The following is a 57,671-nucleotide window of genomic DNA, read 5'->3' as shown; positions in this document are numbered from 1 at the left end:
TTTGTATCCTGATGGATGCACATAGTAGTGGTTTGGTAGCAATCTGATACTTTGCTCTTTTCCATCTTTTTCCCAGCTTACTTTGCTTTGGTAAAGATCGATATTGGCATTTTCGTTGATATAATAGATGTTTGGATATTCCTTATCGGTTGCAAAACCTTCAGGATATACATCCATTGTAGCGCCAAACTCTTTTACTACATCATCGTAGCTGTATTGTTTTTTCAAAACATTTTTCATGAACAGAGCTCCGCTAAAGCTATCTCCCAAGTTCTTTCTTGGGAAAGCAATTGCACCACCTGCATGCTCTTCCTCAGCTAATCCATACAGGTTGGCCGAGAAACTGATTTGTGTTTTGATCTCTTTTTTCGAGTATCCGAAATAGTTATCAGCAATTAAAGTAACTACCACACCATTTTCGCTGCGACAAGTCAATTTAAATGCAGTACCATTGTTGTACAGTTCGTCTTCTTTAATCCAGCAAACACCATCTCTTTTCTGACGCTCAGTTGCATCGTCGTAATGAGGTAAGCCTAACTCTTTCTTGGTTAATTTGGTCAAGTGTGGAGCCAGGATAATACATCCAGTATGACCTGTCCAGTGCTCGATATCTAAACCAGCATCGTTGGCAGGAATATTTGGATCACCAGCATTTCCGAAGATTGATTCAACAAAGTCAAGGTTACTTACAAGGCTACCCGGAGCGAAGAATCTTACCTCCATTGTTTTCTGGCTGATTACATCTTTTACTTCTGGACATACAATCGGTCGAAGTAATAGGGAAACCATCAGCTCAGCTTTTTCTTCCTGTGCCGAAGTGAATGGTAAACGCTTCGTTTTTACAGGTGGATTCAAAGCTGCTTTCAAGAATCGTGAAAATGCGATTCTTGGCACTTCAATTTTATCTAAAGGTACAGGAAGGCTACCATCTACAATGTGGAATGATCCTTTGGTAGTTCTTCTGTCGTGTTTTGGATTGTGAAGTACACCTTGTTTAATTCTGTACGAACTTAGAAGTTCTGTAATGTGTTCATCCTTGTTTGGTGGCAAGCTTAATTCTCTTGCAATTCCAGGTTGGTCAAGAATAAATGTATCAGTAGGTAGTTGTGCAACTTTACCATCTACATCTTTTAAATAATCATTCAGAAAGTTCTGTATACGTTGGTCGGCAGGACAAAGATGATCCGCTAATAAACGAGATTTAGCTCGATAGTTTTGAATTAGACTTTCCGTTAATTCAATAAATTTTGGATCAGATAATTGCTTTTTCCCCTCTTGGGAATCTCCTTGGTAAATGGGTTGCCCCATTGAAGCCAATTGAAGGTTGATATAGCGGATCAAATCTTTTTGAGCGCCTTTACCCTTCTTTTCATTTTCGCTTGGTTTTTTACTTTGCATATGTCTCCAATTTTTGTTTGCTTAGGGAATGACGGAATCAAAAATACTTTATTTTTTTTCTTGGCAAAAATTCCTGCATTCCACACTATAGTTCCAATACCTCCAATTTAACAGTGCCAATTTTTGCGGGTTAAAATTGCATGAATCGAAAACGATTTAATCTTGATGGTTTGACTTTAATTAAGAACGAGTCTAAATTAAATATTTTTGAGAGATTTTTAGAAAATTGGTTTGCAAGAATGGTGTTTTTATAAAATTAGAGCATTTTTTTCTCATTTCAGATGGAAAAATCAAGAATAAAAACTCAATTCATCACTTTTAAGGCATAAAAATGGATTGGATACACTTCAATTTAAAATTCTAATTTAGCGACATCATTTAGTCGTAATAGAAAACATGAGAAAAGTATATACCATAGGAGATTGTGTTCTCGATTTGTTTTTTGAAGGGGATAAACCGGTAGAGGCCAGGCCGGGAGGATCATTCCTTAACTCTTCGGTCAGTCTCGGGCGTTTAGGAGTCTCTGTGTCATTAATCAGTGAACTGGGAGTAGATAGGGTTGGAAATCAAATTATCCGTTTTTTGGAGGAAAACTCGGTGGATGCCTCAAACATTTCCCGATTTACGGATACGAACTCGAATCTTGCTTTGGCTTTTCTCGACCAGGAGAAAAATGCAGACTACTCTTTCTATAAAACCAGGAAAGGGTTGAAGTCATGCATTACTTTTCCGGACATGGTGAAGCAGGATGACATCGTACTTTTTGGTTCCTTTTTGGCAATCAAGAAGGAATTCAGGACAGATCTGCTTCCATTTCTAAAGGCCTGTAAAAAAAAGGGAGCCATTATTATTTATGATCCCAATTTCCGTGCACAACACCTGCCACTGCTGAATGATGTTCTTCCATATATCAGAGAGAATATGGCTTTGGCCGATATTGTAAAAGGATCGGATGAGGATTTTAAACTACTTTCTCAAACGGAGAATGCAACGGGAGCTCATCAATGGCTTTCCGAATTTTCACCTGCTTTATTGGTTTATACAGCCAATAAAAATGGGGTGTCGGTTTTCACCGGTAAAGAATATTTCTTCGAGGTGCCACAAATTCAACCTGTGAGTACGGTTGGGGCTGGTGACACTTTCAATGCTGCAATTGCCTACTTTCTTATTTCTTCGGGTGTTTCAAAATCGATATTACAAAATCTGAGTGAGCAGAAAGTTGCTAAGATGGTTCAACTCGCGATCGCTTTTTCTCAGCATGTATGTATGGGATATGACAATTTTCTTTCGACTGACTTTGTAAAAGTTTACAAATAAAAACACCCTTCCTGGACATTGGAAGGGTGTATTTACTACATACAATTTACTGAATAAGAAAACTACCACGGGGTAGTTGTCCTCACTATTTTATTCTGATATTTCATGAATGGTAACCCTGCAAAAGCTACTTTTTTGGCTTTATTATACCAATGGTTTAATAATGGTGACCAACAGTATTAAATTAAGGGGCAAGTCGTTTTTGAGACCAGCAATTTTCTTCCAGAATATATTCAATTCTGTCGTTTAATCGATTTTCCCTGCCTTGCCAGAACTCAAATAAATCAGGAATCAATTTGTAGCCACCCCAAAAAGAAGGTCTCTCGATTTGATCTGTATTTTCATTTGAAAAATTATCAATCAATTGCTCCAGTTCTTCCCGGTTTTTAATCACTTTACTCTGCGGTGATACAGCTGCTGCAATTCTGCTGCCAATTGGTCTTTCATTGAAATATGTGTCTGACTTTTCAGCTTCCAGTTTAACAATCTTGCCTTCAATTCTGATTTGTCGTTCCAGTTCAGGCCAAAAGAATACTATGCTGCCATATGGGTTATTATCAATTTCGATCCCTTTTTTACTTCTGTAATTGGTAAAAAAACAGAAGCCACTTTCGTCAAAATCTTTCAGCAATAAGATTCTTGACGATGGCCTGTTCTTAGCCCCTACAGTTGATAAACACATGGCATTGGCGTCTGGCAGATTGTTTTCTACAGCTTCGGCAAACCAAAGTTTGAATTGTTCGAACGGATTTTTTTTTGCTTCTGATTCCAACAATGTTTTTTTGCCATACTCATGCCTGATCCGTTTAAATTCTTCCTTCATACTCATAGCAAGGCGATTAATTGTTATATGGATCAAGCAGAATGTTAGGCTCTATGGTCAAGCCTGTGAAATTGATGTAGTATTGTCCATCCTTTTCGGGGAATTGCATGCCTGCTTCATCTTTGGCATCGGCATTGGCAACACCAACATGGGCAAAAAGAATCTTTGCCTTATGCTTGTCGGCATGTTTAATAATCTCTTCTGCTGCCACCGAAGTTAGTGATCCCACATCAGGATAGGTACTGGTTTTTACAACGATAAAGTGCATTTCGTCGTCTTTCCTCGCCAGTATCTGAGGATTTTTATCAAACTCAATATTTACCGAAAGAATTTCAAATTCATTCTTAATGTGTTTGTATACCCACTTAATACCCAATTCGTGTAACTCTTCTCCAGTTAATCTTTTCTTACTCATATTCCAATTTCTTATTCTCTTATGCGAATATCTTCTTTAATTAAAACAATTCCAAATAGAATAAGTTTATTCCTTGGTTTATGGATACAGGTAAGCATGACAATCGGCACAATTGTAATCTTTCCAATCGGTACCAATGTCGACGGGGTGCTTAAATTCCAGACTTTTGCCAAATTGAGCAAACTCCAGTGAATCGGGTTTGCCTTGCTCTGTAATTAAATGGCACAAATTACAATCCTTGGAAATTACCCGGCCATCTTTTGTTGTATGGTAATCATCGTGGCAACGAAAACACCCATTCGATTCTAAATGTGCCTTATGATTTGGATACACATCCCACCTTACATTCATTTCCGGAAAGCTATTTTCAAGATAAGCAGTTTGAACCTGCAGAATAGCTGTTTCAATTTCTTTGGATTTGTCTTTAACCAATTCAGGATGGTTTTGGCTGTAATAATCTCGAATGCTTTGTGCAATCATTAACTTGGCACTGTCTTTTGTGGTGTAGGAATCCTTTAAGGCTTCCATGGCTGCCATTTTTATAAATGAAAGATTCTTGTCCAGTTTTCCCGAAGCCAAATATTCATCGATGTAATCGGGTGGGGATAGGTAGACGTGCGAAGGTCGGTTGTGGCAATCCATACAATCCATGTTTCGGTGTTTGGCATCGGCAAAAAATGCAGAATCGGGTTCCATCATCTGGTCTTCGTATATGTATACTTCTCCTGTTGCAGTGTTGGTATATTTAACCCACTGTATAAATTCATTTTTCTCATCGGCCGATTTAAATTCAATTTTTACATTCGGATTAATGTGCCAGTGAATTCCTTCTGAAAGCTTTTGTGTATGATGATCGGGTCCAATTTTCATGAGTTGAGTGATGTTCCATTCGCTGTTCTGGTCATCGGTCAGAAAATTTCTTTGAAACTTTGTTCGCTTGGAATAGAACTTTTCGGGCCAATGACAATGTTCGCAGGTTTCTTGTGCTGGGCGCAAGTTGGCAATGGGTGTTGGAATTGGTCTTGGGAAATTGTTGGTAGTTACTGCATAAACCTGGTATAATCCACTCAGTTTTGAGCGTACAAACCAATCGGCTCCTTCGCCAACATGACATTCCACACATAAAACTCTTGCATGAGCCGAACGCTGATAAGTGGCATATTCGGGCTCCATTACCGTATGGCAAAGAGTGCCACAAAACTCATTAGATTCGCTATAAACAAAAGCTTCGTAACTACCAACCGATGAAAGAAACAGGAACAGGAAACTGATGATTACAAAAAGACTGAATGCATTCCTGTGTTTTTGATTGTTCAAATCAACTTTGGGCCATTTCATTCCCTCGCCTATAAACATCTGTTTGTTTTTTCGTCTGATTTGAATCAGCATTCCCATTGGAATCAGAATCATTCCGAGAATCATGATGGCAGGTAAAACGATATAGATGACCAAACCTAAATAGGAACTTCCCTGGTCGAAAAGTATGGAGACGCAAAAGAAGAATACAATCAGGAAGAAGGCAATAATAGCGATGCTGGAACCAAGGATAGATGTCCAATTGTAAAACGACTTGGGAAGTTTCATGACTTTGGGTGTTGGTTGATACAATAATTTATGGAAAAGTCTGAAAATTATCCACTTATGGCTCTTTTTTATAAGGAATCTAAGTTTAGATGCTTTTGTTTTTTTTAAATTCTGAATGTGTTGCTATTGTTGAGTTTTAGCCTGCCATGAGGGATTTTTTAGATCAGGTAAATCGATAATTGTCGACCCTATTCCGATATGTTCGCATGATTGAGGGTAGGAAATTATTGTAATCAGCCACTTGAACTTAAGCCCGATAAGTGTTACATTGTATAATCAATTGCTAATTCTAACCATAAAAAATCATACCTATGCTAAATATTGCCTTGTTTGGTCCGCCCGGAGCAGGGAAAGGAACACAGTCCGAATTTCTAATTAAAAAGTACAATCTGTTTTACATTTCAACCGGTGATTTGCTGAGAAAAGAGATTAAGGAGAAAAGTAAACTAGGCTTGCAGGCACAAAGTATCATTGCCTCAGGTGGATTGGTATCCGACGAAATTATCGTTCAGATTATAGAGAAAACCATTACCGAAAATCCCGATGCCAATGGCTTCTTGTTCGATGGATTTCCGCGTACTTACATCCAAACCTATATTTTGGAAGGTTTGATGATTAAACTGAACACTTCTTTGAGTTGCCTAATTAGCCTGGAAGTTGAGGAAGAAATATCAGTTTCGAGACTCTTGAATCGAGGAAAAACCTCGGGACGATCAGACGATAATGAGGCTGTAATTAGGAACCGATTGAGAGAGTACAACGATAAAACATTGCCGATACTGCAGTTTTATAAGGACAAGGGAATTTACCATGGAGTAAATGGAAACCAGTCCATCGATAAAGTAAACCTGGAAATTCAAAGAATTATAAATGCCGAATTGGCCAAGAGCCTTTACAATGTAGTGCTGTTTGGATACCCAGGATCGGGAAGAGGTTCGCAAGGAATTGCCCTGGCAAAGAAATATGGTTTGGAATATGTAGCAACCGGGCAAATGCTCGACCATGAAATTAAGAGCGGATCGGAAATAGGCAAGAGAATTATACAGCTGTATGAGAATGGAGAGTTGGTGCCAGATGAGATTGTGGTACAATTAATAGAAAAGAAAATAGAGAATTCGAATGGGGTGAAAGGTTTTATTTTTAAAGGCTTTCCGCGAACCTTGGTTCAATCCTATATTTTGGATGGTCTCTTGAAAAAACACAATTCGTCCATTAGTAAGATTATTGAAATTGAAGTTCCAACACTAGAACTTATCAATAGGCTAGATGCCAGAAGCAAGACTGATAGATGTATGCCTTACGATACCGAAACTTCGAAAATTGTGAAGCGTTTGCAAGAGCACGAACAGAAAACCGTTCCGGTAATCGAAAAATACAATCAATTACATGGCGTCTTAAAAATTGATGGAGTAGGAGAGTTCGATGAGGTGTTCGAACGAATTGCTTGTGAAATAAAAGATGATATTCAATAAAGAACCAAAGCAAAAAAAATCCCCGGGAAACATAGCTCGGGGATTTTTTTGTACTTATTCGTATCGTAATGATTCAATTGGATCTTTTCTAGTGGTAATCCAGGCTTGCCAACTTATAGTTGCAATAGCCAGAAGCATTGCAGACATCCCTGAAATCAGGAAAATATACCACTGAATTTCTGTTTGGTATGCAAAATTGCTCAACCATTTGTTCATTACATACCATGCAATCGGACTTGTAATAATGATGGCAAACAGCATCCATTTTAACATGTCTTTGTTCAGCAAATGAAGAATGCTAAAGTTACTGGCTCCTAAAACTTTTCTAACGCCTATTTCTTTGGTGCGTTGTTCGGTGGTAAATGAACTCAAACCTAATAGCCCCAAACATGTTATCAATATCGAGAGTATTGAAAATATTGAAAAGAGCTGCATGGTGTTATTGTCGTTTCGGTGTAGCTCGGCAAAGTAATCGTCCATGAAAAAATATTCAAGAGGAAAGCCTTGGGTATGGTCCTTCCAAACTGATTGCAATAGGTTTACAACTTCTTTCTTTTTGCCCTTTCTATAATTGATTACCATGTACAATTTTGGCAATCCTTCGGGGTGCATAAAAATGAGTGGACTAATTTTCATGTGTAGCGATACAAAATGAAAGTCGTTTACAACCCCAAGAATTGTTTTTTTGCCCATTGGTGTATTTATCAATGTGCCTACAGGATTGCTTAGGTTCATTTTTTTTACCAGGGCCTGGTTGACAATCATGCCATCTTTATCAGAAGGAAAATCTTTCGAAAAGAAACGACCTTCGAGCATATTCATACTCATGGTTTCTGCAAAATCAAAATCTGCTGTAGTTGCACGAACCGAATAGTTGTTTTGATCATCTCCATTGGCATTTTGAATAGAGAACCCATCGTAAAAGCCACCAGGAATGTTGCTTGCAAGCGATGCATTTTTAACACTTGTATGATTTGTAAATGCTGCTTTAAATGCTTCCATCGACTTGGTCTGATGAACATTTTTTACCACCAACTGTTCATTTTTATCGAATCCTAAATTTTTATGACTCACAAAGTTCATTTGCTGGAAAGCAATTAGGGTACTTACAAATAAGAATATGGTAATGCAAAATTGAACGCTCACAAGTGTGCTCCTTAAAGTCGATTTACCATTATTTATAAACAAATCTCCTTTTAATACTTTGGCAGGATCGAACTTTGATAAATAGAAAGCTGAATAACTACCGGCAAACAAACCGGTGAATAATGCCAAACCTAAAAAGAAAAGGATAAGTAAGGAATTGTTGTGGTATAAACTTACGAGTTGCTTTTCGAGTAGTGCACTGGCAAAAGGCAGACTTGCTTCAACCATTAGCAAAGCGATAAAAAGAGCAGTGAAACTTAGCAGGATTGATTCTGCTAGAAATTGAACAATTAATCTTTGACGAGTTGAACCCAAACTTTTTCTTACACCAACTTCCTTTGCCCGTTGGGCCGATTTAGCCGTACTTAAATTGGTAAAATTGATACAGGCAATGAGTAAAATAAGAATCGAACTGAAAAGAAATATGTACACATTATTGATATCGCCATTGCTTTCTAATTCGTAAATGGAATTGGAATGAAGGTGAATATCAGCCAAAGGCATGGCAAAATAACGGTAATAATCGCCATTGGCTTCCATTTCAGCCAGGCTCATGTTTAGCGTTTGTTTCAAATCTGGTTCAACGTATTTTTTTACAAGTGCCGGAACCTTTTTTACAAATGCCTCCTTGTCTGCTTTTTTGTTTAAAAGTACATAGGTGTAGGCACCATCATTGTTAAAACTGGTAACATCGTTTTTAAAGTGCGTTTTTATCGAGGTAAGATAATGGAAATGAAAATGAGAATTTTTCGGTAAATCCTTCGCTATGGCCGCAATGGTATAGCTGTCTTCTTCTTCGAGTTTTATTTGCTTACCAATTACATTCAAACTGCCAAAATATTTTAAAGCAGTGTTCTCCGAAATAATTAGCTGATATGGATTCTTTAAAGCTTCTGTACCATTTCCTTTCAGGATTTTAAGGTCAAAAATTTTAATAATTGCTGGATCGGTCCAATAAAATCGCTCCTCTACAAAGCCTTTTGTTTCGCTTTCGATAACCACAGACTCAAAATTGGAAACAATTCGGGCGGCCTCTTCCACTTCCGGAAAATCTTCGATTAAAGTGGCAGCTAAAACAGGCGATGAGGTTGGATGGGTTAATTCAAACTCCTTAAATTTTACAGAGGTATTCATTCTGAATATTCTGCTATGATTCTTGTTGTGTTTATCGTAGCTATACTCATCAATCACGTAAAGTGAAAGAATGATACAACCAGCTAAACCAATGGCAAGACCAAACAAGTTGATAAGAGAATATATTTTATTTCGCCAAAGATTTCTAATGGCTATTTTTAAGTTATTCCAGATCATGGGTGTCGTTTTAATTAATGGGGTTAAAAGTGGCTTGTTGGTGTGGTGCCGGAATTAAAAGCATGTTTGGTTTTTTATTCGTATCGTAAGGATTCTACCGGATTTTGATTTGCAGCTTTCCAGGTTTGAATGGAAATTGTAATTGCTGCAATTACTATAGAAAGCAAACCGGAGGCAATAAAAATCCAAACATCCAAACTGGCCCTGTAAACAAAATTTTCCAGCCATTTCGACATAAAATAATAGGCGATAGGCGAAGTAATCGCAATGGAAATCAATATCCATTGTAAAAAGTCTTTGTTCATTAGTTTAATGATTCCTCCAACAGATGATCCCAGAGTTTTTCTGATCCCAATCTCTTTTATTCTCTGTTCTGTTGCGTAGGAGCTCAGGCCAAGTAAGCCAAGAATGGCAATAAATATGGATAGAAAAGCAAAAACGGTAAATGTTCTCATTGTAGCATATTCCTCTTTGTGCAAATCATGGATTAGCTGATTTAAATGGTAATATTTGAAAGGGACTCCAGTTGTGTAATTATTCCATTCCTTTTGAATATTCGATAGGATTTCTTTTTCACTATTGGCATGATATCGAATCGCAAGACGACTTTGACTTTCCATACTTTCGGGCAGAATAATTGTAGGTAGAATTCTATTTCGAAAGGTATCCCCATGCATATCTTTTACCACACCAATAATTGTTAATGGGCGCGATACTCCACGTGCTATGATTTCACCAATCGGATTGACTAAGCCCAATTCTTTGACCCCAGCTTCATTAATGAGTACATTGGATGAATCGGAGGCAATCTCATGCTTGAAAAATCGACCTTCGACCAATTCAAGCTGCAGTGTTTTTTTATAATCTGCATCGGCACTAATTCTTCTAAAACTATATTGATTTGGATCTAAATCTGCTTTTCGGCCAATAATATTACCATTCAAAAATTCACCAGGAATAGCTGAAGCAAAAGTCGAATTGATTACACCTGGATAGGATTGAATCCTCTCCTTAAAACTATCGATATCATTGATTTCATCGGCATTTTCCAAAACCAAAACATTTTCCTTTTTAAAGCCTAACTTTTTTTCCTGTATGTATTGCATTTGCTTGTAAACAGTGAATGTGGCAATAAACAGAAAAATGGAAATGCTGAATTGGAAAATAACGAGTGATTTTCGAAGCAGTAAATTGTTTTTTCCTTTCGAAAGATCTCCCTTAAGAACTTTTGCTGGCTTGAAAGATGAGAGGAAAAAGGCAGCATATGTTCCCGATAACAATCCGGTGATAATTGAAATTCCAAGGAAAATGAAAAACAATTGAGGATTGCTGATATAATCGGATATCAATTCTTTGCCAATTAAAGTTGAAGTGAAAGGCAGAATGAATTCTACAATAATCATGGCAAAAGTAAAGGCAATTAAGCTAAGCAATACCGATTCAAAAAGGAATTGAGAAATCAGGCGGCCTTTAGAAGAGCCCAAGGATTTTCGTACGCCAATTTCTTTTGCTCTCTTGCTCGATTTGGCTGTACTTAAATTGGTGAAATTGATACAGGCAATTACCAATATCATAAGGGCGATAATGGTAAACAAGCTTACATTTACAATGTCGCCATTGTTGCCCAGTTCAAAATTAGAATGAGAATGCAAATGAATATCTGTTATCGGACGAGAGTAAAAACGATAGTAATTTCCATCTTTTACCATGTCCTCATAATTGATGTTCAAACCTCTTTTTAAGGCAGGTGCAACATATTTTGTAACAAGCGTATGCAGCTTTTGATCAAAATCAGCTTGTCTGGTTCCCTTTTTTAACTTTACATAGGTGTACTTGCCATCGTTTAGCCAAAAATTATCCCTGGAAGAAGGAAGATCAAAATAAGGTAGCAGAAATTCAAAATGAAAGTGGGTGTTAGAAGGACAGTCTTCAATAACAGCAGATATTGTATAGTCTTGATTTTGATTTAACTTCAGGCTTTTTCCAAGCACATCAATATGACCAAAATATTTTATTGCAATACTCCTGGTAATAACCATTTGCCTCGATTCACTGAGTGCTTTGTCGGAATTACCGAATATGAATTCTGCCCCGAAAATGTTAAAGAAGGTTGAGTCAACCCAAAATAATCTGTTTTCGTTGAAAATATTCTCCTGGTTTTGAATGATATGATTTCCACGACGCATTCGCACAGCTTCTTCTACCTCAGGGAATTCGAGAAGCAGGGCAGGTGCCATTGGATTGGCGGTAAAAGGTCCTTTCATCTCAGTTTCACCCAACTTTCCTTCTATACCAAGTCTATAAATTTGCTGGTAATCTTTATGGTGCTTGTCGTAACTTAATTCGTTACTAACAAATAGAAATATAATGATACAACAAGCTAATCCTATTGCTAAACCACTAATGTTAATCAGTGAAAAAACTTTATCTCGCCACAGATTTCGAATGGCTATTTTAAGGTTATTCCAGATCATTATTCTGTTGTTTTAATTGTTGGTTAATGGGTTGTAATGCGCAAACAAATCATCATGTTTTACAGTCTGGCTGTTTGCGCTAACTTGTCAATACATACTTATTCGTATCGTAATGATTCTATTGGATTTTGATTGGCTGCTTTCCAGGTTTGTCTGCCTACTGTTATAAGAGCAAATAAGCCAGTAACAATTCCCGCTATGATGAATGGCAATGGACCTATTTCGATATGATAGGCAAACTGCTGCAGCCAATTGTTCATGATGAAGTAGGAGATTGGAACAGCGATCACAAAAGCAATGCCCAGCCATTTCGAGAAGGTTGAAAATAAAAGTGAGGTAATTTGCCATTCGCTTGCACCATTTACTTTCCTGATACCGATCTCTTTGGTGCGCTTTTGTACCATAAAAAGAGATAGTGCGTAAAGACCTAAAATGGCAAGGATTAAGGAGATTAATGAGGCATAGCTTAAAAGTTCAGATGATTCTTCTTCCTTTTTGTATTTGCTTTTGCAAAAGTCATCGATTAATGTGTATGAAATTGCATAACCAGGATCGAATTTTTGGAAGATGCGATCAGTTTCGGCCAAGACCTGCTTTAGGTTATCTCCATAATAACGAATAATAATTGTGTTAACCATTTCAAAGCTGTTGTGCGAAAACATTAATGGTTTAATTTTAGAACGCAATGAGGAATAGTTGAAATCTTTCACAACACCAATAATTTCCTGAACTTCTCCATGATATTCTACATTCAATCCAATAACATTATCGACATTTAAAAATTTCACTCCCGCTTCGTTTATGATGATGCCTTTTTGATTGAAGTTTCCTGTTTCCTTAAATGACTTACCTTGTGTTAATTCTATTCCTACGGTTTTAAAATAATCGGGCTGTACCCTGTAAGAACTAAATGGTTTCACTTTATCTTCATCCTGCCCAAGAACACTAAATGATTCTCCACTGGCTGCTCCACCAGGCATATGATCCGAAGCTGAAACATGCTGGATGACAGGCGATTTTAAAAGCTCATCTTTAATTGCATAATAGGATTTACTTAATTTGGAATTGATATTTCCTATTGCAATTACCTTTTCAGGATTGAAGCCCAAATCGGCCATTCTCATATAATTAATTTGCTTGTTTAGAATGTAAAGGGTCGATATTAAAGCCAATGATACCGTGAACTGAAAAACCACCAAAAATTTTGTAAGTGCATTTCTGCCATTTGTTTTTGACAGGCCTCCTTGTAATGCCGCTGATGGCGTTGGTTTTGAAATAAAAATAGCTGGATAGGTTCCGGAAATAATACCTACAAGAACTGCTAAAACAGGCAAGCCAATACTCAACCAGATATTGTTGGCATAATCCATAGCCAAATCGCGATGAACCAAATTTTTGAAATGTGGCAGGAATATTTCGGCCAATACCACCCCTAGAATTAGTGCAATTGATGTTAGTAGAATAGATTTACCCACAAAGAGTTTTATTAATTCCCAACGAGTAGCTCCAATTGCTTTACGCATTCCTATTTCTTTAATTTTTCCTTCGTATTGAACGGTCATGATATTAATGAAATTGATCATTGCAATAATTAATATCAAGGCAGCAAGAAATGTATACATTAACACCATTTCAATATTACCTGAAGGTGTAATGCTGTGTAATTTTTTAGAATGTAAATGCACCTCACCAAGTTTCTGAAAATAGGCTCCGGTTTTATAGCCACTTTCCTGAAATCCATCAATAATTTTTCGGTATTCCGATAATATATTTTTTAGCGTGATTTCTGTGTCCACTCCTTCTTTTACAACAGCATAAGTAAAAAATTCCAGGCCCGACTTGGAATCAATAGGATACATAATTTCTAAAGGAGCTAGAACATCAAAATCGAATTGTGAGTTGCCTGGAGTATTTTTTGCAACCCCACTAATTGTACAATCTTGTCCTTCAACAATTAACTGTTCGCCCACCACATCAGTTCGGCCAAATATGGTTTTAGCCGTTTTTTCACTTAGCACAATATTTGTAATATCTACCAGTGCTGTATTCGGATTACCGTGAATGTAATCCAGATCAAAAACTTTATGGAAATTGTCATCGGCAAATCTTACAGTGAAATTGTAAAAGCGTTTGTTCTCTTTAATAATTTCACATTGCCAACCACGCTGAAGCTGCGTGATTTCCTCCAGACCAGGTATGTTTTCTTTAAACTTTTCATGATTTAACCTTCGGTTGATAGAGTAATCATCGGCAGTTTCCATTCCCAATTGTGAAATCAATCGATAGGTTCTATCAAATTTAGAATTGAACTTATCATAGCTTAATTCATATTGGATAAAAACCGAAATCAGGATTACCGCAGCCATCCCAACTGCCAATCCGAATATGTTAATAAAAGAGTTGAGCTTATCTTTGGCTAAACTTCTTATCGCGAGTTTAAGTTTGTACAAAAACATATTGTATTTATTTAGTGCCTGGGGGCTGATATGGGTTTGAATGAAAGTGTAAATTCCATTGCTTTTCATATTCAGACCTTAAAATTAGTAAAGTTTATGATTTGTAAAGGCAAAATTTATGATAGTGACTCTACTGCTTTTTGAATGCTTTCTCTATCCTTTAGGTTTTCAGAAACAATTTGTCCGTCGAAGAGGTGAATTACCCTGTCGGCATATTCTGCATCGCGCACCGAGTGAGTTACCATTATTACGGTTGTTCCTGCCTGGTTGAGTTCCTTTAGTAGCTCCATTACTTCGCTACCATTTCTTGAATCGAGGTTACCGGTTGGCTCATCGGCCAATATCAATTTTGGTTCTGTGACTACCGCACGGGCAATGGCTACACGCTGCTGTTGTCCACCCGATAATTGCTGAGGATAGTGTTTTGCACGATGAGCAATGTTCATTCTTTCCAAAGTTTCCTTCACTTTTGCTTTTCTTTGCGATGCCGGCAATCCCATGTAAACCAAAGGAAGCTCAACATTTTCGAAAACTGTTAACTCGTCAATCAGGTTAAAACTCTGGAAAATAAATCCAATATTTCCTTTTCTGAATTTTGTTCTTTGTTTCTCCGATTTTTCAGAAACATTAATTTCATTGAAAATGTAATTTCCATTACTGGGATTATCCAATAATCCGATAATATTTAAGAGTGTGGATTTACCGCAACCCGATGGTCCCATAATGGCTACAAACTCTCCTTTTTTAATGTGGATGTTTACATTGTTTAGTGCCGAAGTTTCTATTTCTTCTGTTCTAAAAATCTTACATAGATCTTGTGTAACAATCATTATTTTAAATTTTAAAGGTTCGCCTGTTTTATGCCAATTGATGTGCCAAATAAAATAATGATTGATAATCAGTGCGTTATGTTTTTAGTGATTTTTATTGTGTCGGAAATTCCAACACTCCCTGTTGTCAATGCCAACAATATGCTAACTTTAAGTTCGAATTTTATTAAAACTTCTTTTTATGCCTAAAAAAGGGAAACTACTCATTGTAGACGACAACGAAGAGTTGTTGTTTGCTTTTCAGCTGTTCTTAAAACCACACTTCGAATTGGTAGATACCATCAACAATCCGAATTTGCTCTTGTCCAAACTTCGGGAGAAGGAATATGATGTAATTATGCTTGATATGAATTTTCGTGCAGGGATAAACTCCGGTAACGAAGGCTTGTATTGGTTAAGCCAGATATTAGAATACGACAAGAATGCTTGTGTGGTATTTATCACTGCCTATGGTGATATAGAATTGGCAGTAAAGGCAATGAAGGAAGGAGCAGTTGATTTTGTGCAAAAATCCTGGGATGAAAAGCATATTCTTTCCACCCTTTTATCAGCCTACAAGCTTCGATGCTCCAAAATGGAAATCAAAAGTTTAAAAAAGAAACAAAAGAGGCTGAACCAGGAAATCAACCGAAACAAGAGTTTTGTTATTGGAAAATCGGCAAGAATGCAGGAAGTGTTTCGAACGGTTGATAAAGTTGCCGGTACCGATGCCAATATTTTAATAACCGGAGAGAACGGCACCGGAAAAGAAGTAGTCGCAAGAGAAGTTCACCTGCGCTCTAAAAGAAATGAGCAGGTTTTTGTACATGTCGATTTGGGTGCGATTTCTGAGTCCTTGTTTGAAAGCGAACTGTTTGGTCATAAGAAAGGAGCTTTTACCGATGCCAAAGAAGACAGAATGGGACGATTCGAACTGGCATCGGGAGGAACACTGTTTTTGGACGAGATTGGGAATGTGCCTCTACACTTGCAAACAAAACTGCTAACAGCAATTCAGCGCAAAGAAATTATCCCGGTAGGGGGAAGTACGCCAATAGAAATTGATGTGAGAATTATAGCGGCTACCAATTGCAATTTGCATCAAATGGTTGCCGATTCATTATTCAGGGAAGATTTGCTGTACCGAATTAATACCATTTCCCTCGAACTTCCGTCATTAATGGAACGACAGGAAGATATTGGTGAATTGTCGAATTTCTATTTGGATAAATTCACGAAACAATACGATAAACCAGCCATGGAATTGAATAAAGCGGCTCTGACTAAACTGGAAAAACACAAATGGCCCGGGAATATCAGGGAACTGCAACATGTAATGGAGAAAACGGTGATTTTAAATGATTCGGTAAATTTACAGGCTGAGGATATTCTGATTGGGGAAAGCTTGAAGAAAAAAGAACTGATGCCCGATAGCTTTAATCTCTTAGACAATGAAAAAGTGTTGATCGAAAAAGCCATTCAGTTTACAGGTGGCAATATGAGTTTGGCTGCAAAAGAGTTGGGAATTAATCGTTCCACCCTTTACGATAAAATCAAGAAGTATGATTTATAAGCGATTCTATTTTGGGATAGTCCTGCAGGTGATATTGATTTCGATCACACCCTTGTTGTTTTTCTATGTGTATTCGCAGGAGTACATGCTTGTAACAACTGGTAGCCTGGTGGTTTTGTGGGTGTTACAAATTCTCTATTTGCTTCATTACGTCAACAAAACCAATCACGATCTATCGCGATTTTTCGATGCTTTTCAATACCAGGATTCCACTTTGGTATTCAACGAAAAGAGAAATGACAAGGCTTTCAAAAATTTGCACCAGAGCTTCAATCAGATCATCAAGGCTTTTGGGAAGGTGAAAATTGAAAAAGAGAAGGACTTCATTTTCTTTCAGCATACCTTGGAGCTGGTTGGTATTGGCTTGCTTGCTTTCGATAGAAAAGGGAATGTGAAACTATGCAATTCGGCTTTTAAAGAACTTTTTTTGGTGAACGATTTTACCAATATCTCTGAATTAAGCTGTATCGATAATGAGTTTCCTGATTTTTTGCAAAGAACAAAATCTGGCAAACAGAAACTTAGAAATTACCTGGTAAAGAACAGGATTTTAAAACTGGCAGTAAAAGCAACCAGTTTTAAATTGGAAGAGAAAGAATTGAAAGTTGTAGCATTTCAGGACATCAAAAATGCAATTGATAAAGGAGAAATGGATGCCATGCACAAGTTAATTCGCGTATTTACCCATGAAATAATGAATTCGGTAAGCCCGATTTCCATGCTTTCCGGTAGTTTGATTGATATTTATGAGAAGAATAGCGAAAACAGCCATGAGGACTTATTGGATGAGGGTGTGATATCGAATACCCTAATGGGATTAAAAACCATACGCAAAAGAAGCAAAGGTTTAATTGCTTTTGTTGATGAGTATAAAAACCTGACTCATTTGCCTAAACCTCACTTTGAACTTATTTCTGTGGATAAATTACTGATGCAGATTCAGACACTATTTGCAGAAGAATTCAAAGCTGAGAATATCCAATTCGAATATCATGTAAATGATAAGGGACAGGAGTTAATTGCCGATGAAAAGCTGATTACACAAGTGCTCATCAACCTTGTACGAAATTCTATAGACGCTTTAAAAACTTCCGATGAGAAAACTTTGAGCATATCAACAGGAGAGGCCAACCCAGTAAATTTTATCATTATTCGCGATAATGGAGCTGGTATTCCCGAAGAGGTGATTGATAATGTGTTTACCCCATTTTTTACTACAAAAGAGGCTGGTTCAGGGATTGGTTTGAATCTCTCGCGTCAAATTATGAGGTTGCACAGTGGAACCATTGCAGTTCGTTCTAAGCCAAACAGGCTCACCGAATTTACTCTTCAGTTTTAGTGAGCAGAACTAATTCTGTTATTTAATTTCGGTTTGATAGAATAAGTTTTTAATCCGACCTTTCATTTCGTAACTTGAATGGGTGATGATGCAGATAAAATCCCCATTCGAGATTACCAGGTTGCTGCTTTCCACCGATCAGGAGGAGAGGGAGAGAGGGTACAATGCCTTTCTGGGTAGAACACATTGGGTAAAGGGAAATACAACTGCCAATTTGTGTAACCTGGCGAGTATTCAGTTTCAATTGAATCCGAAGCACATTAAAATTCTTCCGCCCAAAACAATGAATCCGGGCTTGTTATGGGCCAGCCAAACCAGGCTGGAGCATGAAAAACTTCATATGGTAGATGCGGCCCATGACTACATTGCTGAGCAAGGAGAGGAATTTCCTCCCATCATTGTTTGGGATTTGTACCAGGAGAAAAGAATACGATACATTGTTCACGACGGACATCATCGTTCCTGGTATTTCAATCAGAAAAATCAGAAAGTGGAAGCTGTAATTCTACAGCCAATGGAGAATTATCGTGCTGTTGAGAAATGTTTAAGGCATGCCTTTCAAATTCGGCGACTGGCCATTAACCTGCCTATCTTTTAAAGAAAAAAAGCTGGAATTAACCAGCTTTATTATTTTGTCTCAAATCGTCGAGATTGATGCGTGCAATTTTTTTATCCAGCGTTTTGTGTAAGTCGTTTAGTTTATTACACGGATATTCATCACATTCGGCGCAAGTGCCATACATTTTTTTTCTGGCACATTCTCTTACGGCACACTCAGCACAATGTCGAAATTTTTGTCCCCAGGGTTCGTGACATCCCTTGCATGTAATTTCACATGCTTCATATTGGTGATCTTCATCAGACCACAGTTTGGCAATTCTAACCTTTACCTTCTCCTGTTGCCTTTGTGTGGCAACATATGCCGGGCATGTTGAGCAGTTTACTCCACAATAGGCAATTCGATCTTTGTCTTGAATTCTGTTCATAGCTCGCTGGGATTTGTTATTTATGATACTCAAGCATGCCGATTTTGATTGCAAGAATGCATCATGTTTTGTTTAAATATAATTAAGAAAATCAGAGTTTTCAAGATGTTTTACAATACAAAAAATCCCCGAAAATAAGTTCTTCGGGGACGATGTTTGGCACGAATTTTTTTATTGCTCTTTTGGTTTCACTTTGCAGGTATTGATTCCCATTAATGTGTAAGGCGGACAATTGCCAACAAGACTGGTAAGAAACATTACACAGGCAAAAATAAATACGATTAGCCCAAGTGTTCCGGTAATAATATCGGTAAAATAGAGAATTGCCAATGTAACTGATACAATTACCCTTAATACACGATCGAGTGTACCCATATTTTTTTTCATAACAGATCTATCTCTTTTTAAATTGTGGATTCTACTTTTTCTTCATTTTGCAAGGCAGTTTGCGACTCGACAAAATCTTTAAAGCGGTTTAAATTCGTTTCATCAATTTGCTTGAACATACTGCCAAAGAAAGCAAACATCGATTTTGCAAAAATATTGTTTCCTTCAACCGTGTAACTTGCCTTTAATAGAGTTCCTTCGTTTAGTTTTTCGAAGGTGAAATGATTATTTTTTGTCATCCATCCGGCTACAAAAACCATTTCGATCATTTCATTTTCTTTGTAGCCTGTGAGGGTTTCGTGCATTTCCATCACTTGTCCCTGGTTATCGATTAGCATTTTGTATTCGCTGCCTACTTTATTTGGCGTTTCTTTAATGGGTTCAAAGCTTTTTACTTCAGGTAACCATTTAAGTAAGCTTTCCTGATCGTTAAATAATGCGAATACTTCCGCTACGGGCTTGTAGATTTTCACTTCTGCCTGGTATTCCTGTTTGCCTGAAAATAAACCAATGGAAAGGAATCCCAAGACTAGTACAAGAAGAATGATCCCAAATATTTTTAAGAATTTCATAAGTCAATTATTTTTCGATATAAGCCTTAAATTTTGCTAATCCCTTTTCAAAATCGGGACCTACATTCTCATCCATATCCATAAATACCATGAAAAGGGTAGTTGGGAATGAACTATCGCCTTTAAGTCCCCAGGTAATTTCTGTTCCATCGGCAACGGGTTTTAGTTCAAAGTAACCTGTGCTGGTCGATTCAAATGGTTTCATGAATCTTAATTCGGTTTCGATATAAGAATTTGGTTCAATTTTGATAATTTCTTGCTCTCCTTCGCCTACATCCTTATTCCCAATCCAATAGGTAAAAGATCCAACACTACCATCGGTGCCGTTGTAAGTAACTTTCATTTCTGGATCTAATTCGGCCCAGGGCGACCAAATTTGTTGTTCTTTCAAAGAACATAAACTCTTAAACACAGTTTCAATTTCTTGGTTTACAACAATTTTTCTGTCAACCTGGTAGGTTTTTGGCGCCATAAAGTGCAGTGCACCAACAATTAGTACTATTGCTCCAATAATGTAAAGAAAGGTTTTCATTGTGTCGATTTTTAGTTAGTAATGATAAGTGGTAATTCTCCTTTTCGGATCATAAAAATGCAATACATTAAAGATAATAAAAATCAGACTTATAGATCTGGTATGTATCAAAAAAGAGTCCCTGGGGGGAAGGGACTCTTGTTGAGCAGGGAATCTAATTTTATAAGAAAATAATTCCAGCTTTTTTACATGTGTCTCTTAGTTCATCGGGCCAAATGCTCGACTGAACCTCGCCAATATGAGCTTTGCGCAACAAGAACATGCACAGTCGTGACTGACCAATTCCACCACCAATTGAATAAGGCAATTCTCCGGCCAGTAATTTTTTGTGGAACATTAACTCTTTGCGTTTTTCCTCACCTTTAATTTCAAGCTGCTCAAGCAATGCTTTTTCGTCTACGCGGATACCCATCGATGAAATTTCGAAAGCTTGCTCCAGAACAGGGTTCCAAAGAATAATATCACCGTTTAAGCCTTTGTATCCGTTTAGTGAGGGAGTAATCCAATCATCGTAGTCGGGAGCACGGCCATCGTGTGGTTCACCGTTTTTCAATTGTGCTCCAATCCCAATAATAAAAATGGCACCAAACTCTTTTACGGCTTCGGTTTCTCTCTCTTTTGGACTCAAATCGGGGTATTTCTCCAATAAATCTTCAGAGTGGATAAATGTAATTTCTTCTGGCAACTGTGGTGTTAAAGCAGAATAATATTCACTTAAAATGTACTCGGTTCGTTTCATCGAAGCATAAACCTGTTTTACTGTTCTTTTCAGAAAATCAAGGCTTCTTTCTTCTTTGCCAATTGATTTTTCCCAATCCCATTGATCTACATAAATGGAATGAAGGTTGGTAAAATCTTCATCAGGACGTAGGGCATTCATATCGGTATATAAACCTTTACCAATTGGAATTTGGAGCTCACCAAGCATGTAACGTTTCCACTTTGCCAATGAGTGTACCACCTCGGCAGTTTGTTCGCCAAGACCTTTAATCGGGAAGGCTACAGGCCGTTCAATACCATTCAGGTCATCGTTTAAACCTGTACCTTTTAGTACAATCATAGGTGCGGTAACTCTTCGGAGCTTAAGTTCCGAAGAGAGTTGAAGTTGAAACTGATCCTTAATAAATTTAATCGCTTTTTCAGTTGCATCAGGATCTAAAACACTTTTGTAAGCTTTAGGAATAATTAAGTTTTTCATGATTTTAAATTTTAATTAATAGAAATAAGTTGATAATAAAAAAGCCTTTCTCGTTTGGTGAGAAAGGCTTGAAATATGGTATAACAATGCAACTTCCTCACCCTGGGGGAGAATTATTATTGTTATTATTATTGTTGAAAAATTGTACCATTAGTTCAAAAAAAAAAGCCTTCCCAAATTGGGAAGGCTCATGTAATATATTTTGTCGATAACATCTATAAGCTTCCCATTTTCGATGAATTATTCATCAAATTATTGAAAAGATTATTATTGTTATTCGATTGTATCATATTGTTGTCTTTCTTGCCTACAAATGTAGGATTTATATTTAAAGCACCAAAAGTCATTTTTACAGAAACCGATTTTCTGTTCATTAAATCGAGCTATTTTGATATAAAATTATTATTTATATCGTTCTGAATATCAGCAATTGTAAGCTTTATGCTAATTCTTCATCAATAAAATTGAAAATAATCTGATATTTGTTTAGTTATTAAATCAAATTACGTACATTTACTACGTAATAATTTTAAATTTTTTAGTAATGCCTACAGGTACAGTAAAATTCTTTAATGAAACTAAAGGTTTTGGTTTTATTAAAAACAGTGAAACACAAGAAGACATTTTTGTTCATGTTACAGGTTTGATCGACAAAATCGACCAAGGTGATAACGTAACTTATGATGTTGTAGAAGGAAAAAAAGGATTAAATGCAGTTAATGTAAAAATTGACTAATATTTATAAAAATATTTTTCCTAAGTAAAGCTCAATTAGATTGAGCTTTTTTTGGCTCTATACCCAAGGAGTAGATGAAGTATGAACGAAAACATTATTTTTGTAGAATGATCAATAGTACCGAAGCATTAGAAAATTTAAACCAAATGTGTACCGAAACTTTAATGGAGCATTTGGGAATTATTTATACCGAAGTTGGTAAGGATTATTTGGTGGCCGAAATGGAGGTTACATCGAATCACTGGCAGCCAATGAAAATACTTCACGGAGGAGCCACACTGGCTTTGGCAGAATCGGTTGGGAGCGCACTATCAGTAATTCATACCGATTTAAAAAACTATGACGTGAAAGGAATGGAAATCAACGCCAATCATATCAGGAGTTTGCGAAAGGGTAAAATTACTGCAAAAGCCAGCTTTATTCATAAAGGAAAAATGACCCACATTGTTAAGGTAAATGTATTGAATGAACAGGAAAAATTGGTTTCGGTTTGTCGAATAACCAATGTAATTATTAAAAAATAAACATGAGCATTATCGAGGGGGAAGATATAGATATTCATGATTTTTTGAATGTTTGTTTAGGGAAGGATATTGCATTTTATGCGTTCACAAGACCCGATTCTAATACACTGGAATTTGGGGCTCAAATTGAAGGAGAAACCGAAAAATACGATGAACTAAAAGAGTGTTTTGCTAAATCAGGCTTTGTGTTTGCACCTTTTCATGCCAATGAGAAGTATCAATCTCATTTTATTCGACGAGAAATCTCGAAAATAAATCAAGAAAGCCTTCAGCTGATAAAAAGCAAAGCTGATATTGCTCTCCAGAATCACGACGATTTGCATATCAGTTCGAGGGAAGAGTATCAAGCACAGATTGAATTCATGCTTGCAGACCTAAAAGGGGAAAAACTTGAAAAAGCGATTCTTTCCCGAATTGAATTGTTAGAAAATAAAGGTCGAAAAGACGCTGTATCCTCCTTCTTAAATTTACGCGATACTTATCCAAAAGCTTTTGTGTTTATGGTAGATATTCCAAAGGTTGGTTTGTGGATAGGAGCCACACCTGAAAGATTGGTTCGTAAGTGTGAATCGACTTTTGAAACCATGGCATTGGCCGGAACACAAAAATTAGATGGGCGAAAGCTGGAAAATATAAGTTGGGAACAAAAAGAGATTGATGAACAGGCATATGTGGTAGAATACATACAATCGGTTTTCGACAAATATCAGCTTAAAGATGTTGAAACTGATGGGCCTCGTACTGCAGCAGCAGGCAATATTGTGCATTTGAAAACGCTTTTTAAAACAAGGGCTGAAATTAACAATCAAGAGCTTTCAAATTTTGTAAAGGATTTGCACCCTACACCTGCCGTTTGTGGTTTATCGAAAGATCTGGCTTTGGATTTGATACATAGGGTTGAAAATCACGATCGGGAATATTATGCCGGATATCTTGGGCCAATTGAGGAGAATGGAGATTTGTCTTTGTTCGTGAACCTAAGAAGTATGAAGGTTTTAGAGAACAGTATGGCTCTTTTTGTTGGTGGTGGAATTACTGCCGATTCGTTGCCCGAAAAAGAATGGATGGAAACATGTTTTAAGGCGCAAACTTTGCTTAATGTGATTAAATAAGCGAATTTGTTTTAAATTTGGCATAGATGATTGAGATCGGCCATGAAAGATCTCAGAAATTAGCTGATTGCTTACATATGAACTCAGATATTAGCTCGACTATAGAAAAGACAAAACAAATGCAACGAAACTACTCGGATATCAAAGGTGTAAAAGAATTAATTGATATCTGTTGGGCAAAAGGAATGGAGTATGTAATTGTGTCTCCAGGATCGAGAAATGCCCCTTTGAGTATTTCCTTTGCGAAAGATGAACGAATTAAAAGTTTGGTGATTGTTGATGAGCGAAGTGCTGCCTATTTTGCATTGGGAATTGCTCAACAAACCAGAAAGCCGGTTGGTTTGGTATGTACCTCGGGTACTGCCTTGTTAAATTATGGACCAGCAGTTGCCGAAGCTTACTATCAACGATTGCCTTTGGTGGTAATCTCTGCCGATCGTCCAACAGAATGGATTGGACAAGATGACAGCCAGGCCATACCACAGCCCGATATTTTCAAAGGCTTTGTAAAAGGCAGTTACCAATTGCCATTGGATGCCAATAATCCTGATGATTGCTGGTATTTGAACCGTATGGTGAATGAGGCATTGTCAAGGGCACAATCGGGACGAGTAGGACCGGTGCACATCAATTTTCCTTTGCGCGAGCCACTGTATGGGGTAAAGAAATATCCAGACATGGACGAAAGGGTAATTCGAAAAGTAAGTGCCATTGATTATTTAAGTGATGAAAGTGTTGAAGAACTGGTTGAGGTTTTTAATTCAAATCAGAAAATATTGATATTGGCCGGATTGCTGCACGAGCAAGCTGAGCTAGGCGAACTATTACAGCAATTGGCCAAGAAGCCTAATGTTGTGGTTATGACAGAATCGGTTTCCAATGTACATGGGGAAGATTTTCTGCCTTGTATCGATCGTGTGGTATGTTCGATAAAAGAGGAGGAGAAAAAAGATTTTCAACCCGATTTGCTGATCAATTTTGGAGGGCCATTGGTTTCGAAAATGATCAAAGCATTTCTACGAGAGTATAGGCCAAAGGAACATTGGTTTGTTGGCAAAGAAGATCATTTTATTGATACCTTTAAGAACCTGACCTCGCATATTGATGTTTCTCCATTGGCATTTTTCCGCCAGTTGGTGCCAGCTTTGAATCATACAGCAAGCAGCTATTCTTCTTTATGGAAAGAGAGAAACGCAAAAGTTGGAAACATACACAATCAATATTTGGATGGCCTGCAATGGAGCGATCTAAAAGCTTTTGAGAAGATTTTGAGTTCCATTCCTGCTGGAGGTAATTTACAATTGGCGAACTCATCGGTGGTGCGATATGCTCAACTTTTTAAGTCATCCGATCAATTGCGTTACAATTCGAATCGTGGAACCAGCGGAATAGATGGCTGTACATCAACAGCTGCAGGAGCAGCTTTTGTAAATGGCAAAACTACTACGCTAATTACGGGCGATATCAGCTTTTTTTACGATTCTAATGGACTTTGGAACAAATACCTGGGGCCAAATCTTAAAGTGATATTAATAAACAACGGAGGAGGAGGAATCTTCAGGTTCATATCGGGTCCTTCGGGCGTAGAGGAATTGGAAGAATATTTCGAAACCGTACAGGAATACAAAGCAGATAAATTGGCAGAAACTTACGGTTTAGATTATTTTTACGCCGAAAACGAAAAAGAGGTAGAAGATATTCTGCCAGAATTCTATGCAGCCAACAAAAAAGCTGCCGTTCTTGAAATTAAAACGCCAAGAACGATAAACGATCAAGTGCTAATCAATTATTTTAAAACTATAAAAGAGAAGGTATGACAACTAGAAACTGGACTACCATTAAGGAATACGAAGATATTAAGTTCGAATTTTTCGAAGGAATTGCTAAAATCACCATCAATCGTCCTGAGGTGTACAATGCATTTCGTCCACAAACTAACTTTGATATGTTGAATGCTATGGATATTTGCCGCGAGCGCAGCGATATTGGTGTTGTGGTATTAACCGGTACAGGAGACAAAGCTTTCTGTTCGGGTGGTGATCAAAATGTAAAAGGTGTTGGTGGATATGTAGACGAGCATGGAGTACCTCGTTTGAACGTATTGGATTTGCACAAGGCAATTCGTTCTCTTCCTAAGCCTGTAATTGCAATGGTAAATGGATATGCTATTGGTGGAGGTCACGTACTTCATGTAGTTTGTGATTTAACCATTGCCTCAGATAATGCAAAATTCGGTCAAACTGGTCCTAAAGTAGGTAGTTTCGATGCGGGTTTTGGTTCGAACTATTTGGCTCGTCACGTTGGTCAGAAAAAAGCGCGTGAAATTTGGTTCCTTTGCAAGCAATACACAGCAAAAGAAGCCGAAGATATGGGAATGGTAAATACTGTTGTTCCATTGGAAAGATTGGAAGATGAAACGGTTGAGTGGTGTAAGACCATTATGATGCGTAGCCCAATGGCAATTCGTATGATCAAGCGTGGCTTGAACGCAGAATTAGATGGTCAGCGTGGATTAATGGAATTTGCAGGTGATGCAACCATGATGTATTACCTAATGGAAGAGGCGCAGGAAGGCAAAAATGCATTCCTTGAGAAACGCGATCCTGAATTCCAAAAGTTCCCTAAATTCCCAGGATAGTAATTCAATGATGAATTATTAATGATAAATGACTTGCTTGGTATCTTCCAGATGCTAAGCAAGTTTTTCTTTGTGTTACCGAGCGATTAGCTTTGTTTGCCTTTGTGATTAAACCCTTTTCAACATGCATATCCGACTAGCTACCCAAACAGATTTACCAGTCATTAACGAGATATACAACCAGGCTGTACGCAAACGATTTTGTACGGCAGATTTGGAGGAGATTCAAATGTCGGAGCGTGAAAGTTGGTTTGCAGCTCATACTCCCGAAAGGTATCCTGTTTTTGTAGCTGAAGACGAGAATGAAATTATTGGTTGGATGTGTTATTCTCCATACCGACAAGGAAGAAGAGCGCTACAAACCGCAGTTGAGGTGAGTTACTACCTGCACAACAAGCACCAGGGGAAAGGCATTGGTTCTCAACTGATGGATTTTGCCATTACTCAAGCACCCAAATACAATATCAAACACCTGTTTGCCATTTTACTGGAACCCAATACAGCCAGTATTAAATTGCTCGAAAAGTATGGATTTGAACAATGGGCTTGTCTGCCTAATATTGCCAATATCGATGGGCAGTGGTGTTCACATGTTTACTATGGGAGAGAAGTGTAACTACAATTCTCCTTTCAGCTCAATTTCCTCTGCCACCTCTTTCATGGCTTCTATGCAATCGTGAATCAAATCGGGAATTTCGATGCCCAACATTTCGGCACCTCGTTCTATTACCGTTCTGTCAACTCCTGCAGCAAAGCGTTTGTTTTTCCAATTGCGTTTTACCGATTTTACTTTTACATCCAATACCGATTTTGAGGGGCGAATTAAAGCAGTAGTTCGTATCAAACCAGTTAATTCGTCAACCGCATAAATGGTTTTTTCCATTAAAGATTCTGGCACTACATCGGTACAAGTAAGATAAGCATGACTTTCAACAGCTCGAATGTATTCTTCAGGCCAATTGGCAGCCTCAAGTATTTCGCGGGTTTTTTTTGTGTGTTGTTCAGGAAATTGTTCCCAATCCATATCATGGACCAAACCTATGATTCCCCATTTTTCTTCATCTTCGCCATGTTTGCGTGCATAATATCTCATGCAGGCCTCTACAGATTTAGCATGGATAATTAAACTCGGACTTTTAGTATATGTAGTTAATAAATCTAAGGCTTCTGCTCTGCTTGGAATTTTACTCATTTTGGAAAAGTATTATTATTTCCTTTAAAAATAATAGTAAATGTTGAACCTTCGCCTTCTTTGCTCTTAATTTGCAAATCGCCATGAATAATTTTCAAGTAGTCGATTACCGTGCAGAGTCCCATTCCAGTTGTTTTTTGTCCCGATAAACCTTCTTTTCGAATTGGCGATTTTTGATAAATGCTATCTACTACTTCCCGCGACATTCCAATTCCATGATCGTGCACAGAGATACATACATCATCGTTTTTAGCAAAACTACTTACGGTAACCGTAGCATTATCATGGCTAAATTTAATGGCGTTTTGCACAATGTTTCTGAGAATAAATTTGCAAATGTTTTTATCTGTATTAACCATTAAATCTTCTTCTAAATTGGTTTTGAATGAAATGTTTCCAAGGTTGATTTTAAAGGTTTTGCATGTATCAAGAAGAATGTTATTAATATCAAACTCCGAGTTTTCGATGGTTGGGCCTTCTTTTGATTGATTTACCCCCCAATAAAACAAATCTTCAAGTAAAGCATTGGTTTGGGTAGCAACATGTAATAAATCCTTTTCAAGGTGTTCATCTTCTTCTGGATCAGATTTAAAATCTTCATCGTTTAGAAGGGTGGATATTCCAAGAATTACACCAATAGAACCCCGAAGATCGTGTGCCAGTATCGAGAAAAATTTATCCTTATCGGTAATGGCCTGTTTCAATTCAGTATTGGTTTTATTTAGCTCCGAAGTTTTTTCCGAAACTAACCTTGTGAGAACCTTGGCCCTGTTTTGCTTCAGTTTCAACCAAATCAACAAACTAAAAATGATAATTGTTAAAACGATTACACTAATAATGCTGATTTTCAGTATTAAATCTCTGTCGTTCGGCTGGTTGATAATCATACTGCCTTTGGGAAGATCAATAGCGCTGATGTCAAAATCGATCATCTGCTCGTAGTCGAACATGTAGGTGTTATCGAGATATTCGAACTGGGGAATATCTTTTGTAAAAGAGCCATAAATAACCTTCAATGCTAATGTGGCAGCATGTTTCCCCTGATCGTAACCACTGGTAATTTTCCCTCCAAATAAACCTTTATCAAGATAAAAATCCCAGGAGCCAAAAATGGGCACTTTTGTATTTTCTTTAATTTTATTGATACCGTTTCGGTAAGATATAAATTTGTTATTCATATCCCTGTTAAATACCAATAGGTAAATCACATAGGAATCATCCAGGGTTGATACTCTCTTTTGAATATCTTCAAGCGTAAATTCCGAGACAATCTCAAAATTTAAATCTTCGTCGAAGTAGTGTTTAACTTTTTCCAGTTCTGTTTTAATGGATTGCCCTGTTAGGGTATTGTCGTTAATAATCAGTACATTTTTACGATTGGGAAATATTTTTCGAATGGATGAAATGGTTCCATAATGATCTGCTCGCTCGCCGAAACCATAAAAATTTGGATAATCTTTTAGTTTTTTTGTATCCAGGTTGTTTACACCGCAATAAAGAACCGGGATATCGGGATAAAATTCATTGCCATATTCCATCAAAAAATCAAAAGCAGCATTATCGGAGGCAATAATTGCTTTAAATGGAATTTGTTTGGCTTTCACCTTGTAAATGTTTTTCAAGGCAAGTTTATATTCCTCATTGTAATTTCTCTTGGTATCGAGATACTCAAATACAAGATTGATATCGCTTCGATTATCGAAAACGCTTAATATGCCACTGGTGATACTATCGGTCCATTCCAAACCTTGATGGTAACTGTGTAAGACCAAAACGTTGTATTCTTTGTTGTTCTTTTCTGGCCCGAATCCCAATGCTTGAACATGAAATAATACCAGCAAGATTAATGTTTGGATAGCTTTCATATTTAAAAGATGGTTGTTTGCGAATATTCTACGCATGAAAAGCATATGAGTTTGGATAATGCGCTAATTTGTCATGCTTAAATAATAGTGATTTTCAATGTGTTGGTCTGTTCATGTAAAAAAGGGGAACATTATCTGTTCGTTTTTTAGAAAAAAGGGAGGATTTTTTCACCACTATTCTTTTTTAAACTGAATTTAAATAGTAGTTTTAAGACCTGTAAGTCTGAAATTAAATTTATGAAAAAACAAGATACTTCCCGAAGAGCATTTTTTAAAAAAATAGGATTAGGTATTGGTGCAGCAGCCTTAATAGAAACCGAAGCTTATGCTGATATCAATATGAATAAATATTCAACTCCTGAAGAAAGAGATGATTTTATTTCTCGTTACGAAAACTGGGTTGAGCAATATATTGATGTTGTTGAGGAAGAAAAACGCAATCAGAACAATATCGAAAATAAAAAGCGAATCATGGAATTATCTGCAGAAGCAGATGGATGGCAAAATCAAATCAAAGAATACATCAAACATGATGATTTCAAAGAGAGATATATCGAGGTATCAAAGAAGTTTGCCAGCGTTATTACTGTTGATTTAGAATCGTAACCTTTCATATCAATTATTTAGTCAATAATTAGGGCGGTGCTGTGCATCGCTTTTTTTATGTGTATGTGCTCTTGGTGATAAACACCTTCGAAAACGGCTAAATTTCCTATCTTTACTCTCCAATATAATTCAGATACCTTATGAGTAAAACGAAAGCATGGATTCATGCATTCAGATTAAGAACACTACCTCTTGCACTTTCGAATATTTTTTTGGGAAGTTTATTGGCTGCTTCTGATGGGAAATTTAGTGTTAAGATATTCCTATTGGCCACCTTAACCACCTTATTTTTACAGGTTTTATCTAATCTGGCAAATGATCTTGGAGATTCAATTTCGGGTGCCGATAATGAAAATCGGATAGGCCCTGAACGAGCTGTCCAAAGTGGTATTATTTCTAAAAAAGAAATGACTCGTATGGTAATTGTTTTTGTGCTGTTATCGTTGTCTGCGGGTTTATGGTTGCTATGGGAAGCATTACAGCTTTTAAACCATACCCAAGCTCTAATAATGCTGGGAGTTGGCTTGTTGGCCATTGGTGCTGCAATTAATTACACAGTAGGTAAAAATCCATATGGATATAGTGGTTTTGGAGATTTATTCGTGTTCTTGTTTTTTGGCCTGGCCGGGGTTCTGGGAACTTACTTTTTGCATACAGGAACTTTAAACTTAAGTTTGCTTTTACCAGCCATTTCGGTGGGGTTTTTGAGCGTAGGAGTTCTGAATTTGAACAATATGCGTGATATTGAAAACGATTCTAAAACCGGCAAAAAAACCCTGGTGGTTAAAATTGGAGCCTTATTTGCAAAAAAATACCATTTGTTTCTTATTGCAGGAGCAATGCTTGCCGCTTGTGCTTATATTTTTATTCACTGGACTTCTGTGTTTCAACTGTTGTTTTTAATAAGTTTTCCATTGTTGATTAGAAATATGATGGTTGTTTCTAAAAACAAAATTGCACAGGAATTAGATCCAGAATTAAAAAAACTGGCATTAGCAACCTTGCTGTTTAGTTTAAGTTTTGGATTTGGATTGGTTTTATAAACAAATAAAGAAAGCAGAAAATGCTACAAGCTGATTATATACATTATCCTCTGCATTTTAAACGCCCAAGTGGCACATCTCGAGGAATTCTCACACAAAAGGATTCTTGGTTTATTCGCTTGTGGGACGATAATCAACCCGATGTTGTGGGGATTGGTGAATGCTCAATTATTAAAGGTTTAAGTCCGGATGATCGTGAAGGATATGAAAATAAAATACAGGAAGTGTGTAGTCAAATTGATGACTTCTGGTATTACCTCGAAGAGGGTTTAAAAGAGTGGCCATCGATCTATTTTGGACTGGAAACTGCATTTTTAGATTTCAAAACAAAAGGAAAGAAGATCTTATTTCCTTCTGATTTTACTGAAGGAAAAGCCCAAATTCCAATTAATGGATTGGTTTGGATGGGAGAAGCTTCCTTCATGAAAGAGCAAATTGAGCAAAAGCTGGAGGCTGGTTTCAAATGTATAAAGATGAAGATTGGTGCCATCGAATTCAATGAGGAGCTTCGATTATTGGAATCGATCAGAAAAGATTTTAGTGCTGATAAAGTTGAATTACGGGTAGATGCAAATGGCGCTTTTTCGGTGGATGGAGCGATTCAAAAGTTAAAAGATCTTGCTCAGTTCGATTTACACTCTATTGAGCAACCGATCAAACAGGGTCAGATCAAGCAGATGGCCGAATTGTGTTCAATCACACCCTTGCCAATTGCTCTGGATGAGGAGCTGATTGGAATTTATTCATTATCTGCGAAAGCTGACTTATTGGACCAAATTGTACCTCAATATATTATTTTAAAGCCGAGTCTTCTGGGAGGAATCAAAGGCAGTAAGGAGTGGATCGATCTTGCCAATGAGCGTAATATTCCCTGGTGGATTACATCTGCCCTGGAATCGAATATCGGTTTGAATGCGATTGCACAGTGGACCTACACTTTGAATAATTCCATGCCGCAAGGACTTGGAACAGGGCAGCTTTACACAAACAATATTGAATCGCCTTTATGCATCAATCATGGATTTTTAAAATATGATTGTCAATTAAATTGGGATAAAGTGTAATGAATAGGGAACTTACTATAAACGGCATACATTACAATGAAATCGCTCTAAAAGAGTATTGTAATGATAAAATATCCGGTTCTGTTGAAGAGTGGGAGGGCGATTATTGTAGGTTCATTTTAGAATGGTTGAATGATTCGGATCAGGTTAGGGCAAAAACTTCAGGTTCTACTGGAACTCCGAAAGAAATGTATCTTTCTAAACAAAAGATGCTAAACTCGGCAAAGCTTACTGGCGAATTTTTTGAGTTTGCAAAAGGACAAAATGCATTGTTTTGTTTGTCGGCCAATTTTATTGCCGGTAAAATGATGATTGTTCGTGCATTTGCCTGGCAATTGAACCTGATTCCTGTTAGCCCTGATGGTCATCCTTTAAGGAGTATAAATTCAACTATTGATTTTGCTGCTATGATTCCTTTGCAACTTAGAAATTCACTGAATGGTAGGAGTGGATTGCATTTGGTAAAAAAGCTTTTGATTGGAGGAGGAGCAGTGGATCAAAAATTAGAGCAGGATTTGCAGACTTTGTCAACCCACTGTTTTATTGGTTATGGAATGACGGAAACAGTTTCTCATGTTGCCATACGTCCACTTAATGGCATTCATAAATCGGATAATTACCAGGCAATGGGAAAGGCAAAATTTTCAATTGATGATCGTAACTGTCTGTTTATCGATGCCCCGGACATTATCAGCGAGCCATTGTTAACCAATGATGTAGTACATCTAATTAGTGAGTCGAAATTTAAATGGCAAGGAAGATTTGATAATGTGATCAACTCAGGAGGAATTAAGCTATTTCCAGAACAGATTGAAAAGAAGCTTGAAAGTATCATTAACTGTCCGTTTTACCTTATTGGGATACCCGATGAACATTTGGGGCAGAAGTTGATTCTTTTGATTGAATCGATAGATTTCGATGAAAAGCAAAAAATTGAATTGACACAGAAAATGAAAAGCCTGCTCGAAAAGTACGAACAGGCTCGTGAAATATTTTATCTGGAAGAGTTCAAGAGAACCTCAACAGGCAAAATTCAGCGTGAAGCTACATTATCACTACTTAATTTATCTAAATAGGAAACCAGTTTAATAAGAGCTTTAGCATCATTCCAACTGTAGTTGTTTTTTCTCATAAATGCATTAGCCATACTTTCTTTGCCTTCATAAATTCTATTAATTTCTGTTTTTAACGAATTTACTTTTTTAGGCAAATTTCCAGCATATTCTACAAAGAATATTTTCTTGATATTCCAATTATCGTTTTGAGAGTGTGGAGCCTGAAATAAATGCTTAACATACAGGTTTTTTGTGCCAGAATGAATTTGTTGAAGGTATCCGCTAAGCGAATCACCTTTGTGTACAAATTTTTTATATACATAATGAGTGCCATCAATCTCAACCTCGCTTAATTTTTGTGGAGCTGATATTCTGCTGTGTTGTGTTTTGAACTGACATTCAATTACATCTTCAACAATATTGTAACGCAAGCCACTGGGCGTAATCACTTCATTGCTCTTTGTGATGATTTTGCCAGGTAGAAACTTCTCATTCGTATAGATCAATGGTTTATTGATACAATTAAGAGAACTTTTAGCAGGAATAAAATACTGCATGATTCCATAATTTGGAAACTGAGATTCAGATTTGATAGAAGAAGAAAAAGCAGTTGTAGTTGTAAATACAAAAAGTAATAGGGGTAAAAGTTTATTCATAGAATTATTTTTAGTTGTCCATTATAAAAATACATAGAAATGAACTGAACATCTATATTTCTGATGATAATAAGTTATGTGATTTGATTGAGAGCAAAAATTAAAGTTTCGCACACGTTTGCGGAAGGTGGGAATAAAAGAAAATGCACCCTTAAGGTGCATACTCTATTTTAATTTGTCTTTAAAGACTTTTTTGAATTTTTCCATTTTTGGTTTAATCACAAAACTACAATAAGGCTGGTTCGAATTGTTATTAAAGTAATCCTGATGGTAGTTTTCTGCAATGTAAAATTTTGAAGCAGGAGTAATTTCGGTAACAATAGGATCATCCCAAGCACCGGAATTGTTTAGTTTTTCTTTATAAGTCATGGCAAGTTCTTTTTGTTCATCTGAATGATAAAATACTGCCGATCGATATTGAGTTCCAACATCAGCACCTTGCCTGTTAAGAGTGGTTGGATTATGTGTCTGCCAAAACACTTCGAGCAGATCCCCAAAGCTAATCACATTTGCATCATATGTAATTTGGCATATTTCGGCATGTCCTGTTTCTCCGGTACAAATTTCCTTATAGGTTGGATTTTTTGTTTCTCCTCCCATATATCCCGACTCCACTTTTTCAACGCCACTGAGTTCCTGAAATATTGCTTCAACACACCAGAAGCAACCAGCACCAAAGCTTGCTATTTCCATTTTTTTTGATTGATTTTCCGTATTCATACTTGTTTTTCCGAATGATACTCCGGAAATGAAAAGAGCAGCTACTATTATTAACTTTTTCATACTATCCGGTTTTTAGTTATTTATAATCATTCTAAAGATAGTGTTTGGATATCTGATATCAAAGTTAAAAGATCTTAAAGTATGCTATTGCTGTTAAGGATTCTTACTTATATTTGAGTATGAATCGGAACAAGAATATTGCTGGAATTGTACTATCCGGAGGCAAGAGCTCCAGAATGGGAACCGAAAAAGGTTTGGTAGATTGGAATGGAAAGGCTTTAATCGAATATTCAATTGGCTGTTTTAAAGAGCTTTGCAATATCATTGTGATCAGTTCCAATAATCATTCTTACGATGATTTTGGCCTTCAAATCATTGCTGATGAAATAAAAGATTGTGGACCAATAGGTGGAATCTATTCATGCATGAAGGCCATACAGGCCGACTATTATCTGGTAATTTCATGCGATGTACCTAAAGTTCCTTCTCAATTGTTTGCCGATTTATTGAAAAATATTCATGATGCAGATGTAATTTATGCACGCGACGAATTTGGAAAGAAACAGCCACTGGTTGCTATTTACAAATCGTCCTGTCGTGATATTATCGAGAGGGAGTTGCGAAAAGGGAACTATAAAATGATGAAATTGCTGCAGTTATTTCGAAGCAAAGAGTTTCCGATATCAGATCAATTGAATTACTATTCTGAAGGAATGCTTTCTAATGTAAACTCACCTGATGAGTTGAAAAACCTCTAATTTGATAGATTTCTTTTAAAGAATTTATTCGCCAATATCGAATAAAATATATTGTAATTATTTGGCTAAACTGCCTGTAAATAAAGGATGTTTGAGTCTGTTATTGCAGAAAAATAATTTCAAATGTAATTTAGTAGAAATCTAAATAGATGCATATGTGTTTAAATCAAGGCATTTCGACATTTTAACTTGTTTAGACCAATTACAAATCCCAAAAACATGTTGTAGAGCATGTTGTGTGATCCTCTTTTGATATATGTTTACATGCACAGATGTAGTTTTCTAGATGTGTTGATGTGTTAAAATAAAAGATATCACAAAATGAAGAGCAGAAGAGAGTTTATAAAGATTAGCTCCTTAAGTGCTGCAGGTTTAATTTTTGGAGGAGGAATTTTAGATTCCCTCGCAAATAATCTGCTTGAAAATAACAAGTCATTTTTTAAAGGTCCATATGATTTTACTCGTACTCCAACCTATTGCGAAGTATGCTTTTGGAAGTGTGCCGGTTGGGTTTATAAAGACGAACAGGGTAGAATTAAGAAAGTGATTGGAAATGATTTGGATCCTAACTGTAATGGAAGGTTTTGCCCACGTGGAACAGGTGGAGTCGGCATGTATTACGATGAAGATCGATTACAAAAACCTTTAATTCGAACAGGCGACAGAGGTAATCAAACCTATCGTGAAGCCAGTTGGGAAGAGGCATTTGAATACATTGCCTCAAAAATGAAACAGATCAAAAAAGAACATGGACCAGAAAGTACAGCCTTGTTTACTCACGGTTCTGGAGGTAAATATTTCGGAAAATTGCTGAAAGCTTTTGGTTCCAATAATATTGCTGCTCCTTCATATGCACAATGTCGTGGACCACGCGAAGTTGCGTTCATTTCAACTTTTGGTCAGGGAATTAATTCTCCCGAAAACACAGATATCAGAGATACAAAATGTTTGGTTTTGATTGGATCGCACCTTGGCGAAAATATGCACAATGGCCAGGTACAGGAAATGTCGGATGCAATTGATAAAGGCGCAAGCATAATTACTGTAGATCCTCGATTTTCAACAGTAGCTGGCAAATCAAAACATTGGTTGCCAATTAAACCAGCCACCGATAATGCCCTTCTGCTGGCATGGATGAATGTAATCATCAACGAAGAGCTATACGATAAAAAATACGTTGAAAAATATACTTTTGGATTTGAACAACTGAAGGATCATGTTCAAAGATATACTCCTGAGTGGGCTTATGGTGTAACCACTATTAAACCTCAGCAAATTAGAGAAACTGCCAGAGAAATGGCCAATGCTGCACCAGCAGTAATTGTACATCCTGGTCGCCATGTTACCTGGTATGGCGACGATACGCAAAGACTTCGTGCCGTAGCCATACTTAATGCATTGTTGGGAAGCTGGGGAAGACGAGGCGGATTTTACAATCCTGAAAAGGCAGAAGTACCACACTATAAACTTCCGGCATTTCCGAAACCAAAGAAAAACTGGCGAGATGCTATGGGAGGTAAATACAATTTAGCCGACTTGGCATTGGCCTCAGGTGTTTGCGATGCATCTATTCCAAGTCCTGATCTTGATTATACTGTGAAAGGCTGGATTGTTAACGGAACTAACCTAATTAATACACTTCCCGATCAGCAAAAAACCATTAAGGCAATACAAGAATTGGACCTATTGGTTGTAGTGGATACCATGCCAATGGAAATTACAGGTTATGCCGATGTTGTTTTGCCTGAGTGTACCTACCTGGAAAGATATGATGCACTTAGAATATCGCAGGGAAGAGAGCCAAGTATCGCCTTAAGAATGCCAGCTGTTGATCCACTATATGAAACCAAACCAGCTTATTGGATGGCAAGAGAATTGGCAAAGAAATTAGATTTGCTGGATTATTTTCCATTTGAAACCATCGAAGATGAAATTGATTGGGAATTGAAGCAAATTGGAAGTTCGCTGGAAGAAATGCAAAGGCTTGGAGTGAAACGCCTGGAACGCGAATATGACGATTTGTACTTCGCAGACAATGAAGATGTGGAATTCAATACAAATACAGGAAAAATAGAATTGTATTCAACTGCTCTGGAAGAAGAAGGGTTCGATCCGTTGCCAGTATATACACCGCATCCGGAACCCACAGAGGGCTTTTACCGCTTGATTTACGGAAGAGCTCCAATGCATACCTTTAGCCGTACTGCAAACAATCCTAACCTAACCGACTTAATGGATGAGAATACCTGTTGGGTAAATCCTAAGGTTGCCAAAGAATGGGACCTAAGCAGTGGCCAGTATGTTTACCTGGAAAATCAGGATGGAGTCATTTCAGACTTCCCAATAAAAGTAAGAGTAACCGAAAGAATTAGGTTCGATTCCATCTATATGGTACACGGTTTCGGTCATACCGATAAGCGCATGAAACGATGCTTTGGTAAAGGTATTAGCGATACCCAGATGATTACCAATGTAATGACAGATCCGATAATGGGAGGTACAGGAATGAGAGGAAACTTTGTAACATTTAGAACTGATATTAAAAAATCGGAGGTGTAAGCTATGAGATATGCAATGGCTATTGATACTAAAAAGTGTGTAGGTTGCAGCGACTGTGTAGTAGCTTGTCAGACCGAAAACGATGTGCCAATCGGGTATTGCCGCGATTGGGTTGTAGAAGTAATGGATGGTACTTATCCTCAATTGGAAATGGAATTACGCTCGGAGCGATGCAATCATTGTGAGAATTCACCATGTGTACGTTGTTGCCCTACTGGAGCAAGTCATTATTCGGAAGGTGGAACTGTTCTGGTAACTAAAAATGAATGCATTGGGTGTAGCGCCTGTATTACCTCATGTCCTTACGATGCACGCTTTGTTCATCCTGAGGGTTATGTTGATAAATGTACATTCTGTCTTCACAGGGTAAAAAATGGAATGCAGCCAGCTTGCGTAGCGGTTTGTCCAACCAAGTGTATGTATTTTGGCGACCTTGATGATCCAAGAAGTGAAGTTTCGGAAATCCTGAAAAAGAGAAAATATAAAACCTTAATCCCAGAGGCTGGTACAAAACCTCACTTGTATTTCTTAATCTAAAAGCGTGTTAAAATGAGAGAAGAAATTATTATAAGCGGAAGAAATAATCCTTTAATCGACCCTCAATTACATGTTTGGCATTGGGAAATACCAACCTATCTGTTTTTGGGAGGTTTGGCTGCAGGTTTAATGTTTTTTGCAGCTTTATATACCATTCGTAATAAGGAAAATGAATACAAAACAGCTGTTCGAATTGCTCCAATGTTAGCACCAATTGCTTTAATCTTGGGATTGGTTGCTCTGTTTTTGGATTTACATCATAAACTCTATTTCTGGAGATTGTATACAACCATCCGATTGGAATCGCCAATGTCTTGGGGAGCATGGACTTTAATGATTGTGACTCCAATGTCAATCATTTGGACTGCAATGCATATCAAAGAGATCTTTCCAAAATGGAACTGGAAATTTGATGTAATCGAAGAGCTAATAGCCTTTTTCCAAAAGCACAAGAAAACACTTGCGTGGATTATGCTGGTTTCATCGGCAATACTAGGAATTTACACCGGTATATTGTTCTCGGCTTTCAATGCACGCCCTCTTTGGAATACATCCATTCTTGGTCCATTGTTCCTGGCTTCAGGGCTTTCAGCAGGTGCTGCAGTTGTAATTTGGATGTCGAAAAACCATGCAGAAAGAAAGAGGTTTGCACAATTGGATCTCATGATTATTGGAATTGAACTCTTCCTGATTATTCATATGTTTATGGGATTTTTAGCAAGCACACAAGTACAGATTGATGCTGCTAATTTATTTTTAGGAGGAGAATATACTGCACCCTTCTGGATTTTCGTTGTATTCCTGGGAATGATTGTTCCGGCCATACTTGAAGGAATGGAATTGAAAGGCTTTAAAATTCCTGTTGCAATCCCTGTAGTTCTTGTACTATTTGGAAGTGTAATGCTTCGATTTATCATTGCTTATGCAGGACAGGAGAGCAGATGGCTTTACTAGTCAATAATTTGAAAAAACTAAAAAAACACTATAAAATGAGCGAAGTGAAAAAAACAAAATACTTTAATCCGTATATCGGTGGAGTATTGTTAGGACTTGTTCTTTTGGCTGCAAATTTTGTTTCCGGACGCGGATTAGGAGCCAGCGGAGCAATTAAAAGTGCAGTTGTTTCTACAGTAAATACGGTTGCACCATCGCATGCCGAAAATGCAACCTATTACAAAGAGTATAACGAAACTCACCCAAATCCAATGAAATCCTGGTTGGTATTTCAACTACTTGGTGTTCTGGTTGGTGGGTTTTTATCGGGTGCATTAGCCAAACGATTAAAATTTAAAGTGGAGCACTCTCCTAAAATCTCATCGAAACGAAGAATCATTTTTGCCATATTGGGTGGGATGTTCTTTGGTTTTGGTTCCCAGCTCGGTCGTGGCTGCACCAGTGGATCGGCACTAAGTGGAATGGCAGTACTTTCGGTTGGAGGATTTTTAACCATGGCTGCAATTTTTGGTACAGCTTTTATGTTGGCGTACTTCTTTAGAAAAAACTGGATTTAATTTAAAATGTATAAACAAATAGATTATGGCACCATTAATTGTTAATGAGATAATTTCACCTGATACCAATTTGTTCATTGCATTTTTAATTGGAATCGGTTTTGGATTTGTGTTGGAAGGTAGCGGATTTTCTTCAAGCAGAAAGTTGGCCGGAATGTTTTATGGGTACGACACAACAGTATTAAAAGTATTCTTTACTGCTGCGATAACGGCAATGGTAGGAATGTTATTTTTTAGTCTTTTTGGTTGGATCGATTTAGATTTCGTTTTCATCAACCCAACCTATGTAACTTCCGCTTTAATTGGCGGAGTTGTGATGGGTGTTGGTTTTATTATGGGCGGCTTTTGCCCTGGAACTGCATTCTGTGCTTTCGCAATTGGTAAATTAGATGCACTTGCATTTATTGGAGGATTAACTTTAGGTATTGTTTTCTTTACCGAAGGTTATCCATTATTTGAGGAAATGTACAAGGCAAATTACCTGGGAACTCCAACAATGAATGAACTTTTGGATATTCCGAGAGGAGTATTTGCACTGGGGCTTATCCTGATGGCATTTGCTATGTTCTGGGTAGGCGAATGGGCAGAAAAGAAATTCCCTCGCGAAGAGTACTAGGTCTTAACTTTTAAAAATCACTGAGATGAAAATGAGATTAATATTAGCTTCTGTATTTATTCCTTTGGGGATAATTATTGCAGCGATACCCGAAAATACGACCAAGCCATTCAAATTAACAGCTGAACAATTGCTTGATGAAGTGAAGGATGGAACACAATTCGTAAGTACAGATGAAATTGCTGATATGCTGGTTCAGAAAGATCCTAGCCTTCAGTTAATTGATGTACGAAGTCAGGCAGAATTTGAAAAATATAGCTTACCTGGAGCAATCAACATTCCTTTAACTCAGATTCTTTCCGAAGAATACGAAGAGTATGTCGATCAGGGAATTAAAATGAATGTGTTTTATTCTAATGGGAACTTAAAGGCAAACGAAGCGTGGATGTTGACCCGACAATTGGGCTATGAAAACAATTTTGTAATGCAGGGTGGATTAAACTATTGGGCCGAAACCATTTTAAATCCCCAGGCACCAAAATCGGTAATGGCAGATGATGAAATTGCAAAATATGATTTTAGAAAAGGAGCAAGTGCTGCCCTGGGTGGCGATAATGCTGTTCTAACAAATACAAATACAGTTAAAAAACCAAAACCTACCATCAAAAAACGCAAGAAGAAAAAACGTGTTTCGGGTGGTTGCTAGAATAAAACATTAAAAATTAATAAGCCTTTTCGATGATATTCGAGAAGGCTTTTTTTATGAGAAATCCCAAAGAAATCGATATAAATCGATTTTTAATTTGATGTGGGTCAATGTCTTTGTTGATTTGCTTAAGGTGCTGATATAGAGTTAATTTACATCAATTAAAAATTGTAAAAAAGTACAAAAAATTACTCAGATAAAGTATTGTAATGTAGATAGTTAGGAATGCTTAAGGATTGATATGTAGATATATGATATACAACATATATGGATATTGGTGGAGTTGGTATTTTGTGATCAAATCCTAATTATCAAACTAAATCATTACAGAAGATGACAAAAACTTTCAAACTTATTATTGCTGCATTTAGCTTGCTCCTTGGAATATTTGCAAGCGAGACTGCAAAGGCAACCGACGGATATTTTGGTGTTGGTTATGGCGCTCAAAACAAAGGTCTGGCTGGTGCAGGTATTGCCTGGTATAAAAACTCATTAATTAATGGTAACCCGGCGGCTCATGTTTACCTCGGTAAACAATACCAGGTTGGTGTTGGATTTTTTAGTCCAGACAGACAATATACTGTAACTGGCGCACCTTCAGGAATGCCAGGAACTTTTGGACTAATGTCGGGAACAGTAGAGAGTGACTCAAAATTATTCCTGATGCCTAGTATGGGAGCCAATTGGATGATCAATGAAAAGAGTAGCTTTTCGGCTGCGATTTTTGGTAACGGTGGTATGAATACCGATTACCCTACAATGACTTTTGGCGATATGAGTTCAGAAACAACAGGTGTTGATTTGGCTCAAATGTTTCTGGGGCTTACCTATTCAAGAAAAATTGCCGAAAAACACAGTTTAGGAGTTACGGCTTTATTGGCTTACCAGTATTTTGAGGCGAATGGATTGTCTGCTTTTGGCCCGATGTCGAGCGATGCTGCAAATTTAACAGGAAACGGACATGATAACGCATTTGGTTATGGTGTAAAATTTGGATATTTGGGTGAAATTGCCAAAGGATTACACCTTGGAGCCAGCTATCAAACCATGTTGTACATGAGTGAGTTTGATAAATATAAAGGTCTTTTTGCCGAACAGGGCGACTTCAATATTCCATCAACATGGACCATTGGTTTGGCTTACGAAATCAATGAAGATTGGACCGTTATGGCCGACTATAAAAAGATTAATTATTCTGATGTTGCTTCTGTATCGAACCCAATGGATCCAATGGCATTGCCACCAGCATTCTTAAATCCGGGTGGCGATCCTAATAACCCAATGGATTACACACCAAACCCAAACCATGTACCGCTTGGCGCTGATAAAGGAGCTGGTTTTGGATGGAAAGATATCGATATTTTGAAATTTGGTGTTGAGTATGCAGGTGTTGATTCATGGATTTTTAGAGCAGGTTACTCGCACTGCGACCAGCCTATCCCAAGCTCGGAAGTCATGTTTAATATACTTGCGCCAGGTGTGATGGAAGATCATTTTACCTTTGGTTGTTCGAAAGAATTAGGAGATTCAGGCAAAGCAATTCATTTGGCTGTTGTTTATGCTCCGGCATCAACTGTAAAAGGATTTAACCCAATGGATTTTGATGCTGCACAAGCAATGCAGGGAAATATGGTCCCAAATCAAACAATAGAATTGGAAATGAAGCAATTCGAAGTAGAAATTGCGTTCACATTCTAAACAAAAAACAAAACTAATAAAGGGAGGATTTTACGAATATCCTCCCTTTTTTTATGCTGATTTTGAAAAAGTACGCTTGTACAAGGCACTCATGATATCTTTAAAAGTATCAGGTTTAACACCCAGTTTTCTATTTTCCATACTGATTTCGTAGACCAGTTTCATGTGATGAATAATTACCTTGTAGGCTTTAAACAGTGGAAAATCAGGATCGTAAATGTGTGCCGGCTCCGAATTGGTGCCATTTAATTCAATAATTTTAATGTTTTTGCCTTCATACAAATCCTGGATGCTATTTACTTTCATATCGAATCTTCCGTAGTAATAGCCATCCAATGGTTCTGCAATTTTTCTAAAAACTGCAACAAGTTCATGGTTGATTAAACTATTGCCATCCAAAAATTTAGTTCCCCTGTTATGATTTCCAATGGGTTCCAGTTTGTAACTAATACCGCTGGGAATTACCTGGTTCCACTTCGATTTGTATTTATTTTTAAGATATGATATTCTGCTGGCTGCTCGAATATTTGCCTTTACCAATTCTGAGAATTGTAATTTTCCATTGCCGGTAATGGTCAGGAATTCTTTCCTTACAATAGAAGTAATGCCATCCTTTTTGCTTATTGGATAGCGGTGATAGAACACACCCAATTCGATAGGATAATCAATAAACTCCTGGAATAAAATTTCTTCATTCTTGTTTTTCATGAAGGGGGCTATATCAGCCTCCGAGTCAATTTTTTCAACCCCAACACCTCTTTCGCCAACATTGGGTTTGCACACAATGGGGAATTCAATTTGGTGTTCTTTCATCAATTTCTTGATTTCAGTTAAATCCAGGTTCGAATGACCCACAAATCCTTTGGGAACATATTTTTCATCCAGATTGCTTAAAATATCCATCTTATCCATACCAAAAGCTCCACCAAAGCGCATGGCAGGATTGGCTGGTGTAAAGTAGGCGAAAGCCCTGGCTTTTATGGCCAGGTAAAATCCGTAAAAGAACATTGGAATGTAAAAAAACCAAAATGGCCAAAATTCAAAATGAAACCATTTCGACAGTGCAAAGGGGATTTTTAACTTTCTCTTCATTCAGCTTTGTGTTATTGTTTATCGAACATTTAAGGTAATAAAATATAAAGAACTACAAATCTTTTTATCGCAATTAGATGAATGGTCTTTTAAAAAATAATATTGCTATGAAATATATTGATAATTTGATATCTTGTACGTATATCAAACCATTAATCTTACCTATGCATAATCAAATTATAGCAACCACTAACGAGATCGTAAGACAACTTATTGATTTGTGTGAGAAGATCAGTCCAAAGCAATATGTTGCACCTCTGGAACTATTGTCGAAAAATACAATTGGAAAGCATTTACGACATATTATAGAGTTTTACGATATTTTATTAGAAGCCTGCGATGAGGATAAAATTGTGAGTTACGACCACAGAATACATTGTACAAAAACAGAAACAGATATAGAATTTGCGAAGCAAAGATTAAAGAAGGCTTCTGATTGGTTGCAAAATGTTCCCGATCAAAAAGAGTTAAAATTAATGGTAAGCTACGATAAACAGGGAAAGGACAGTATTGTGATTCCCTCAAGTCTGGAACGTGAATTGGTCTATAATATTGAGCATGCCATTCACCATATGGCCATTATAAGAATTGCAGTTGAAAATGAATTTAAGGATGTAAATCTGGATCAAAATTTTGGAATTGCATACTCCACAATTCGTTTTAGAGATGATTTATGTGCACACTAACTTACATACCAACTGGTGAAGATCACTTTATTTTTACCACAAATAGAGATGAAGATCCCAAAAGGATTGCATTGCCACCTTGCATATACAAAACGAAACTATTAGAGAACCTGTATCCACTCGATCAAAGTGGGAATGGAACATGGATGTTATGCAATGCAAATTACAGTTTGTGCTTGTTAAATGGTGCTTTCGTGAAACACAAACATCAACCTCCATACAAAAAGAGCAGGGGACAGGTCGTATTAGATTATGAGAACTATACAGATAGCACCAAATTCGTCTTGAATTATAGTTTTAAAGGAATTGAACCATTTACCATGGTTGTGGTTCGTCATACTGATGGCAACAAACTGGAAGAAATCAGGTGGGATGGTGAGTCAATACACTATAAAGCACTCCAAAATGAAATACCTGCAATATGGTCTTCATCTACCTTATACGATACAGCTGCCAAGGACTTAAGAGTAAAATGGTTTAAAAGTTGGAAAGCAGAAAACACGTTTACTCCTTCAACAGTACTCAATTTTCACAAAAGCGCCGGTAAAGGAGATACAACGAATGGTTTAATCATGAACCGAAAGGAGATTGTGAAAACAACAAGCATTACTCAAATTGTAAGCGATAAATCTGGTCTGAGTATGAGGTACGAAGATCTGAAGGACGATAAAGTATATCAGAAAAGTTTATAGCAAGAAAAAAAGAGTCTCATTTGAGACTCTTTTTTTGAATTAGAAATTAAAATAAATGTAGTGTGATTTACTTTCCTGGACATTGTGAAACAATGGCCGCTGGAATATTTTGCTTTCCGTATGATTGGTCGAAATCAACCGAGAATTTCTGAGCTAACTTGTCAGCAGTCTTCTTGTAATCTTCCTTATTCTCCCAGGTATTAATTGGGTTAAGAATTTCAGTCGGAACATTCTCACAACTTGCAGGAATATTTACATGGAATAAGCTGTCTTCTGTATATTCAACATCGTTAAGTTTGCCGTTTAAAGCAGCATCAACCATTGCTCTTGTGTATTTTAGCTTAATACGCGAACCAGTTCCATATGAACCACCACTCCAACCGGTGTTAATTAGGAATACATTGGTATTGTGTTCTTCCATTTTTTCACCCAACATTTCAGCATAAATGTTAGGATTACATGGCATAAATGGCTGACCAAAGAAACGAGAGAAAGTAGCCTGTGGCTCAGTTACTCCGGTTTCGGTACCCGCTAATTTCGACGTGTATCCCATCAGGAACCAAAGCATTGCCTGCTCTTTAGTAAGTTTCGAAATTGGAGGCAATACACCGTATGCATCAGCTGTTAGGAATAAAATGGTATTCGGATTTCCTGATGTAGAACTTTCTTTAATGTTTTTCAAGAAACTAAGCGGATAACTTGCTCTTGAGTTTGGTGTAAATCTATCATCGAAGAAATCCATTTCTCCATTCGGATAAATCATTGCATTTTCAATAATTGCACCATGCTTGGTGTAATCATCTTCGTGCATAACCGCTTCGTAAATCTCAGGCTCGTTTTCAGGCTTGATATCGATCATTTTAGCATAACAGCCATTCTCAAAATTGAAAATACCATCATTACTCCATCCGTGCTCATCATCTCCTAAAAGAGCTCTGTTCGGATCAGCCGATAAAGTCGTTTTACCTGTTCCTGAAAGACCAAGAAGTAGGGCAGAGTCACCGTTTTTGCCTTCATTTGCCGAACAATGTAAAGGAAGTACACCTTTGAATGGCAAATAGTAGTTCATAACTGTAAACATCAGCTTCTTCATCGCACCCATGTACGAAGAACCAATTACAATACCGATTTTTTGATCGAAATCAACTACAACACAGATATCAGAAGTTTCTCCATTAGGAAGTTCTCTTACCAGGCCTTTGTAGCGATCTTTGTTCAATTTGTTGTTTGGTAATGCAATTAAATGAAATTCATCATTGGCAAAAACCGACTTTTCAAGATCATTTGGTACTGGTCTAAACATGTTGTCGATAAAAACCTGACTTAAACTCTTGTCAGTAATTGTTTTTACCGGTAAAGCATATTTCGAATCGGCACCAATTACTCTATCGGTAATATAGATGGTTTCCTTCTGGTCAATCATCTTCAAAGCGTCTTCATAAATCATCGAAAACGTTTGCGGACTCATGCCAATATTATTTGCTGAAGACCAGTCTATATTTAATTCACTTTCAGGATTTTTTACAATGTAAGTATCCTTAGGACTTCTACCTGTAGAGTGAGGAGGTGTCCATGTAGCAAGTGAGCCGTTCTTTGTTAAAACAGCCTCTTTGTTTTCTACTGCTTGAGTAATTAGAGATTCTCTTGAAAGATTCTCTTGAATGTTAGAATGCTTTTTTAATGATTCTTTTAAATCGTCAATCATATTAACTTCAATAGCGTTCATTGTGACATTTAATATTTGGTTTGGAGCTTCAAAAGTATGACTATATATGAATAAATCCTACTATGTATATATTTTTTTGTAATTTTTAATGTATTATTTCTCAGTAAGTTTTACTACTTTTACCGTGGGGAAAATTGATCTGGGGAGCTTGAAAAAGCTTCTTTTTTTCATTTTTCCCTTCTTTTTTTGTTTAAAATAATTACACCTTTCCTTTGAAATACAAACGTTTGCGTAAAATTCCGTAATTCTAAATAATTTATTAATATGATAAGTAGGAATTTGGATGAGAGAGTTGAAGTGTCACGAAGAATCTGATATAAAAGTTAAAAAAAAACCTCCAAAGCAACAGCCTCGGAGGTCTTAAAAATGACATTTATTTCAATTTTCCATCAAAAATGGAATAAAAAATCAATTAGTCTTTAGATCTTGGATGGAAATTTTTAATGGTTTCTTTCAAATATTCTCTATCCAGATGAGTATAAATTTCAGTAGTCAAAATTGACTCGTGTCCTAACATTTCCTGAACAGCTCTTAAATCAGCTCCACCTTCAACAAGGTGAGAAGCAAATGAGTGACGGAAAGTGTGAGGTGAAACATTCTTCTTTAAACCAACTTTCTTCGAAAGATTCTTGATAATTGTAAAGATCATTACACGTGATAATTTACGACCTCTTCTGTTCAAGAATAAAATATCTTCACTATCCTTATCGATATTTAATTTACCGCGGTAGTTTTTAAGATACAATTTGATTTCTTTTTTCGCTTTTTTTCCGATTGGAATTAAACGCTCCTTATTCCCTTTTCCATGAATTTTAATGAATCCCATACGGAAATGAAGGTTCGATACTCTCAAGTCGATCAATTCAGATACACGTAAACCACAAGAATAAAGAGTTTCAAGGATTGCACGGTTTCTTTGACCTTCCGATTTGTTCATATCAACTGCTTTAACCAAAACGTCAATTTCGTCAGTAGTTAAAGTATCAGGAAGTTTGCGTCCAATTTTTGGAGCTTCCAATAATGCAGTTGGATTCTTTTCAATAATTTCTTCTAATAATAAATATTTGAAGAAAGCTTTGATCCCGGAAATTACACGAGCCTGGGTACGAGGACTTGTACCAGCATCATTAATCCAGGCAACGAAATCCTTCAAATGCTGAAGTACAACCTCCTCTGGAGTAACTTCAATGTTTTTTTCCCTGAAGAAAGTCGTTAACTTGGTAATGTCGTTAATGTAAGCATCTACCGAGTTCTTGGAGAGAGACTTCTCCAAGGTGAGGTAGGTCTTAAAATTTTCAATCGTTGTTGTCCATTTCATTTTTTATCCAGTTTTTAGTATGTAGTTATAGTTGTAAATAATTTGCTTTATAATTCGTAGATTTACTCAGTCATTTCAAGTTACGAATTCTTTATGATAATTCCTGTGTGCAATTTAAAAAAATATTACGTAAGCTTACTAATTTTGCATATACTATTTATGTTTAACCTTGATAATTTTTGATAAGATGAATTTTTTGATAATAAATGGCCCTAACCTTAATTTACTTGGAGTACGCGAAAAATCTATATATGGAGAGCTTTCTTTCGAGACATATTTCGAGGAATTAAAGAAGATTTATGGAAAAATTAATCTCGAATATTATCAGTCGAATGTAGAGGGTGAATTGATAAATGAAATACACCGTGTAGGCTTTGATTATGATGGAATTATATTGAATGCAGGTGCTTATACACATACTTCTGTTGCCCTTGGAGATGCGATTGCTGCTGTTAATACGCCTGTAATAGAGGTACATATATCGAATGTTCACAAACGTGAACCTTTCAGATCAAAAACTATGATAGGTAAGGATTGTTTGGGAACCATCGCTGGCTTTGGATTGAACTCCTATCGTTTGGGGATAGAGGCTTTATTATCCCATTTGGACAAAAGGTAAAATTTTTGTGATAAAAGATTTTTTTACATCGTTTGCAATTTATGCTATAGAATATATGCTGGTAGCCTTGTTGTAATATTGACTATCTTTGTTGTGCCAAAACTAATAATGAAAGAGTTTTTCTATGAAAAAGCACACAAAGATTATTGCAACGATTTCTGACAAGAAGTGCGATGTTGAGTTTCTAACGCAACTTTTTGAAGAGGGCATGAACGTTGTAAGGCTTAACACAGCACATCAAACGCATGCCGATGCTCAAAAGGTAATTGATAACGTTAGAGAGGTTTCCGAGAAAATCGCATTGCTGGTGGATACGAAAGGTCCAGAGATCAGAACAGTAGATGTCAAAGAAGAGTTATACCTTAAGAGTGGTGATCAACTTAAGGTAAAAGGAAAGCAGGAAGATGAGGAGGTAGATGATTGTTTGTTGGTTAGCTACGCAAATTTTGTTAACGATGTGGAAGTTGGCAAAAAAATCCTAATTGATGACGGAGAACTTGAATTATTGGTTGTTGAGAAGAATGAGGAATTTCTTACGGTAGAAGCACAAAACGAAGGACCAATTAAAAACCGCAAAAGTGTAAATGTTCCTGGTGTTTCTATTAAACTTCCTTCACTAACAAAGAAAGACAGAGATTTTATTGGTTTTGCCATTGAACAAGACATCGACTTTATTGCACACTCTTTTGTGCGCAACAAGGAGGATGTATTGGAAATTCAGAGGATTTTGGATAAGTATGATTCAAAGGTGAAAATCATTGCAAAAATCGAGAACCAGGAAGGTGTTGATAATATTGATGAAATTCTGGATCATGCCTATGGAGTTATGGTTGCAAGGGGTGATTTGGCCATTGAAATTCCAGCTCAGAAATTACCTGTGATTCAAAGAAAAATCATTAGAAAATGTATGGAGCGCAAAAAGCCTGTGATTATTGCAACACAGATGCTTCATTCCATGATTAAAAATCCTAGACCAACACGTGCCGAAGTAAGTGATATTGCCAATGCAATTTACAACAGAACCGATGCTATTATGCTTAGTGGTGAAACAGCTTATGGCGATTACCCGGTTGAATCGGTTCGTACAATGACCGAAGTGGCTATCGAGGTTGAAAAGGAATTATATCCTGATACAAGAAAGAATTTTGTGCCAAGTAACCAGGAATTGCCTGCTATTTTAGCACGTTCTGCAGTAAAATCGTCTCAATTGTTACCAGTTAAAGCCATTGTTACCGATACACTTACGGGTAGAACTGGACGTTATTTGTCGGCCTACAGGGGAACATCGCCGGTTTATGCATTGTGCTATTCAAAAAGAGTAATGAGAGAGTTGGCGCTTTCTTATGGTGTTGAGGCTGGTTACAGAAAACTATTGGCGAGCAGGGATGAGTATGTAAAACAATCGATGTACACATTGATTGAAAAGAAATATTTTACCGGCGATGATATGGTGATTATTATTGGTGGAAGTTTTGGTCCTTCGAAAGGAGTTTCTTTCATGGAGATCAGTAAGGTTGACCAATTAACACACAAAGTGTAAATAAGATATAGAAGCAAAAAAAAATGCGAATCATTATGATTCGCATTTTTTTTAATACCTCAAATAAATCAGCATGATGGCCATGCCAACTCCAATTCCAGAAATGGCAAGGTTAAACTTACGCCTGTCTGTTTTAAACAATGCAAGCATGAGCGAGGAAATTAAAATGCCAACAAAAGAGATCACAAAAAAAGCGCTTACCACTCCCAGGCTATATCCCGAAAGGTGAAAGAATTTTAAATTGCTTCCAAAAGATCTTAGGTAATACAAACTAATGCTGGTTCCAGTAATCAAGCCAATTAAAGCAAAAAAGTTATATCTGAAGGCATTTGCCGATAAGCTATTGGAGACCATATGATGAATGCCAACCGCGCAAAATGCAATGGCCGAAACCAGCTTTATGGTCGATGCCGAAAAGTAGGTAACTTTAAATGCTGCCAGTAAAAAGCCAGCAATTGTTCCTATGCTTATTGCTACTAAGAGAGAAAAATAACTCTTCCAATCTTTCAACTGAAAAACGATTCCAAAAAGTAGCAATAACAAAAAATGATCGAAAGATGAAAGGGATATTAGTAAGCTAAAGGCTGATTCGAAGCCTGATAAAAAGTCTTGCATTTACTTGTAAATTATTTCCATTTAATAGATGCACGGCAATGTTCAATATTGCTGGCATTGTTTCTAATTTCGAAATGTGATTCGTCCTGGTTTTCATTGCAATTATTGAAAACGCTTAACTGTTCGTTGTATTTTGCTTCGTGAAGAAAATTTATCATGAACTCATCGATGCAATTCGATTGTAATTTCTCGATAGGACAAGAATCAATAATCCATTTGATATACTTTACATTGTTTACATGCTGATTGATATCAATATCACTAAAGTGAACATTTACTTCAAGGCTGGATTGCGAATTTACCTTGGTAACAAGTTTTTGCAATGGCGAAGGAAACACCTTTTCGGCATTCTCAAATTTTGCATTTTCGATAATGCTATGCGGACGAGCTGGCCTTTTGCTTTTCAGGTTAATGATTAACCAGGACGAGCTGGCCAGTATGATTGCATTTCCCTGGCTGTCGAGTATTCTAAAATCCCTGTTGCCGAATAAGCCTTCAATTCCTGTAGGCCAGGTTTCTACTGTAATTTCTTCGGTCCATTTCGGATATTGCAATACTTTTACCTTTAATCTTGTAAGCACCCACGACAGGTTTTGTTGCATCAATTTATCAATTCCCCAATTTAGGGCATCGGCATGCATGCCTGCAATTTCCTGCAGGTAATTACAAATAGATGTAAGTTTTACACGACCTTTAAAATCGGAATCGAAAGATCCAATTCTAAAGCTTTGTGTAAATTTTTCCTGATTCACTTCCAATGTGTCCATTAAATCGACTTGATTTTGAGTTTTTTAATGATGAATAATGATCGGATTAATAGTAAAGCTACGATGGGTAGCATTGCATTTGGTAAGGATTGTGGAATGATTGACCAGCTTGCCAAAATCAATAATAACATGATGGATAATCCGAAAAAGTAATAGTAGGATGTTTTCGATTTTTTAAATAAGAAAATATTAGCCATTGGAAAATGGAATGGCAAAGCCCATAAAATATTCCAGTTTGGTCCTGTTGCCTGGTGATCGGTAAAAAACCAAAGGAAAATAATGACCCAACCCAATAAACCTGTAGCCCCAAACAGCAAATGATCTATAATATGATAATTGCGTTTTTTCTTGAGTGAAAACAAACTAACCAAGCCAATGAGTAATGCTAAAACACCAAAAATAAAGCCTGGGCGTTTGTACCAAATTGTCATTTTATAATCGATGGCTGGTTGCAGTACCTCTTGGGTATTAGCAACCAAAGGCATGCTTTGCCCATTGGTAACGATATTGGCATCTGCGAAAGCATACATCATATAATCGGGCAAAAACATGTATTGGTACGGACTTGCTTCAACATCGCAAGGAGATCCTAAAATAAGGTGAATGCCAAGGTAAACCCAACGACTATTCTCCATGTATTCATCCAGCAGGTTCCAAAAACTTTTTGGCTGTATGTTATTTTCTTTGTACACGATTTTACCATCTACACTTGCTTCGATGATATCGCGTATACGAGTGGAGCAGTTATCGAATAAAAAATCGTAGCTATAGTAACGATTTTCTGGTCGGTAGTTTTCCACCACCGCTTTAAAAAGCTTTCTTCTCGATTCAAGATTTAAATTCAACTTTTGCTCTGTTACACCTTGTCCCGATTGCATGTATTCTGGCAGAAAATCGCGGTAGGTTTCATATGCCAGGCGATATTTTAATTTTCCCCTGGCAAACTTTGTATAGAAATTTGGGGTTCTAAAATTAAAAGTCCCATAGTTGAATACAAGATCAATCCTGTTTTGAGGATCGCGAAAGCGTAATGCCGAGTGTCCCCAGTGCGAATAGATCTCTTCTCCCGGAGTACAGGTTAAGAGGCTGACTTCTGATTGTTCTGAAAGTTCCTTTGCCGATAGTTTGGTGTGGGAGAGAAGACTAAGTGCAAGTAGTCCAATAAAGAATATAAATCTTTTCATAAGGAAGAATATTTAACTGATCGAAGATAAGGAAAATCCCATGATTCGTTATGATTGTATGCTTATAAATACGCGTAAAAAACCGACTTATTGCATAAAAAAATCCCCTGCGATGAGCAGAGGATTACATATTGTCTTTAAAATTATTATCGCATATCGTTGATATCAACATCAGGATTTGCTGCAGTATCGAAAACAAAATCCTTATCGCTTAAAGCAATATTCGGACTTAGTTTTTTCAGAACGATACTTACATCGTTACCATCTTTTCCAACCGATTTTAAAGCTTTAATTTGATTTGTTGCCTGGTTAATTTTTAACCTGATATGGGTAAAACCTCGTTCTTCATCAGTTGGGAACAAATCGATTACATGAAGCTTAATTCCACCTTCAGTAACTTCATTTACATATTTATAGGTAAAACCATTTTCGTAAATGGAAAAAATCTTGGCTGGGTTCAAGGCTTCGTCTTCATCTTCGTCTGGTTCCTTAATGCTAACTTCTTCGGCGTCAATAATGTGAGAATACATGGTTGTGCCATCGAAATAGGTGTCAACGCCCATTAATTTTAGCATGTATTTATTTTCTTTTAGTAAGATGCTACCTTCCGAAACCTCATGAATATCTTCTTCTTCATTGTCCATTGAAAAAGTAAACTCAGCTTTAATGCTTTTGTATTCTTTATTGATTTCTGATACCTTATCTAAAATCGCTTTTGCTTTTGCATCTTGCGCTGATACATTCAGACTAAACAGTCCTAATAAGAGGAAACAAAAAAAGTTTTTCATTCTTTCTGATTTTATAGTTTGTTCGATGATTAATTCAATTATTGTGCCAGACCTAGTTGGAAATGTTATTTAGTAGCTGTTCTAAGGAATATTCATCCTGAACCAGTACCTGGCGAGCTTTACTACCTTCAAATGGACCAACAATTCCAGCAGCTTCGAGCTGATCTACAATTCTACCTGCTCGATTGTAACCAATAGAGAATCGACGTTGAATTCCCGAAGTGGATCCTTGCTGAGAAGTAACCACCAAACGTGCCGCTTCTTCGAACAAAGCATCTCGTTTTTGCAGGTCAACTTCTCCTGCGGTACTTTCCGACGATTCGCCAACATACTCGGGCAGCATCAGTGCAGAAGGGTAGGATTGCTGATCTTTAATAAAGTCGGTAATGGCTTCAACCTCAGGAGTATCAACAAAGGCACACTGTACACGAACCAAATCGCTGCTTATTGACACCAGCATATCACCTCGTCCGATTAGCTGGTTGGCTCCAGGACTATCCAAAATGGTTCTGGAATCGATCATCGAGGCAACTTTAAAGGCAATTCGGGCCGGGAAATTGGCCTTAATCACACCAGTAATAATATTGGTAGAAGGTCGCTGAGTTGCAATAATCATATGAATACCAATGGCACGGGCCAACTGCGCAATTCGGGCAATTGGTGCTTCCACCTCTTTACCGGCAGTCATAATTAAATCTGCAAACTCATCAATAATTACAACAATGTATGGCAAATATCTGTGTCCGTTTTCCGGATTTAATTTGCGTTTAACAAACTTGGCATTGTACTCCTTAATGTTTCTCGCATGTGCCTTTTTCAAAAGGTCATATCGAGAGTCCATTTCAATACACAAAGAGTTCAAAGTCGTAATTACCTTATGGATATCGGTAATGATTGGTTCTTCTTCATCGGGCAATTTGGCCAGAAAGTGTTTCTCAATGGTAGAGTAAATACTCAATTCTACCTTTTTCGGATCAATTAACACGAACTTCAATTGCGACGGATGCTTCTTGTACAGCAAGGATGTGATGATTGCATTCAATCCAACCGACTTACCTTGTCCGGTAGCACCCGCTACCAAAAGGTGAGGCATTTTCGTTAGGTCGAGGGTGTAAGTTTCGTTCGAAATGGTTCTACCCAATGCAACGGGCAGGGCAAATTTCGATTCCTGGAATTTTTTCGACGCAATAATATTTTTCATCGATACAATTTCAGGAGTACGATTTGGTACCTCGATACCAATGGTTCCTTTTCCTGGAATTGGTGCTATAATACGAATTCCTAGTGCCGACAAGCTCAATGCAATATCGTCTTCCAGGTTTTTAATTTTCGAAATCCTTACACCTGGCGCCGGAACAATTTCATATAAAGTAACCGTTGGACCAATGGTTGCTTTAATTTGCACAATTTCAATCTTATAGTGGCGAAGGGTTTCAACAATTTTATTCTTGTTGGATTCCAGTTCTTCCTTACTTACGATTGAATTATTAATTTGATGATCTTCCAACAAGTCGATGGTTGGAAATTTATATCTCGAAAGGTCTAATGTTGGATCAAAATCCTCCAAAGGTTCCTGGTTAATCGGTACCGTTTCTTCCTGTGCTCGTACAGCTTCTATTTTTAACTCTACATCATCTTCGTCCTTGTTTTCAGCTGGTATTGTTTCATCAATTTGCTCAACAGGGATTTCAGGCTCAGTGCTCAATAATACTTCCGGTTCAAATTCAGGAATATCCTGAAATGTTTCTTCTTCAAAACTCTCTTCTTTCGAATTGTCTGCAACAAGTTCTTCTTCTACTTCTTCCTGTATCGGAGTTTCTTCTGTTGCTTTTTCTTTGCGCTTCACTAATCCTTTAAAGAAGCCAACTGTGTTTTGAAAGCCAAAGGTTAGAATACACAAGAGAGTTAAAATCAGCACGAACAGGGTTCCAACACTTCCAATAATTGATATCAGCCATTCGCTAATAAAGAAGCCATGCGAACCACCTAGGAACAGAAAGGAATCACTGGTTGAATCAACAAAAACAAAAGCCATTCCAATAGAAAGCCAAATGCTAAATAGTAAAGTATAAAGAATGCTTTTTCGTAGCGATTGAATTTTTACTCCCCAGGAACGTAAGGATAGCACAAGCATAACATATAAAAATGAGAAGGACGCAATTCCAAATCCTTTGTTGATGAATAAATTTGAAAGGTAGGCACCTGTTTTTCCGGTCCAGTTTTCAACACGAATCTCCGAATCGGTGATCAGCTCAAGCCATTTTATATCTAACTTGCTTTGATCGGCTCCGCCGGTAAAAAAGAAAGAAACAAAAGCCAAACTGGTATAAAGGGTAAATAGAGAAAGAGTAATCCCTAAAATAAAACGGGTTCTTTCATCAGTTAAAAATTTGGGTTTCGAAAATATCTTTCTTTTGGATTTTGCTTTTGATTTCTTTTTTGTAGCCATTCGTTTGTTTTTCAGTGTGTACTTTAGGTCACGCTGTTGCGAAATTTATGTAAAAGTAATAAAAATGGCTTGGAAATCCACAGAATTCGCTGTTCACAAAAGATTAAATTCTGCTTAATTCGTTAACTAATTGAAATCTACAATGTATTTTTTTAATGTAGCTTTATCGGAAAGTACGTAATCATCCGGCACAATAAATTCTTCAGAATTTACTTCTTCCAGACTTACACTTTTGGCCGTAAATCTTGTCTTGATTTTGTTCATTGTAGTTTCAAATTCCATTAATACACCTTCAATTTCGTGTAACGGTGTATTTCTATTTGGATTTGCAAGACCAATTTCTTCTGTATACGCTACTTTGATTGGATTTATTGTCTTGTCCTCGAAAAAAAGTTTTGCCACCTTACACTCGTAACCAGCAATCATTTTTACTTCATCAAGGTGTTTGATTTTGCTAGGAGGCAATTGGTTGTAGATAAATGCAATTTCGTCTTTGGGAAACTCGTAATTAAATTTGTTGCTTAAAACCTTAAGAAGGATATGGCTTTTTTCACAATCGTAATTCGAAATAAATTTAGTGCTGAAAAAACCAAGATAACCTTCCGAAGTAAGACTGATATTGTTCTCCTTAAATCGCAACTCTACCTTATTCGGCAAAAGAGCAACAATCGGGTTTTCTTTTTCGGAGGCAAAATAGCTTACATTATATACAATGATTCCTTCATCAACATGTTCAGATTTTCCTGACTTATCATTACAGGAAGTTAAGATTAGTGCCGATAAAAGGATGAAAATAGCTAGCCTCATAAAAAACAACCGAGTTTGTGAAATAATAGTTTGCTCTTAAGTGAATCAAAACATTTC

General features: G+C 37.0%; 54 protein-coding genes (1 of these 54 only partly in view). 27 read left to right on the top strand and 27 right to left on the bottom strand.

Translation table 11 applies throughout. The annotated features are described in order from the left end of the window. A protein-coding gene (locus ELS83_RS04265) for a PPi-type phosphoenolpyruvate carboxykinase family protein (RefSeq protein WP_171594288.1) crosses the window boundary here: on the bottom strand, positions 1 to 1,398 show its beginning. Its footprint begins 2,091 nt before the window's first position; 1,398 of the gene's 3,489 nt are visible here — the first part of the coding sequence; the start codon lies at positions 1,396 to 1,398; its stop codon lies off the left edge, out of view. A 396-nt stretch (positions 1,399 to 1,794) separates the two neighbouring features. Between ELS83_RS04265 and ELS83_RS04260 the strand changes: the two genes are divergently transcribed. Next, a complete protein-coding gene (locus tag ELS83_RS04260) occupies positions 1,795 to 2,715 on the top strand; it encodes a PfkB family carbohydrate kinase (RefSeq protein WP_171594287.1) in 921 nt (306 codons plus the stop codon). 184 nt (positions 2,716 to 2,899) lie between these two features. Here the strand turns inward: ELS83_RS04260 and pdxH are convergent, their stop codons facing one another. From pdxH to ELS83_RS04245, 3 genes are all read right to left on the bottom strand, one after another. Beyond that, positions 2,900 to 3,544 carry a pyridoxamine 5'-phosphate oxidase gene (gene pdxH, locus ELS83_RS04255; protein WP_171594286.1) on the bottom strand — a complete coding sequence of 215 codons (645 nt, stop codon included), beginning with the start codon at positions 3,542 to 3,544 and terminating at the stop codon, positions 2,900 to 2,902. A 10-nt stretch (positions 3,545 to 3,554) separates the two neighbouring features. Continuing rightward, entirely contained in the window at positions 3,555 to 3,953 is a 399-nt protein-coding gene (locus ELS83_RS04250) for a hypothetical protein (protein ID WP_171594285.1), read from the bottom strand. A 78-nt stretch (positions 3,954 to 4,031) separates the two neighbouring features. Further along, entirely contained in the window at positions 4,032 to 5,537 is a 1,506-nt protein-coding gene (locus ELS83_RS04245; protein WP_171594284.1) for a NapC/NirT family cytochrome c, read from the bottom strand. A 311-nt stretch (positions 5,538 to 5,848) separates the two neighbouring features. Here ELS83_RS04245 and ELS83_RS04240 point away from each other — a divergent pair, with 311 nt between their 5' ends. After that, positions 5,849 to 7,009 carry an adenylate kinase gene (locus ELS83_RS04240; protein ID WP_171594283.1) on the top strand — a complete coding sequence of 387 codons (1,161 nt, stop codon included), beginning with the start codon at positions 5,849 to 5,851 and terminating at the stop codon, positions 7,007 to 7,009. 54 nt (positions 7,010 to 7,063) lie between these two features. Here the strand turns inward: ELS83_RS04240 and ELS83_RS04235 are convergent, their stop codons facing one another. The 4 genes from ELS83_RS04235 to ELS83_RS04220 all read right to left on the bottom strand — a co-directional run bounded on the left by ELS83_RS04235 (position 7,064) and on the right by ELS83_RS04220 (position 15,226). After that, positions 7,064 to 9,466, bottom strand: coding sequence for an ABC transporter permease (locus ELS83_RS04235; protein ID WP_171594282.1), 2,403 nt, complete (start codon positions 9,464 to 9,466; stop codon positions 7,064 to 7,066). Between the two features lie 74 nt (positions 9,467 to 9,540). Further along, positions 9,541 to 11,940 carry an ABC transporter permease gene (locus tag ELS83_RS04230; protein ID WP_171594281.1) on the bottom strand — a complete coding sequence of 800 codons (2,400 nt, stop codon included), beginning with the start codon at positions 11,938 to 11,940 and terminating at the stop codon, positions 9,541 to 9,543. 98 nt (positions 11,941 to 12,038) lie between these two features. Continuing rightward, on the bottom strand, positions 12,039 to 14,465 hold the full coding sequence (locus ELS83_RS04225) for an ABC transporter permease (RefSeq protein ID WP_171594280.1): 2,427 nt from the start codon (positions 14,463 to 14,465) through the stop codon (positions 12,039 to 12,041). Between the two features lie 47 nt (positions 14,466 to 14,512). Then, on the bottom strand, positions 14,513 to 15,226 hold the full coding sequence (locus ELS83_RS04220) for an ABC transporter ATP-binding protein (protein WP_171594279.1): 714 nt from the start codon (positions 15,224 to 15,226) through the stop codon (positions 14,513 to 14,515). A gap of 181 nt (positions 15,227 to 15,407) precedes the next feature. Between ELS83_RS04220 and ELS83_RS04215 the strand changes: the two genes are divergently transcribed. The 3 genes from ELS83_RS04215 (at position 15,408) to ELS83_RS04205 (ending at position 18,715) form a co-directional block, all read left to right on the top strand. Continuing rightward, entirely contained in the window at positions 15,408 to 16,778 is a 1,371-nt protein-coding gene (locus ELS83_RS04215; protein WP_171594278.1) for a sigma-54-dependent transcriptional regulator, read from the top strand. After that, positions 16,768 to 18,117 (top strand): sensor histidine kinase, encoded by a 1,350-nt coding sequence (locus tag ELS83_RS04210; protein WP_171594277.1) that lies wholly within the window; start codon positions 16,768 to 16,770, stop codon positions 18,115 to 18,117. Before ELS83_RS04215 ends, ELS83_RS04210 begins: the two co-directional genes overlap by 11 nt. Positions 18,118 to 18,205: 88 nt before the next feature. After that, a complete protein-coding gene (locus tag ELS83_RS04205; protein ID WP_171594276.1) occupies positions 18,206 to 18,715 on the top strand; it encodes a hypothetical protein in 510 nt (169 codons plus the stop codon). Between the two features lie 16 nt (positions 18,716 to 18,731). Here ELS83_RS04205 and ELS83_RS04200 read toward each other — a convergent pair whose 3' ends face one another. The 6 genes from ELS83_RS04200 to ELS83_RS04175 form a co-directional block, all read right to left on the bottom strand. After that, positions 18,732 to 19,103: a DUF3795 domain-containing protein gene (locus tag ELS83_RS04200; protein WP_171594275.1), complete on the bottom strand. Its 372-nt coding sequence runs from the start codon at positions 19,101 to 19,103 to the stop codon at positions 18,732 to 18,734. 171 nt (positions 19,104 to 19,274) lie between these two features. Next, positions 19,275 to 19,490: a YgaP family membrane protein gene (locus ELS83_RS04195; RefSeq protein ID WP_171594274.1), complete on the bottom strand. Its 216-nt coding sequence runs from the start codon at positions 19,488 to 19,490 to the stop codon at positions 19,275 to 19,277. A 17-nt stretch (positions 19,491 to 19,507) separates the two neighbouring features. After that, positions 19,508 to 20,062 (bottom strand): SRPBCC family protein, encoded by a 555-nt coding sequence (locus tag ELS83_RS04190; protein WP_171594273.1) that lies wholly within the window; start codon positions 20,060 to 20,062, stop codon positions 19,508 to 19,510. Positions 20,063 to 20,069: 7 nt separating this feature from the next. After that, positions 20,070 to 20,594, bottom strand: a complete 525-nt coding sequence (locus tag ELS83_RS04185) for an SRPBCC family protein (protein ID WP_171594272.1) — start codon at positions 20,592 to 20,594, stop codon at positions 20,070 to 20,072. Between the two features lie 160 nt (positions 20,595 to 20,754). Further along, positions 20,755 to 21,792 (bottom strand): aspartate--ammonia ligase, encoded by a 1,038-nt coding sequence (gene asnA, locus ELS83_RS04180; protein WP_171594271.1) that lies wholly within the window; start codon positions 21,790 to 21,792, stop codon positions 20,755 to 20,757. Positions 21,793 to 22,007: 215 nt separating this feature from the next. Next, entirely contained in the window at positions 22,008 to 22,166 is a 159-nt protein-coding gene (locus tag ELS83_RS04175; RefSeq protein WP_171594270.1) for a hypothetical protein, read from the bottom strand. Between the two features lie 170 nt (positions 22,167 to 22,336). Between ELS83_RS04175 and ELS83_RS04170 the strand changes: the two genes are divergently transcribed. From ELS83_RS04170 to ELS83_RS04145, 6 genes are all read left to right on the top strand, one after another. Next, positions 22,337 to 22,528: a cold-shock protein gene (locus ELS83_RS04170; protein WP_054717246.1), complete on the top strand. Its 192-nt coding sequence runs from the start codon at positions 22,337 to 22,339 to the stop codon at positions 22,526 to 22,528. 74 nt (positions 22,529 to 22,602) lie between these two features. Then, complete coding sequence (locus ELS83_RS04165) at positions 22,603 to 23,052, top strand: PaaI family thioesterase (RefSeq protein WP_171594269.1); 450 nt, start codon at positions 22,603 to 22,605, stop codon at positions 23,050 to 23,052. 2 nt (positions 23,053 to 23,054) lie between these two features. Next, a complete protein-coding gene (locus ELS83_RS04160) occupies positions 23,055 to 24,164 on the top strand; it encodes an isochorismate synthase (protein WP_171594268.1) in 1,110 nt (369 codons plus the stop codon). A gap of 119 nt (positions 24,165 to 24,283) precedes the next feature. Then, complete coding sequence (menD, locus tag ELS83_RS04155) at positions 24,284 to 25,981, top strand: 2-succinyl-5-enolpyruvyl-6-hydroxy-3-cyclohexene-1-carboxylic-acid synthase (RefSeq protein ID WP_171594267.1); 1,698 nt, start codon at positions 24,284 to 24,286, stop codon at positions 25,979 to 25,981. Beyond that, entirely contained in the window at positions 25,978 to 26,802 is an 825-nt protein-coding gene (menB, locus tag ELS83_RS04150; RefSeq protein WP_171594266.1) for a 1,4-dihydroxy-2-naphthoyl-CoA synthase, read from the top strand. The genes menD and menB overlap by 4 nt, the downstream gene beginning before the upstream one ends. A gap of 124 nt (positions 26,803 to 26,926) precedes the next feature. After that, on the top strand, positions 26,927 to 27,418 hold the full coding sequence (locus ELS83_RS04145) for a GNAT family N-acetyltransferase (RefSeq protein WP_171594265.1): 492 nt from the start codon (positions 26,927 to 26,929) through the stop codon (positions 27,416 to 27,418). Here ELS83_RS04145 and ELS83_RS04140 read toward each other — a convergent pair whose 3' ends face one another. Both ELS83_RS04140 and ELS83_RS04135 read right to left on the bottom strand, forming a co-directional pair. Next, entirely contained in the window at positions 27,419 to 27,994 is a 576-nt protein-coding gene (locus tag ELS83_RS04140; protein ID WP_171594264.1) for an HD domain-containing protein, read from the bottom strand. Beyond that, on the bottom strand, positions 27,991 to 29,895 hold the full coding sequence (locus tag ELS83_RS04135; RefSeq protein WP_171594263.1) for a sensor histidine kinase: 1,905 nt from the start codon (positions 29,893 to 29,895) through the stop codon (positions 27,991 to 27,993). The genes ELS83_RS04140 and ELS83_RS04135 overlap by 4 nt, the downstream gene beginning before the upstream one ends. 201 nt (positions 29,896 to 30,096) lie before the next feature. On the opposite strand from ELS83_RS04135, the gene ELS83_RS04130 reads away from it, so the two are divergent. The 4 genes from ELS83_RS04130 (at position 30,097) to ELS83_RS04115 (ending at position 33,648) form a co-directional block, all read left to right on the top strand. Continuing rightward, on the top strand, positions 30,097 to 30,465 hold the full coding sequence (locus ELS83_RS04130) for a hypothetical protein (RefSeq protein WP_171594262.1): 369 nt from the start codon (positions 30,097 to 30,099) through the stop codon (positions 30,463 to 30,465). A 140-nt stretch (positions 30,466 to 30,605) separates the two neighbouring features. Beyond that, a complete protein-coding gene (locus ELS83_RS04125) occupies positions 30,606 to 31,508 on the top strand; it encodes a 1,4-dihydroxy-2-naphthoate polyprenyltransferase (protein ID WP_171594261.1) in 903 nt (300 codons plus the stop codon). Between the two features lie 20 nt (positions 31,509 to 31,528). Continuing rightward, on the top strand, positions 31,529 to 32,572 hold the full coding sequence (locus ELS83_RS04120; protein WP_171594260.1) for an o-succinylbenzoate synthase: 1,044 nt from the start codon (positions 31,529 to 31,531) through the stop codon (positions 32,570 to 32,572). Beyond that, entirely contained in the window at positions 32,572 to 33,648 is a 1,077-nt protein-coding gene (locus ELS83_RS04115) for an AMP-binding protein (RefSeq protein ID WP_171594259.1), read from the top strand. The genes ELS83_RS04120 and ELS83_RS04115 overlap by 1 nt, the downstream gene beginning before the upstream one ends. Here ELS83_RS04115 and ELS83_RS04110 read toward each other — a convergent pair. Then, on the bottom strand, positions 33,606 to 34,283 hold the full coding sequence (locus ELS83_RS04110) for a hypothetical protein (RefSeq protein ID WP_171594258.1): 678 nt from the start codon (positions 34,281 to 34,283) through the stop codon (positions 33,606 to 33,608). The genes ELS83_RS04115 and ELS83_RS04110 overlap by 43 nt on opposite strands. A gap of 165 nt (positions 34,284 to 34,448) precedes the next feature. Beyond that, positions 34,449 to 35,066 carry a peptide-methionine (S)-S-oxide reductase MsrA gene (gene msrA / locus ELS83_RS04105; RefSeq protein ID WP_216616363.1) on the bottom strand — a complete coding sequence of 206 codons (618 nt, stop codon included), beginning with the start codon at positions 35,064 to 35,066 and terminating at the stop codon, positions 34,449 to 34,451. Between the two features lie 119 nt (positions 35,067 to 35,185). On the opposite strand from msrA, the gene ELS83_RS04100 reads away from it, so the two are divergent. The 8 genes from ELS83_RS04100 to ELS83_RS04065 all read left to right on the top strand — a co-directional run bounded on the left by ELS83_RS04100 (position 35,186) and on the right by ELS83_RS04065 (position 43,331). Further along, the gene (locus ELS83_RS04100; protein WP_171594257.1) at positions 35,186 to 35,764 is read left to right on the top strand and encodes a molybdenum cofactor guanylyltransferase; all 579 of its coding nucleotides are present in this window, start codon (positions 35,186 to 35,188) and stop codon (positions 35,762 to 35,764) included. Between the two features lie 321 nt (positions 35,765 to 36,085). Then, a complete protein-coding gene (locus ELS83_RS04095) occupies positions 36,086 to 38,323 on the top strand; it encodes a molybdopterin-containing oxidoreductase family protein (protein ID WP_171594256.1) in 2,238 nt (745 codons plus the stop codon). A gap of 3 nt (positions 38,324 to 38,326) precedes the next feature. Beyond that, entirely contained in the window at positions 38,327 to 38,860 is a 534-nt protein-coding gene (locus ELS83_RS04090; protein ID WP_171594255.1) for a 4Fe-4S dicluster domain-containing protein, read from the top strand. 12 nt (positions 38,861 to 38,872) lie between these two features. Then, a complete protein-coding gene (gene nrfD / locus ELS83_RS04085) occupies positions 38,873 to 39,814 on the top strand; it encodes an NrfD/PsrC family molybdoenzyme membrane anchor subunit (RefSeq protein WP_171594254.1) in 942 nt (313 codons plus the stop codon). Between the two features lie 35 nt (positions 39,815 to 39,849). After that, positions 39,850 to 40,371, top strand: a complete 522-nt coding sequence (locus ELS83_RS04080) for a YeeE/YedE thiosulfate transporter family protein (RefSeq protein ID WP_171594253.1) — start codon at positions 39,850 to 39,852, stop codon at positions 40,369 to 40,371. 25 nt (positions 40,372 to 40,396) lie between these two features. Further along, entirely contained in the window at positions 40,397 to 40,987 is a 591-nt protein-coding gene (locus ELS83_RS04075) for a YeeE/YedE thiosulfate transporter family protein (RefSeq protein WP_171594252.1), read from the top strand. 25 nt (positions 40,988 to 41,012) lie between these two features. Further along, positions 41,013 to 41,633 (top strand): rhodanese-like domain-containing protein, encoded by a 621-nt coding sequence (locus ELS83_RS04070; protein ID WP_171594251.1) that lies wholly within the window; start codon positions 41,013 to 41,015, stop codon positions 41,631 to 41,633. 333 nt (positions 41,634 to 41,966) lie between these two features. Next, positions 41,967 to 43,331, top strand: coding sequence for an OmpP1/FadL family transporter (locus tag ELS83_RS04065; RefSeq protein WP_171594250.1), 1,365 nt, complete (start codon positions 41,967 to 41,969; stop codon positions 43,329 to 43,331). A 51-nt stretch (positions 43,332 to 43,382) separates the two neighbouring features. On the opposite strand, the gene ELS83_RS04060 is transcribed toward ELS83_RS04065, so the two are convergent. After that, positions 43,383 to 44,423, bottom strand: a complete 1,041-nt coding sequence (locus ELS83_RS04060) for an ATP-grasp domain-containing protein (RefSeq protein WP_171594249.1) — start codon at positions 44,421 to 44,423, stop codon at positions 43,383 to 43,385. A gap of 164 nt (positions 44,424 to 44,587) precedes the next feature. Between ELS83_RS04060 and ELS83_RS04055 the strand changes: the two genes are divergently transcribed. Further along, entirely contained in the window at positions 44,588 to 45,109 is a 522-nt protein-coding gene (locus ELS83_RS04055) for a DinB family protein (RefSeq protein ID WP_171594248.1), read from the top strand. Continuing rightward, a complete protein-coding gene (locus ELS83_RS04050) occupies positions 45,097 to 45,801 on the top strand; it encodes an NRDE family protein (RefSeq protein WP_171594247.1) in 705 nt (234 codons plus the stop codon). Before ELS83_RS04055 ends, ELS83_RS04050 begins: the two co-directional genes overlap by 13 nt. Before the next feature lie 67 nt (positions 45,802 to 45,868). Here the strand turns inward: ELS83_RS04050 and ELS83_RS04045 are convergent, their stop codons facing one another. Together ELS83_RS04045 and xerD are read right to left on the bottom strand one after the other, a co-directional pair. Beyond that, positions 45,869 to 47,527, bottom strand: coding sequence for a phosphoenolpyruvate carboxykinase (ATP) (locus ELS83_RS04045; protein ID WP_216616361.1), 1,659 nt, complete (start codon positions 47,525 to 47,527; stop codon positions 45,869 to 45,871). Positions 47,528 to 47,939: 412 nt separating this feature from the next. Continuing rightward, entirely contained in the window at positions 47,940 to 48,845 is a 906-nt protein-coding gene (gene xerD, locus ELS83_RS04040; protein WP_054717346.1) for a site-specific tyrosine recombinase XerD, read from the bottom strand. A gap of 187 nt (positions 48,846 to 49,032) precedes the next feature. Between xerD and aroQ the strand changes: the two genes are divergently transcribed. Both aroQ and pyk read left to right on the top strand, forming a co-directional pair. Further along, complete coding sequence (gene aroQ / locus ELS83_RS04035; RefSeq protein WP_171594246.1) at positions 49,033 to 49,464, top strand: type II 3-dehydroquinate dehydratase; 432 nt, start codon at positions 49,033 to 49,035, stop codon at positions 49,462 to 49,464. A 124-nt stretch (positions 49,465 to 49,588) separates the two neighbouring features. Beyond that, entirely contained in the window at positions 49,589 to 51,004 is a 1,416-nt protein-coding gene (gene pyk, locus ELS83_RS04030; protein ID WP_171594245.1) for a pyruvate kinase, read from the top strand. 51 nt (positions 51,005 to 51,055) lie between these two features. On the opposite strand, the gene ELS83_RS04025 is transcribed toward pyk, so the two are convergent. The 6 genes from ELS83_RS04025 to ELS83_RS04000 form a co-directional block, all read right to left on the bottom strand. Continuing rightward, positions 51,056 to 51,619 (bottom strand): hypothetical protein, encoded by a 564-nt coding sequence (locus tag ELS83_RS04025; protein WP_171594244.1) that lies wholly within the window; start codon positions 51,617 to 51,619, stop codon positions 51,056 to 51,058. A gap of 11 nt (positions 51,620 to 51,630) precedes the next feature. Further along, complete coding sequence (locus ELS83_RS04020; protein ID WP_171594243.1) at positions 51,631 to 52,386, bottom strand: acyl-[acyl-carrier-protein] thioesterase; 756 nt, start codon at positions 52,384 to 52,386, stop codon at positions 51,631 to 51,633. Then, complete coding sequence (locus ELS83_RS04015; protein ID WP_171594242.1) at positions 52,386 to 53,570, bottom strand: Lnb N-terminal periplasmic domain-containing protein; 1,185 nt, start codon at positions 53,568 to 53,570, stop codon at positions 52,386 to 52,388. Before ELS83_RS04015 ends, ELS83_RS04020 begins: the two co-directional genes overlap by 1 nt. Positions 53,571 to 53,716: 146 nt before the next feature. Then, positions 53,717 to 54,358 (bottom strand): outer membrane lipoprotein periplasmic chaperone LolA1, encoded by a 642-nt coding sequence (gene lolA1, locus ELS83_RS04010; RefSeq protein ID WP_171594241.1) that lies wholly within the window; start codon positions 54,356 to 54,358, stop codon positions 53,717 to 53,719. Between the two features lie 52 nt (positions 54,359 to 54,410). Beyond that, the gene (locus ELS83_RS04005) at positions 54,411 to 56,807 is read right to left on the bottom strand and encodes an FtsK/SpoIIIE family DNA translocase (protein WP_171594240.1); all 2,397 of its coding nucleotides are present in this window, start codon (positions 56,805 to 56,807) and stop codon (positions 54,411 to 54,413) included. A 126-nt stretch (positions 56,808 to 56,933) separates the two neighbouring features. After that, positions 56,934 to 57,614, bottom strand: a complete 681-nt coding sequence (locus ELS83_RS04000) for a hypothetical protein (protein ID WP_171594239.1) — start codon at positions 57,612 to 57,614, stop codon at positions 56,934 to 56,936. Positions 57,615 to 57,671 lie beyond the last annotated feature (57 nt).

Source organism: Marinifilum caeruleilacunae (assembly GCF_013141825.1).
GTDB lineage: Bacteria > Bacteroidota > Bacteroidia > Bacteroidales > Marinifilaceae > Marinifilum > Marinifilum caeruleilacunae.
This window is presented reverse-complemented; position numbering and strand designations above follow the sequence as displayed.

Bases quoted from the DNA above. Each gene is read 5' to 3' on its own strand.
- ELS83_RS04260 (WP_171594287.1), top strand. From the start codon at position 1,795: ATGAGAAAAGTATATACCATAGGAGATTGTGTTCTCGATTTGTTTTTT.
- pdxH (WP_171594286.1), bottom strand. From the start codon at position 3,544: ATGAGTATGAAGGAAGAATTTAAACGGATCAGGCATGAGTATGGCAAA.
- ELS83_RS04250 (WP_171594285.1), bottom strand. From the start codon at position 3,953: ATGAGTAAGAAAAGATTAACTGGAGAAGAGTTACACGAATTGGGTATT.
- ELS83_RS04245 (WP_171594284.1), bottom strand. From the start codon at position 5,537: ATGAAACTTCCCAAGTCGTTTTACAATTGGACATCTATCCTTGGTTCC.
- ELS83_RS04240 (WP_171594283.1), top strand. From the start codon at position 5,849: ATGCTAAATATTGCCTTGTTTGGTCCGCCCGGAGCAGGGAAAGGAACA.
- ELS83_RS04235 (WP_171594282.1), bottom strand. From the start codon at position 9,466: ATGATCTGGAATAACTTAAAAATAGCCATTAGAAATCTTTGGCGAAAT.
- ELS83_RS04230 (WP_171594281.1), bottom strand. From the start codon at position 11,940: ATGATCTGGAATAACCTTAAAATAGCCATTCGAAATCTGTGGCGAGAT.
- ELS83_RS04225 (WP_171594280.1), bottom strand. From the start codon at position 14,465: ATGAAAAGCAATGGAATTTACACTTTCATTCAAACCCATATCAGCCCC.
- ELS83_RS04220 (WP_171594279.1), bottom strand. From the start codon at position 15,226: ATGATTGTTACACAAGATCTATGTAAGATTTTTAGAACAGAAGAAATA.
- ELS83_RS04215 (WP_171594278.1), top strand. From the start codon at position 15,408: ATGCCTAAAAAAGGGAAACTACTCATTGTAGACGACAACGAAGAGTTG.
- ELS83_RS04210 (WP_171594277.1), top strand. From the start codon at position 16,768: ATGATTTATAAGCGATTCTATTTTGGGATAGTCCTGCAGGTGATATTG.
- ELS83_RS04205 (WP_171594276.1), top strand. From the start codon at position 18,206: ATGCAGATAAAATCCCCATTCGAGATTACCAGGTTGCTGCTTTCCACC.
- ELS83_RS04200 (WP_171594275.1), bottom strand. From the start codon at position 19,103: ATGAACAGAATTCAAGACAAAGATCGAATTGCCTATTGTGGAGTAAAC.
- ELS83_RS04195 (WP_171594274.1), bottom strand. From the start codon at position 19,490: ATGAAAAAAAATATGGGTACACTCGATCGTGTATTAAGGGTAATTGTA.
- ELS83_RS04190 (WP_171594273.1), bottom strand. From the start codon at position 20,062: ATGAAATTCTTAAAAATATTTGGGATCATTCTTCTTGTACTAGTCTTG.
- ELS83_RS04185 (WP_171594272.1), bottom strand. From the start codon at position 20,594: ATGAAAACCTTTCTTTACATTATTGGAGCAATAGTACTAATTGTTGGT.
- asnA (WP_171594271.1), bottom strand. From the start codon at position 21,792: ATGAAAAACTTAATTATTCCTAAAGCTTACAAAAGTGTTTTAGATCCT.
- ELS83_RS04175 (WP_171594270.1), bottom strand. From the start codon at position 22,166: ATGAACAGAAAATCGGTTTCTGTAAAAATGACTTTTGGTGCTTTAAAT.
- ELS83_RS04170 (WP_054717246.1), top strand. From the start codon at position 22,337: ATGCCTACAGGTACAGTAAAATTCTTTAATGAAACTAAAGGTTTTGGT.
- ELS83_RS04165 (WP_171594269.1), top strand. From the start codon at position 22,603: ATGAAGTATGAACGAAAACATTATTTTTGTAGAATGATCAATAGTACC.
- ELS83_RS04160 (WP_171594268.1), top strand. From the start codon at position 23,055: ATGAGCATTATCGAGGGGGAAGATATAGATATTCATGATTTTTTGAAT.
- menD (WP_171594267.1), top strand. From the start codon at position 24,284: ATGCAACGAAACTACTCGGATATCAAAGGTGTAAAAGAATTAATTGAT.
- menB (WP_171594266.1), top strand. From the start codon at position 25,978: ATGACAACTAGAAACTGGACTACCATTAAGGAATACGAAGATATTAAG.
- ELS83_RS04145 (WP_171594265.1), top strand. From the start codon at position 26,927: ATGCATATCCGACTAGCTACCCAAACAGATTTACCAGTCATTAACGAG.
- ELS83_RS04140 (WP_171594264.1), bottom strand. From the start codon at position 27,994: ATGAGTAAAATTCCAAGCAGAGCAGAAGCCTTAGATTTATTAACTACA.
- ELS83_RS04135 (WP_171594263.1), bottom strand. From the start codon at position 29,895: ATGCGTAGAATATTCGCAAACAACCATCTTTTAAATATGAAAGCTATC.
- ELS83_RS04130 (WP_171594262.1), top strand. From the start codon at position 30,097: ATGAAAAAACAAGATACTTCCCGAAGAGCATTTTTTAAAAAAATAGGA.
- ELS83_RS04125 (WP_171594261.1), top strand. From the start codon at position 30,606: ATGAGTAAAACGAAAGCATGGATTCATGCATTCAGATTAAGAACACTA.
- ELS83_RS04120 (WP_171594260.1), top strand. From the start codon at position 31,529: ATGCTACAAGCTGATTATATACATTATCCTCTGCATTTTAAACGCCCA.
- ELS83_RS04115 (WP_171594259.1), top strand. From the start codon at position 32,572: ATGAATAGGGAACTTACTATAAACGGCATACATTACAATGAAATCGCT.
- ELS83_RS04110 (WP_171594258.1), bottom strand. From the start codon at position 34,283: ATGAATAAACTTTTACCCCTATTACTTTTTGTATTTACAACTACAACT.
- msrA (WP_216616363.1), bottom strand. From the start codon at position 35,066: ATGAAAAAGTTAATAATAGTAGCTGCTCTTTTCATTTCCGGAGTATCA.
- ELS83_RS04100 (WP_171594257.1), top strand. From the start codon at position 35,186: ATGAATCGGAACAAGAATATTGCTGGAATTGTACTATCCGGAGGCAAG.
- ELS83_RS04095 (WP_171594256.1), top strand. From the start codon at position 36,086: ATGAAGAGCAGAAGAGAGTTTATAAAGATTAGCTCCTTAAGTGCTGCA.
- ELS83_RS04090 (WP_171594255.1), top strand. From the start codon at position 38,327: ATGAGATATGCAATGGCTATTGATACTAAAAAGTGTGTAGGTTGCAGC.
- nrfD (WP_171594254.1), top strand. From the start codon at position 38,873: ATGAGAGAAGAAATTATTATAAGCGGAAGAAATAATCCTTTAATCGAC.
- ELS83_RS04080 (WP_171594253.1), top strand. From the start codon at position 39,850: ATGAGCGAAGTGAAAAAAACAAAATACTTTAATCCGTATATCGGTGGA.
- ELS83_RS04075 (WP_171594252.1), top strand. From the start codon at position 40,397: ATGGCACCATTAATTGTTAATGAGATAATTTCACCTGATACCAATTTG.
- ELS83_RS04070 (WP_171594251.1), top strand. From the start codon at position 41,013: ATGAAAATGAGATTAATATTAGCTTCTGTATTTATTCCTTTGGGGATA.
- ELS83_RS04065 (WP_171594250.1), top strand. From the start codon at position 41,967: ATGACAAAAACTTTCAAACTTATTATTGCTGCATTTAGCTTGCTCCTT.
- ELS83_RS04060 (WP_171594249.1), bottom strand. From the start codon at position 44,423: ATGAAGAGAAAGTTAAAAATCCCCTTTGCACTGTCGAAATGGTTTCAT.
- ELS83_RS04055 (WP_171594248.1), top strand. From the start codon at position 44,588: ATGCATAATCAAATTATAGCAACCACTAACGAGATCGTAAGACAACTT.
- ELS83_RS04050 (WP_171594247.1), top strand. From the start codon at position 45,097: ATGTGCACACTAACTTACATACCAACTGGTGAAGATCACTTTATTTTT.
- ELS83_RS04045 (WP_216616361.1), bottom strand. From the start codon at position 47,527: ATGAACGCTATTGAAGTTAATATGATTGACGATTTAAAAGAATCATTA.
- xerD (WP_054717346.1), bottom strand. From the start codon at position 48,845: ATGAAATGGACAACAACGATTGAAAATTTTAAGACCTACCTCACCTTG.
- aroQ (WP_171594246.1), top strand. From the start codon at position 49,033: ATGAATTTTTTGATAATAAATGGCCCTAACCTTAATTTACTTGGAGTA.
- pyk (WP_171594245.1), top strand. From the start codon at position 49,589: ATGAAAAAGCACACAAAGATTATTGCAACGATTTCTGACAAGAAGTGC.
- ELS83_RS04025 (WP_171594244.1), bottom strand. From the start codon at position 51,619: ATGCAAGACTTTTTATCAGGCTTCGAATCAGCCTTTAGCTTACTAATA.
- ELS83_RS04020 (WP_171594243.1), bottom strand. From the start codon at position 52,386: ATGGACACATTGGAAGTGAATCAGGAAAAATTTACACAAAGCTTTAGA.
- ELS83_RS04015 (WP_171594242.1), bottom strand. From the start codon at position 53,570: ATGAAAAGATTTATATTCTTTATTGGACTACTTGCACTTAGTCTTCTC.
- lolA1 (WP_171594241.1), bottom strand. From the start codon at position 54,358: ATGAAAAACTTTTTTTGTTTCCTCTTATTAGGACTGTTTAGTCTGAAT.
- ELS83_RS04005 (WP_171594240.1), bottom strand. From the start codon at position 56,807: ATGGCTACAAAAAAGAAATCAAAAGCAAAATCCAAAAGAAAGATATTT.
- ELS83_RS04000 (WP_171594239.1), bottom strand. From the start codon at position 57,614: ATGAGGCTAGCTATTTTCATCCTTTTATCGGCACTAATCTTAACTTCC.